The organism is Stenotrophomonas sp. C3(2023) (assembly GCF_032911385.1).
Taxonomy (GTDB): domain Bacteria; phylum Pseudomonadota; class Gammaproteobacteria; order Xanthomonadales; family Xanthomonadaceae; genus Stenotrophomonas.
In genome coordinates, this window is sequence record NZ_JAWJLO010000001.1 from 1879331 (window position 1) to 1936027 (window position 56697).

At 66.9% G+C, this 56697-nt stretch carries 51 protein-coding genes (1 of these 51 running past the window's edge); 23 read left to right on the plus strand and 28 right to left on the minus strand.

Annotation, left to right across the window (positions count from 1 at the left end):
- Window positions 1–585: 585 nt before the first annotated feature.
- A complete protein-coding gene (locus RZA67_RS08240; protein ID WP_317212217.1) occupies window positions 586–1323 on the minus strand; it encodes a DNA-formamidopyrimidine glycosylase family protein in 738 nt (245 codons plus the stop codon).
- Window positions 1316–2062: a DUF72 domain-containing protein gene (locus tag RZA67_RS08245; RefSeq protein ID WP_317212218.1), complete on the minus strand. Its 747-nt coding sequence runs from the start codon at window positions 2060–2062 to the stop codon at window positions 1316–1318. Before RZA67_RS08245 ends, RZA67_RS08240 begins: the two co-directional genes overlap by 8 nt.
- Window positions 2063–2289: 227 nt before the next feature.
- Between RZA67_RS08245 and RZA67_RS08250 the strand changes: the two genes are divergently transcribed.
- Window positions 2290–2598, plus strand: a complete 309-nt coding sequence (locus RZA67_RS08250; protein WP_317212219.1) for a KGG domain-containing protein — start codon at window positions 2290–2292, stop codon at window positions 2596–2598.
- A gap of 82 nt (window positions 2599–2680) precedes the next feature.
- Here RZA67_RS08250 and RZA67_RS08255 read toward each other — a convergent pair whose 3' ends face one another.
- Window positions 2681–4174: an FAD-dependent oxidoreductase gene (locus tag RZA67_RS08255; protein ID WP_317212220.1), complete on the minus strand. Its 1494-nt coding sequence runs from the start codon at window positions 4172–4174 to the stop codon at window positions 2681–2683.
- A 160-nt stretch (window positions 4175–4334) separates the two neighbouring features.
- Window positions 4335–4685, minus strand: a complete 351-nt coding sequence (locus RZA67_RS08260; protein WP_317212221.1) for a hypothetical protein — start codon at window positions 4683–4685, stop codon at window positions 4335–4337.
- Window positions 4686–4907: 222 nt separating this feature from the next.
- On the opposite strand from RZA67_RS08260, the gene RZA67_RS08265 reads away from it, so the two are divergent.
- A complete protein-coding gene (locus RZA67_RS08265; protein WP_317212222.1) occupies window positions 4908–5564 on the plus strand; it encodes a DUF4142 domain-containing protein in 657 nt (218 codons plus the stop codon).
- Here RZA67_RS08265 and RZA67_RS08270 read toward each other — a convergent pair.
- Genes RZA67_RS08270 through RZA67_RS08285 form a run of 4 tightly spaced genes read right to left on the minus strand, consistent with a single transcriptional unit; the run spans window position 5515 to window position 11956 of the window.
- Window positions 5515–6423 carry a prolipoprotein diacylglyceryl transferase family protein gene (locus tag RZA67_RS08270; protein WP_317212223.1) on the minus strand — a complete coding sequence of 303 codons (909 nt, stop codon included), beginning with the start codon at window positions 6421–6423 and terminating at the stop codon, window positions 5515–5517. The two genes, RZA67_RS08265 and RZA67_RS08270, sit on opposite strands and share 50 nt — an antisense overlap.
- A gap of 3 nt (window positions 6424–6426) precedes the next feature.
- A complete protein-coding gene (locus RZA67_RS08275; protein WP_317212224.1) occupies window positions 6427–9522 on the minus strand; it encodes a CusA/CzcA family heavy metal efflux RND transporter in 3096 nt (1031 codons plus the stop codon).
- Window positions 9519–10706, minus strand: coding sequence for an efflux RND transporter periplasmic adaptor subunit (locus RZA67_RS08280; RefSeq protein ID WP_317212225.1), 1188 nt, complete (start codon window positions 10704–10706; stop codon window positions 9519–9521). Before RZA67_RS08280 ends, RZA67_RS08275 begins: the two co-directional genes overlap by 4 nt.
- Window positions 10703–11956, minus strand: coding sequence for a TolC family protein (locus RZA67_RS08285; protein WP_317212226.1), 1254 nt, complete (start codon window positions 11954–11956; stop codon window positions 10703–10705). The genes RZA67_RS08280 and RZA67_RS08285 overlap by 4 nt, the downstream gene beginning before the upstream one ends.
- 61 nt (window positions 11957–12017) lie before the next feature.
- On the opposite strand from RZA67_RS08285, the gene RZA67_RS08290 reads away from it, so the two are divergent.
- Together RZA67_RS08290 and RZA67_RS08295 are read left to right on the plus strand one after the other, a co-directional pair.
- Entirely contained in the window at window positions 12018–12692 is a 675-nt protein-coding gene (locus tag RZA67_RS08290; protein ID WP_317212227.1) for a response regulator transcription factor, read from the plus strand.
- Window positions 12685–14067, plus strand: coding sequence for a sensor histidine kinase (locus RZA67_RS08295; protein WP_317212228.1), 1383 nt, complete (start codon window positions 12685–12687; stop codon window positions 14065–14067). The genes RZA67_RS08290 and RZA67_RS08295 overlap by 8 nt, the downstream gene beginning before the upstream one ends.
- Before the next feature lie 9 nt (window positions 14068–14076).
- Here RZA67_RS08295 and RZA67_RS08300 read toward each other — a convergent pair whose 3' ends face one another.
- Entirely contained in the window at window positions 14077–15441 is a 1365-nt protein-coding gene (locus RZA67_RS08300) for a S41 family peptidase (RefSeq protein ID WP_317212229.1), read from the minus strand.
- Between the two features lie 105 nt (window positions 15442–15546).
- Between RZA67_RS08300 and RZA67_RS08305 the strand changes: the two genes are divergently transcribed.
- The gene (locus tag RZA67_RS08305; RefSeq protein WP_317212230.1) at window positions 15547–16254 is read left to right on the plus strand and encodes an oxidoreductase; all 708 of its coding nucleotides are present in this window, start codon (window positions 15547–15549) and stop codon (window positions 16252–16254) included.
- A 5-nt stretch (window positions 16255–16259) separates the two neighbouring features.
- Here the strand turns inward: RZA67_RS08305 and RZA67_RS08310 are convergent, their stop codons facing one another.
- Window positions 16260–16727 carry a hypothetical protein gene (locus tag RZA67_RS08310; RefSeq protein WP_317212231.1) on the minus strand — a complete coding sequence of 156 codons (468 nt, stop codon included), beginning with the start codon at window positions 16725–16727 and terminating at the stop codon, window positions 16260–16262.
- Between the two features lie 282 nt (window positions 16728–17009).
- Here RZA67_RS08310 and RZA67_RS08315 point away from each other — a divergent pair, with 282 nt between their 5' ends.
- From RZA67_RS08315 to RZA67_RS08330, 4 genes are read left to right on the plus strand one after another with little or no spacing between them, the layout of a single operon-like run.
- Window positions 17010–17681 carry a DUF3348 family protein gene (locus RZA67_RS08315; protein ID WP_317212232.1) on the plus strand — a complete coding sequence of 224 codons (672 nt, stop codon included), beginning with the start codon at window positions 17010–17012 and terminating at the stop codon, window positions 17679–17681.
- Between the two features lie 9 nt (window positions 17682–17690).
- Complete coding sequence (locus RZA67_RS08320; RefSeq protein WP_317212233.1) at window positions 17691–19778, plus strand: DUF802 domain-containing protein; 2088 nt, start codon at window positions 17691–17693, stop codon at window positions 19776–19778.
- Window positions 19775–20428, plus strand: coding sequence for an OmpA family protein (locus tag RZA67_RS08325; RefSeq protein WP_317212234.1), 654 nt, complete (start codon window positions 19775–19777; stop codon window positions 20426–20428). The genes RZA67_RS08320 and RZA67_RS08325 overlap by 4 nt, the downstream gene beginning before the upstream one ends.
- Window positions 20418–20813, plus strand: a complete 396-nt coding sequence (locus tag RZA67_RS08330) for a DUF2894 domain-containing protein (protein ID WP_317212235.1) — start codon at window positions 20418–20420, stop codon at window positions 20811–20813. Before RZA67_RS08325 ends, RZA67_RS08330 begins: the two co-directional genes overlap by 11 nt.
- A gap of 1 nt (window position 20814) precedes the next feature.
- Here RZA67_RS08330 and RZA67_RS08335 read toward each other — a convergent pair whose 3' ends face one another.
- Window positions 20815–21561, minus strand: a complete 747-nt coding sequence (locus RZA67_RS08335) for a SapC family protein (protein ID WP_317212236.1) — start codon at window positions 21559–21561, stop codon at window positions 20815–20817.
- Between the two features lie 108 nt (window positions 21562–21669).
- Window positions 21670–21942: a hypothetical protein gene (locus RZA67_RS08340; RefSeq protein ID WP_317213961.1), complete on the minus strand. Its 273-nt coding sequence runs from the start codon at window positions 21940–21942 to the stop codon at window positions 21670–21672.
- A gap of 222 nt (window positions 21943–22164) precedes the next feature.
- On the opposite strand from RZA67_RS08340, the gene RZA67_RS08345 reads away from it, so the two are divergent.
- Window positions 22165–24369: a TonB-dependent siderophore receptor gene (locus RZA67_RS08345; RefSeq protein ID WP_317212237.1), complete on the plus strand. Its 2205-nt coding sequence runs from the start codon at window positions 22165–22167 to the stop codon at window positions 24367–24369.
- 107 nt (window positions 24370–24476) lie between these two features.
- On the opposite strand, the gene RZA67_RS08350 is transcribed toward RZA67_RS08345, so the two are convergent.
- The 9 genes from RZA67_RS08350 to RZA67_RS08390 all read right to left on the minus strand — a co-directional run bounded on the left by RZA67_RS08350 (window position 24477) and on the right by RZA67_RS08390 (window position 35006).
- The gene (locus RZA67_RS08350) at window positions 24477–25241 is read right to left on the minus strand and encodes a heme ABC transporter ATP-binding protein (protein ID WP_317212238.1); all 765 of its coding nucleotides are present in this window, start codon (window positions 25239–25241) and stop codon (window positions 24477–24479) included.
- On the minus strand, window positions 25238–26242 hold the full coding sequence (locus tag RZA67_RS08355) for an iron ABC transporter permease (RefSeq protein ID WP_317212240.1): 1005 nt from the start codon (window positions 26240–26242) through the stop codon (window positions 25238–25240). Before RZA67_RS08355 ends, RZA67_RS08350 begins: the two co-directional genes overlap by 4 nt.
- A gap of 50 nt (window positions 26243–26292) precedes the next feature.
- The gene (locus RZA67_RS08360; RefSeq protein ID WP_317212241.1) at window positions 26293–27345 is read right to left on the minus strand and encodes an ABC transporter substrate-binding protein; all 1053 of its coding nucleotides are present in this window, start codon (window positions 27343–27345) and stop codon (window positions 26293–26295) included.
- A 70-nt stretch (window positions 27346–27415) separates the two neighbouring features.
- Window positions 27416–28795 carry a YncE family protein gene (locus RZA67_RS08365; protein ID WP_317212243.1) on the minus strand — a complete coding sequence of 460 codons (1380 nt, stop codon included), beginning with the start codon at window positions 28793–28795 and terminating at the stop codon, window positions 27416–27418.
- Between the two features lie 104 nt (window positions 28796–28899).
- Entirely contained in the window at window positions 28900–29889 is a 990-nt protein-coding gene (locus RZA67_RS08370) for an alpha/beta hydrolase-fold protein (protein ID WP_317212244.1), read from the minus strand.
- Window positions 29890–30034: 145 nt separating this feature from the next.
- Window positions 30035–30427, minus strand: coding sequence for a fluoride efflux transporter CrcB (crcB, locus tag RZA67_RS08375; protein ID WP_317212245.1), 393 nt, complete (start codon window positions 30425–30427; stop codon window positions 30035–30037).
- A complete protein-coding gene (locus tag RZA67_RS08380; RefSeq protein WP_317213963.1) occupies window positions 30427–31728 on the minus strand; it encodes a replication-associated recombination protein A in 1302 nt (433 codons plus the stop codon). The genes crcB and RZA67_RS08380 overlap by 1 nt, the downstream gene beginning before the upstream one ends.
- A 137-nt stretch (window positions 31729–31865) precedes the next feature.
- Window positions 31866–32498, minus strand: a complete 633-nt coding sequence (lolA, locus tag RZA67_RS08385) for an outer membrane lipoprotein chaperone LolA (protein WP_317212246.1) — start codon at window positions 32496–32498, stop codon at window positions 31866–31868.
- 141 nt (window positions 32499–32639) lie between these two features.
- Window positions 32640–35006 carry a DNA translocase FtsK 4TM domain-containing protein gene (locus RZA67_RS08390; RefSeq protein ID WP_317212247.1) on the minus strand — a complete coding sequence of 789 codons (2367 nt, stop codon included), beginning with the start codon at window positions 35004–35006 and terminating at the stop codon, window positions 32640–32642.
- Between the two features lie 253 nt (window positions 35007–35259).
- Between RZA67_RS08390 and trxB the strand changes: the two genes are divergently transcribed.
- The 4 genes from trxB (at window position 35260) to infA (ending at window position 38678) form a co-directional block, all read left to right on the plus strand.
- On the plus strand, window positions 35260–36231 hold the full coding sequence (trxB, locus tag RZA67_RS08395) for a thioredoxin-disulfide reductase (protein ID WP_317212248.1): 972 nt from the start codon (window positions 35260–35262) through the stop codon (window positions 36229–36231).
- A gap of 275 nt (window positions 36232–36506) precedes the next feature.
- Window positions 36507–37637, plus strand: a complete 1131-nt coding sequence (locus RZA67_RS08400; protein WP_317212249.1) for a GNAT family N-acetyltransferase — start codon at window positions 36507–36509, stop codon at window positions 37635–37637.
- Complete coding sequence (gene aat / locus RZA67_RS08405) at window positions 37634–38374, plus strand: leucyl/phenylalanyl-tRNA--protein transferase (protein WP_317212250.1); 741 nt, start codon at window positions 37634–37636, stop codon at window positions 38372–38374. The genes RZA67_RS08400 and aat overlap by 4 nt, the downstream gene beginning before the upstream one ends.
- An 85-nt stretch (window positions 38375–38459) precedes the next feature.
- Window positions 38460–38678 carry a translation initiation factor IF-1 gene (gene infA, locus RZA67_RS08410; protein ID WP_005409596.1) on the plus strand — a complete coding sequence of 73 codons (219 nt, stop codon included), beginning with the start codon at window positions 38460–38462 and terminating at the stop codon, window positions 38676–38678.
- A gap of 210 nt (window positions 38679–38888) precedes the next feature.
- Here infA and clpA read toward each other — a convergent pair whose 3' ends face one another.
- On the minus strand, window positions 38889–41168 hold the full coding sequence (gene clpA / locus RZA67_RS08415) for an ATP-dependent Clp protease ATP-binding subunit ClpA (protein ID WP_317212263.1): 2280 nt from the start codon (window positions 41166–41168) through the stop codon (window positions 38889–38891).
- Between the two features lie 327 nt (window positions 41169–41495).
- Complete coding sequence (clpS, locus tag RZA67_RS08420; RefSeq protein WP_317212264.1) at window positions 41496–41822, minus strand: ATP-dependent Clp protease adapter ClpS; 327 nt, start codon at window positions 41820–41822, stop codon at window positions 41496–41498.
- A gap of 92 nt (window positions 41823–41914) precedes the next feature.
- Here clpS and RZA67_RS08425 point away from each other — a divergent pair, with 92 nt between their 5' ends.
- The 6 genes from RZA67_RS08425 (at window position 41915) to RZA67_RS08450 (ending at window position 46283) form a co-directional block, all read left to right on the plus strand.
- Window positions 41915–42412, plus strand: a complete 498-nt coding sequence (locus RZA67_RS08425) for a hypothetical protein (RefSeq protein WP_317212266.1) — start codon at window positions 41915–41917, stop codon at window positions 42410–42412.
- Between the two features lies 1 nt (window position 42413).
- Window positions 42414–42872, plus strand: a complete 459-nt coding sequence (locus RZA67_RS08430) for an NUDIX hydrolase (RefSeq protein WP_317212267.1) — start codon at window positions 42414–42416, stop codon at window positions 42870–42872.
- Window positions 42869–44008, plus strand: coding sequence for a tRNA 2-thiouridine(34) synthase MnmA (mnmA, locus tag RZA67_RS08435; RefSeq protein ID WP_317212268.1), 1140 nt, complete (start codon window positions 42869–42871; stop codon window positions 44006–44008). The genes RZA67_RS08430 and mnmA overlap by 4 nt, the downstream gene beginning before the upstream one ends.
- Window positions 44005–44619 carry a high frequency lysogenization protein HflD gene (gene hflD, locus RZA67_RS08440; RefSeq protein ID WP_317212269.1) on the plus strand — a complete coding sequence of 205 codons (615 nt, stop codon included), beginning with the start codon at window positions 44005–44007 and terminating at the stop codon, window positions 44617–44619. Before mnmA ends, hflD begins: the two co-directional genes overlap by 4 nt.
- Window positions 44620–44781: 162 nt before the next feature.
- A complete protein-coding gene (locus tag RZA67_RS08445; RefSeq protein ID WP_317212271.1) occupies window positions 44782–45972 on the plus strand; it encodes a methyl-accepting chemotaxis protein in 1191 nt (396 codons plus the stop codon).
- 98 nt (window positions 45973–46070) lie between these two features.
- The gene (locus RZA67_RS08450; RefSeq protein ID WP_317212274.1) at window positions 46071–46283 is read left to right on the plus strand and encodes a hypothetical protein; all 213 of its coding nucleotides are present in this window, start codon (window positions 46071–46073) and stop codon (window positions 46281–46283) included.
- A 235-nt stretch (window positions 46284–46518) separates the two neighbouring features.
- On the opposite strand, the gene RZA67_RS08455 is transcribed toward RZA67_RS08450, so the two are convergent.
- Window positions 46519–49284: an EAL domain-containing protein gene (locus RZA67_RS08455; protein ID WP_317212275.1), complete on the minus strand. Its 2766-nt coding sequence runs from the start codon at window positions 49282–49284 to the stop codon at window positions 46519–46521.
- Window positions 49285–49496: 212 nt separating this feature from the next.
- On the opposite strand from RZA67_RS08455, the gene RZA67_RS08460 reads away from it, so the two are divergent.
- Complete coding sequence (locus RZA67_RS08460; RefSeq protein WP_317212276.1) at window positions 49497–51584, plus strand: PAS domain S-box protein; 2088 nt, start codon at window positions 49497–49499, stop codon at window positions 51582–51584.
- Window positions 51585–51589: 5 nt separating this feature from the next.
- Window positions 51590–53350: an EAL domain-containing protein gene (locus RZA67_RS08465; RefSeq protein WP_317213965.1), complete on the plus strand. Its 1761-nt coding sequence runs from the start codon at window positions 51590–51592 to the stop codon at window positions 53348–53350.
- 35 nt (window positions 53351–53385) lie between these two features.
- On the opposite strand, the gene RZA67_RS08470 is transcribed toward RZA67_RS08465, so the two are convergent.
- The 4 genes from RZA67_RS08470 to flgA form a co-directional block, all read right to left on the minus strand.
- Entirely contained in the window at window positions 53386–54603 is a 1218-nt protein-coding gene (locus RZA67_RS08470; protein WP_317212278.1) for an ATP-binding protein, read from the minus strand.
- A 103-nt stretch (window positions 54604–54706) separates the two neighbouring features.
- Complete coding sequence (locus tag RZA67_RS08475) at window positions 54707–55045, minus strand: flagellar protein FlgN (protein WP_317212280.1); 339 nt, start codon at window positions 55043–55045, stop codon at window positions 54707–54709.
- Window positions 55042–55347, minus strand: a complete 306-nt coding sequence (gene flgM, locus RZA67_RS08480; protein ID WP_317212282.1) for a flagellar biosynthesis anti-sigma factor FlgM — start codon at window positions 55345–55347, stop codon at window positions 55042–55044. The genes RZA67_RS08475 and flgM overlap by 4 nt, the downstream gene beginning before the upstream one ends.
- A 67-nt stretch (window positions 55348–55414) precedes the next feature.
- Window positions 55415–56050 carry a flagellar basal body P-ring formation chaperone FlgA gene (flgA, locus tag RZA67_RS08485; RefSeq protein ID WP_317213966.1) on the minus strand — a complete coding sequence of 212 codons (636 nt, stop codon included), beginning with the start codon at window positions 56048–56050 and terminating at the stop codon, window positions 55415–55417.
- A gap of 156 nt (window positions 56051–56206) precedes the next feature.
- Between flgA and RZA67_RS08490 the strand changes: the two genes are divergently transcribed.
- Window positions 56207–56697 carry the 5' portion of a chemotaxis protein gene (locus tag RZA67_RS08490; protein ID WP_317212284.1) on the plus strand. It continues 457 nt past the right edge of the window, so the window shows 491 of its 948 coding nt (coding positions 1–491); it begins with the start codon at window positions 56207–56209; the stop codon falls past the right edge of the window.

Below are 56697 nucleotides of genomic sequence, written 5' to 3' on the forward strand. Positions count from 1 at the left end.
TCGGCATGGTTCCGCTGGCGACCTGGCCCCTGTAGAGTTTGAACGGCGCTATGCGCAAAGCGGCTCATGAGTGTCTACGGAAGTCGGGCCGGTCCAAACTCAGAACGCGGCTAGGCCGACGTAGCCACGCCTTTGCAAATGCATCCGCTTGCTGGATGCCCACTTCAGTCAAAGCGATGCTCTCAGGAGCCTGTGTCGGCTCGCCGGCATTGGCAGCGCTTTGTGCGTGTCGTACGAATGTGATCATCCACAAAGCTTACAGGGGAGTTCACCACAGGAATGGCGGCGCGGTCGGCTCAAGTTTTGTTGATTCGTGTCCATGAATAGGTGAGCGACTCGCATCAAAGCCCTTTAAAATCAACGAGGGGCGCGATCCTGCAAAAAGGGACACGAATTAAAAGAGCTGACACAAGACAGCGGCCGTCAATCGTTCCAAAGCCCACGCCTGGCATTGCGCATAATGTATATTATGTTCGCAATACGAAGCCGGACTTTTAGCCGGATAGCACCGCTGCGGCCTGAGCGCGCCACATCCCTGCCGGTTATCGTGACGCGTCACGCTCGCCAGCCACAAACTGGGTCAATTCAGCCGCCGCTGTAATCAACCTGGCAGTTCCTGCAGAAGAACGACCGCCTGGCGGTCAGGCCGAGATAGGCCTTCGTCAGGGGGCCGCCGCAGTTCGGACAGGTGCGCCTGGTGTGCACCTGCCAGTGCTTCTTCAGCTCAAACGCGCGCTTCCACTCGAGAAACTCGAAGCTGTAGAGGCGCGCCTGTTTGATCAGGTCACCCAACTTGCGCGGCGGGAGATCGCCAACGCGGCTCGACGGATGGACGCGGATGCGAAACAGCACCTCGTTCTTGATGATGTTGCCGACGCCTGCAAAGATCGTCTGGTCCAACAGCGCATCACAGACCAGCGCCTCAGGAATCGCCTTGAGCTTGCGCCGCGCGAGCGCTGGATCCCACGCATCGCTCATCACATCGGCGCGCCAGTCGTAGACCTCGTCCAACGGCACCTCGATGAGCTTTACCGAGCACGCATCGAAGTTCAGCTCGCCCGTGTCGAAGCCCAGCGATAGCCTTGGTGGTGAGGGTTTGCGTTCGTCGATGCGCCAGCTGCCGAACATCATCAGATGGACGCGCACACTGAGTCGGCTGAACTCAAGCAGGAAGTGCTTCCCCCAGCTGCGCACTGCCCTGACCCGCCTGCCTTCCAATACCGAAAGGTCCAACTTGCTGTTGCCCTGCACGGTGCGTACGGTCTTGCCTTTGAAGCGCGCGGCCGCCTCGCGTAGCAATACGATGGATGGGCCTTCAGGCATGCTTCGTCTCCTTCAGCAACGTCTGCAGGCGCAGCGCGTTGGGTACGGCAAAGCCGTGCGCGGTGTTGTCCAGGATGATCCAGCTCGCCTCCGGCCGTTCAACCTCCTTGCTGGACGCCGCCAGCGCGGCAAGATCCTCATCGCCGTAGGCGCTGTAGTACATGCGAGGTCGTCCATGCCACCGCCAGTAACTCCAGCGCCTGTCCCCACCAGGATGGGCCGCCTGGGGAATGCGGGGCGGGTCAGCAGCGACCCGGGCGATGCCGTGGCGTTGCAACAGCGCGTCGGCGCTGCGGGTAAACCAGCTGGGGTGACGCGGCTCACAGGCCACGTCCACGGCCGTCCGGCGGCGAAGCGCCTTGAAGAACGCCGCCGCCCTCCGCCCGTCGTACACCAGCGCCGGGGGCAGCTGCAGGAGCAACACACCAAGCCGGTTGCCCAGACACCCGGCGGCGTCGAGGAACTCGTCCAGCAGTCGGCCGGTTGCCTGCAGACCGGCGTCATGCGAGATCGAACGCGGCACTTTCACCGAGAAGCGGAAAGATGAAGGCACGCTCGACGCCCAGCGCGCATAGGTCTCCGAGCGATGAGGTCGGTAGAAGGATGAATTGATTTCAACCACCGAGAAACGCGTTGCATAGCGATGCAGCGCGCTTTCTCCCGCGCCGAACGCAGCGGCAGTTGCCGAGGGTATCGACCAGCCAGCGCAGCCGACCAGGGGAAGTGCTGATCTTTTCATGCCGCTACCCTCCCCCCGCGCGCGTGGGTGGGTGGTGAAAGCGCGTTGGACTATGGATGAAAAGCCACCCCTCGCCCGCCGGTCCTCAGCCGCTATGTGAGCGAAGGATGATTGAGCCGAGCCAGGACGCTGACACCGCCGTGGCGGGTGCCGCACCGCTCCGTACGCCTGGATGCGGAAGATGGGTCCCGTCGCCAATCGGGCGACATTTCCAGGAGTCGAGTGTCATGGCCAACCAGGATCAGAATCAGGACAGCAACCGCGGTTTCGCCTCGATGGATGAAGAAAAGCAGCGGGAAATCGCCTCAAAGGGCGGACGCGCAGCGCACGAATCGGGCAACGCGCACGAGTTCAGCTCGGAAGAGGCACGCGAAGCTGGCCGCAAGGGCGGCGAAGCAGAGAGCCAGGACCGCGAACACATGGCTGACATCGGCCGCGAAGGCGGCCGCGCCAGTGGCGGGAACCAGGGTGGCAACCAAGGTGGCAATCCGCGTGGCAACCAGGGCGGCGGGAACCAGGGCGGTCAGCAGCGCTGATCACGCGGTTACCGATCGCAGGGCCGCGCCGCGACGGCGGGCCCTGCGGTACCTGGTGCACCTGGGTGAGTGCGCGGCAACCTCAGCCGGCCTTGGCCGCAAGCCCTTCGCTGGCCGGCCCTTCGAGCAGTGCGCCGGTGGCCCTGAACCGACTGCCGTGGCACGGACAATCCCAGGTGCGCTCATGGGTATTCCATTGCACCACGCATTTCATATGCGGGCACAGCGGCGACATGGAATGCAGTTTACCCAGCTCGTCACGGTACGCGGCCGTGCGCTCACCATTTATCTCGATCAAGGCGCCCTGCCCGGCCTCAAGCTGGTTGGGGTCATCGCTCGGCGCACTGCCGAGCCGGTCGCCGATCATATGGCGCGCGACCGTCGCATTGGTGCGCGCCCAGCCGGCCGCTGAGCGGACGGGGGTAAAGCGCAGCGGGCTCAGCAGATGCGCCGCTTCGGTTTCGTGACCTTCGATGCCCTCACTGATGGCCTCAGCAGCCACACCCGCCCACGCCAGTCCGTCCGGCCCGTAGCCGGTGGCCATCCAAACGTTGTCGTGTGCACTGCGGCCGATATAGGGCAGCCGGTCTGCGGGTCGAAACTGCTGTGCCGACCAGCAGATCGGTTCGCCGCGAAGTTGGAAATTGCGTTCGGCATCCTGCTGCAGGTGCCGGGCAGGATCGACGAGCGGCGTTTCGCCGGTACGATGCATCTCACCGACCAGCAGCAGCCAGGACTGCCCATCGTCCTGTTCGATCCCGCGCATTGACCGGTGACGGTCGGCAATCCAGTGGATCCCCGCCTCGGGGGCCTGCTCGACAGGAACGGCCAACGCGTATTCTCTGTAGACCTCCATCTCGGCCTGTACCACGTTGAATCCCAACGGCGAGTGCGTTGCCAGTACGAAATGGCGTGCACGTATCGTGCCGCTGCGCGTGCGCGCCACGCCGCCGGCGGGGTCCAGGTCGAGAATCTGGGTCCAGTCATGGATACGCACCCGGCCGCTCAAGCCGATAGCCAGCTGTTCGCAGAACGCGGCCGGGTCAAATTGCGCCTGGTCAGGCACCTGGAATGCATGGGCCAGGGAGAATGGCAGCCCGGACTGCTGGTGTTGGCAGTCCAGGCCCACACGCTGGTAGGCATGCAGCTCGCGCTCGAACTGGGCCGTGGCTTCGCGGCTGCGCTCCTGAACGCCATACTGCATCGGCACGCGCTGGAAACTGCAGCTGATGTCGTGGCGCTGCACCAGCGTTTCAATGGTGCGCACCGCTTCGGAACGCCACTGGGTGATGCGTGCCGCCGTGTCGGTATCCCAGCGTGCGACCAGATCGGCCATGTTCGAGATGGGCGCGTAAAGATTGCCGGTAGACAGGCCGGTGTTACGGCCGCCGATCGGTCCAGCGTCCACCACCATCACCTGTAGTCCGCGATCGGCCAGCCGCGCTGCGGTCAGCAGCCCCGTCATGCCCGCGCCGATGACCAGTACATCAGTCTCTGCGGAGGCACCCAGCAGCACATGCGGGGACTGGCCTGGGCGGCGCTGCCACAGGCTGTGTCGCAGGGTCGGGTTGCTCATGGGGCGGAATCCTTCTTGCTTCGCGGCTCCACACCAGCGTGGACCCTATGCACACGTGATACCGCTGCGCCGGTGAAACGGCGGTGGCCGGGTTGTGCAGGTACTACACACAAGCTGCAACAGAAGATGACCGAAGCCTCCTGATCGCCGACGGGCGGTGTCAAGCGGGCTGCACCTGGGTCGCGGCCCAGCCTGCTGCCCGCGCCCGGGGCCCGCGACTTGCGGGCTGCGCACCCGCGCGTGCGGCGGCGGCGGCCAAGGAGCCGCTGATGCGTTGATTGAGCCCGCGCTGAGCAGGGTCGACGCCGATGATATAGACAAAGCGCCCGTCCACGCGCAGCTGAGCTGCCTCCAGGCCGTCAGTGTCGGCCAGCACGCGCTTAAGCGCTTTGCACCAGGGACGCGGAGCCGCCTCGGCCAGCTCAATCACAGCAACGCACTCGCCGCAATCCAGCGGCATGGTTTCCATGCGGATCACGCGCGGGCCCGCGCTCAAGATGGAGGTCGTCATGGGTGTTCTCCGGTTTCACGTTGCCCGGAATCTTCCACGGTGAGCGCCAAGCGCTCGTCAAAAGCATGTCGCGGCGCCCTGCACGGCAGGTGTGCGGCGCGTAATTGTTAGAGCGACGTCAGCGCGCTGTCCAGACAAACAGGGTGGCTCCCTGCACAGCCCTCGCATCAGCCTCAACTGCGCTGCGCGAGGCTGGTCATCCCCGACCATCGAGATGCCGTCATGCGCCCTGCCTACTCCTGCGCCCTCCTGCTTCCGTTGATCTTCATCGCCGCCCTCCCCGCTGCAGCGGCGCAACCGAGGCCTTCGCCTGCGGTCGAACGGTCAGGCCAGGGCGTCCAGGACGGTGCGCATGTGGACCAGCCCGCCGCACTCGGCGTGTTGCAGGCGATCAATTCCGGCGAGGTAGCGGCCGGCCGGCTCGCCGTGGCCCAAGCCCGCGACGGGCGCACCCGGGCCTACGCCCAGCAGATGATCGACGAGCACACGCAGAACAACCGCATGCTCGGCAAATGGAACGCGGACAGCCGTACCGCACCGGCACAGGCCAAGGCTGCCGACGCTGCGCGCTCGCTGGCCATGCTCGAGCGCGCGAAGGGCGCCGCCTTCGATGGGGCCTATCTGCAGGCCATGGTGACGGACCATCAGGCGGCGCTGCAGACGCTGGACAACACGCTGATACCCGCCGCGCACGACGCAGAGGTGAAGGCGTTTCTGCAGACCACCCGCGACCACGTCCGCACGCACCACCAACTGGCGCAGCGACTGCTGGAGCAGTTGGCAGCCAAGCGCACCGGCACGACGCCCCAGGCAGAACAGCGGCCGCCCATCATGGCGGCGTCAACGCGCGAAGCCGGGCACGAAGACTGGCCAAGGTGAGCTCGCCGACATGGATGTCAAGCAGGCGGCCCTGCTGGTCGAAGAACAGGGTCGTAGGCAGGACCTGCGCGTTGAACGCGTGCATGGTCGCGCTGTCAGGGTCCCGGTAAACGTTGGCAAGCTTCAGCCCTTGGTTGTGAAGGAAGGCGTTGACCTCCTCGGCCGATTCACCCTGGTTGAGCATCGCGAACGTGACGCCCGGGATCGTCTGCTGCGCCTGCGCAAATGCGGGCATTTCCCGTCGGCACGGTGCGCACCAGCTCGCCCAGAGGTTGACCACAACCGGTTGGCCGTGGGTCGAGCGCAGGTCCGCATGCGCCCCCGCCACGGTCAGCGCCGCCACGCTCTCCAGTCCGGGCCCTGAGCGGACATGCCGCTGCTGAAGCGCAGAAGCGCCGATCCATACCAGTGCGCCCAAGGCGAGCGCGACCAGCACCGGGCCGCGACACGGCCGTCGCCGACGCGTCATCAGCAGCGCAACCAACGCCGCGCAGATCAGCCCCGCCTGCCACATGAACCCGCCATCGCCCAGCGCCAGCATCGACCACAGCTGCCCGGCGTAGTCCCGCCAGTGCATCGCAACGAAGGCCAGCCGTGCGGCGACCAATCCTGCAAGCACAGCATCAAAAACAATCGATGCGGCCGCGCGCGGCTGGTAGCCCGCTTGCCTGACGGGCCAGAACCGCGCGACAAGCCAGGCAAGCAATGCGCAGCCGGCCAGGACGATCACGTGGATGGAAAACGGACCAACACTGCTCACAGATGGGGATTCCCGATGGCGGCACTGGGCAGGGTAATACAGCCTGCCGCCATCTGACCGGGTAGCGGCCGGCGACGGGTCGAACCCGTCACCGGCCATGCGTCACGCTGGCTCGGCCGCCTGCGGACGGTGCTGTTCTCGACGTCGGTGCACCCAGTAATAGAGCGTCGGCAACACCAACAGGGTGAGCAGCATTGCCGACATCAGGCCGCCGATCACCACCACCGCCAGAGGTTTCTGTGTCTCGGCGCCGATCGCGCTGGAAGTTGCCATCGGCAGCAGGCCAAACATCGCCAGCAGCGCGGTCATCAGTACCGTGCGCAGTCGCTGCAGTGAGCCGTCGATCACCGCCTGCAGCAGGGGTAATCCCTGCTCGCGCAGCTGTCCGAACCGACTGAGCATGATCACCCCGTTGAGTACCGCCTGCCCGAACAGGGCGATGAAGCCGATCGCGGCCGACACCGACAAAGGAATGCCCGTCAGCCAAAGTGCCAAAATGCCGCCAATGAGCGCCAGCGGTACGTTGGCGAGAATGAGCGCTGCGTTGGTGAAGTCCTTGAAGGCGTCAAACAGCAGCACGAAGATGATCAGCACCGACAGCGGCACCACCCAGCCCAGTCGCGCCATGGCCCGTTGCTGGTTCTCGAACTCGCCGGACCACTCCACACGATAGCCCTCGGGCAGCACCAGTCCACTTTCAACACGCTGGCGCATGTCGGCAACGACGCTGCCCATGTCCCGGCCAGCGATGAACACGCTGACTGCCTTGACCCGCTGCGCGTTCTCGCGCGAGATGTTGATCGCCCCGCTGGCCACGGTGAAACCGGCCACATCGCCCAGCGTCACCGTGTGTCCGCTGCCGGTGGCAACCGGTACGTCCGGCAGCCGCTGCACGCTGCGATCAGCGTCATCCAGCCGCAGCGTGATGGGGTAGCTGCGTTCGCCCTCCCACAACTGGCCGACTTCGCGGCCGCCCACAGCGGTTTCGATCACCTCGCTGATATCACTGACGTTCAGGCCGTGGCGCGCGGCACGGTCACGGTCCACCTCGACCTGCACCTGGGGCAGCATGCCGTCGCGGTCGATGAAGGCGCTTTCCACGCCGTCAACCCCCCGCACCATCTCCAGCACGGCGCGCGCCTGCTGGGTAAGTATGTCCAGGTCATCGCCGCTGACCTTGATGACCACCTGGCCCTTGATCTGCGAAATGCTCTCCAGGATGTTGTCGCGTACCGGCTGTGAAATGGAGAACTCAGGGCCGGGAATGCGCGACTCGAGCAGCTGCTGCATCTGCGCCACCAGCTCGCGCTTGTCGCGCTTCTGCGGCCATTCCTTTTCCGGCTTGAGCGCAACCAGCGCCTCGATCTGGTTGGCGCCCTTGGCGTCGGAGCCATCCTCAGGCCGGCCGAGCTGGGCCACCACCGTGGAGACCTCCGGGAACGTGCCGACCAGTGCGCGGATGCGGCCGGACTGCTGCTGGGCTTCGGCCAGGCTGGTGCTCGGGTCGAGTGTAGCGGTCAGCCAGATCGAGCCTTCGTCGAGCTCTGGCAGAAACTCCGAGCCGAGCCGGCTGCCCAGCAACAACGTGCCGGCCAGCAGCATCACCGCGGTCAGCAGCACTGCCTTTGGGCGCGCCAGCGAGCGCTCAAGCCACGGCCGGTACCAGCCGGTCAGCCGCCTCATCAACGGATTCTCGCCCTTCATCCGCTCCTGTCGCAGCCACCAGTAACACAGCAGCGGCACCACGGTCAGCGCCAGAATCAGCGCGCCGATCAATGCCGAGGTCACCGAATAGGCCATCGGCGCGAACATCCGTCCCTCCTGCCGCTGCAGGGTAAAGATCGGGATATGGGCAGCGATGATGATCAACATCGAGAAGAACGTGGGCCGCCCTACTTCCGAGGCCGCCGAAAGCACGGTATTGAAGCGCGTTCTGCGATCACTTCCGGCAGGCAGCGCCGACAGTCGCGACACCACGTGCTCGGTCACGATCACCGCTCCGTCGATGATGATGCCAAAGTCCATGGCGCCCAACGAGAGCAGATTGGCCGGCACGCCCCACAGGTGCAGCCCCAGGAATGTCGACAGCAGCGCCAGTGGCATCATCGCCGCCACGATGAGCGCCGCGCGGGCGTTGTACAGGAACAGCCACAGCACCAGGAAGACCAGCACCGCGCCTTCGAGCAAATTGCGGAACACGGTCTTGAGCGTGGTGGAGACCAGCCAGGAACGGTCGTAGAACGGTTCGATGCTGACCCCGGCCGGCAGCTGGCTGCTCTGCAGCTCGGCCACTCTGGCATGCAGGGCATCGAGTACGTCAGAAGGGTTCTCGCCCTTGCGCATCAACACCATGCCGAACACAGCGTCGTCGTTGTCGTCCTGCCCCACCAGACCCTGCCGTGGCAGGCCGGCGTCGGCGACACTGGCCAGGTCACGCACCAGGATCGGGGTGCCGCCATGTTCGGCGACCACAACGGTGCCGATGTCCGCCGGTGAACGCATCAGGCCGACGCCGCGCACAAGGAACTGCTGCTGCCCCCGTTCGACGTAGCCGCCGCCGGCATTGGCGCTGCCCTTTTCCAGCGCCTCGCTGAACTCGGCCAGGCTGATGCCGCGGTCACGCAGCTTGTCCAGGTCGGGCTTGACCTGGAAGGTGCGCACATAGCCGCCAAAACTGACGACATCAGCGACACCCGGCACGGTGCGCAGCCCGCGCTCCATCGTCCATTCCTGGATCGAGCGCAGCTCGGTGGAGCTCAGGTGCGGCCCTTTCAGTACGTAACGGTAGATCTCACCCACCGCCGAGCTCATCGCCTCCAGTTCCGGCTGCACGCCCTCGGGAAGGTCCACGCCCTGCAGGCGTTCGAGCACCTGGGTTCGGGCGAAGTAGTCGTCGGCGCCGTCATCGAAGGTCAGAATGATCATCGACAGGCCGAACTGGGTGTGCGAAAACACGCGCACGGAGTGCGGAATGCCCGCCAGGGCCACTTCCAGCGGCATCGTGACCTCGCGCTCCACCTCCTCGGCCGCACGGCCAGGATGCAGGGTGACCACGGTGACCTGCACATCGGAGACATCGGGGAAGGCTTCAACCGGCAGCACACGAAACGCAGCCACGCCGCCGCCGATGAACAGCAGCAGCGCCAGCATCACCATCAACGGCTGACGCAGGCAGTAGTGGATCAAGCGATCAATCATGACGCAGCCTTGGCGGTGTCGGTGTCGGTGTCGGTGTCAGTGGCCGCCGCTGCGGTGGTCGCAGGTGCGGTATCGAGCAGCTGCTGCAGCAGCAGGCCACCCCGGGTCACCACGCGGCTGTCCTCGGCCAGGTCCTTCTGTATCCACAGACGGCCATCACCCAGTTCGCGCGTCTGCACCTGCAGTTGCTGGTAACGCCCCTGCCCCTGGTCGATGAACACCACCTGCCGGCCTTCAATGACCAGCACCGCCGAGGCCGGCACGATGACGCCGCCCTGCGCAGGCACCGCTACCGCCGCGCGCACGTACTGGCCGGCCTTGAAACGGCGTGCGCTGTTGTCCAGGCGAGCGCGCGCCTGGACAACGCGGCGCTCGCTGTCCACATAGTCGTCCACATAGGTCAAGGTCGCCTGCGCCGCCTCGCCCAGTCCCGCCTCGACGGTCACCGCTTGGCCCGGCTGCAGCTGCCCAGCCACGCCCTCGGCGGCATCAAGCACCAGCCACAGCCGGTCTGGATCGCCGACCACGGCCAATGGCCGCTCGGCATCGGGACTGACATGCATCCCCGGGCTCATCCGCCGCTCGACCAGAACGCCGTCGATCGGCGAGCGCAGCGGCAGCCGCTGGTCAACGCGATCCCCGTTGCCGTGGCTGCGCGCGAACGCAACACTGCGCGCATGTTCAGCCTGGCTGGCGGCGAACGCCGACTCGGCCTCTTCCAGTTCGCGCGAAGAGGCGACACCGGCCTGCTGCAGCTCGCGCATGCGGGTCAGCTCGCTGCGCGCCTGGCGCAGCTCCGCTCGTCCGCGCGCGCCTTCGGCCTGCGCCTGTCCGAACTCGGCCGAGTCGATCCATGCAATCACCTGCCCTGCCTTGACCTTCTGCCCGGGTTCGACCTCGAGCGAGGCAATCTGACCCGGCAGTGGGGCGTGCAATGCGCTTGAGTGGGTGGGGTCCCATTCCACACGCCCGGGCAGCGTCAGCGTGGCGGCCGCCGCAGGTTCGACGCGCTCGCTGCCGAGCACCTCACGCTGGGGGCTGTCGGCGGCGAAGGCGATGGTGGTGCCCTGCACCTGCGGCCCATCAGCAGCGAAGTCCACCGGCGCGCGGGCGCACGCTGCCAGCAGCAGCGCGCACGCCAGGCCGCCCGGGGCCGCGATGCGGCCAGACAGGATACGGTTCACAGGGTCTCTCCTTGTTGTACGTGTGTAGCCGCGCGAAGGCGCGCCAGCGCGATGGCGTGCCCTGCACGCGCATCGATCAGTTCGGTTTCCAGCTCGCGCCAGCTGCGGCGTGCATCAAGCAGGTCGGTCAGGCTCGCCGCACCGCGTCGGTACGCCAGTTCCATGCCTTCCAGGCTGCTGCGGGCGCCAGCGGCGGCCATCGCCTCATAGGCCTGGCGCCGTTCAACGGCTGCCATTGCATCCAGCCGGAGCTGCTCGATCTCGCTGCGCATCTGGCGCTGGCGCTGCTGCAGTTCAAGTTCGGCCAGGTCACGCTCTGCGAGCGCGCGGGCCTGCTCGCCCTGCCAACGTGCACGTCCGCCCAGTGGCACGCTGAGCGTGACGCCCCAGGTGACGCCACTGATGTCCTCCGGCTCGCGCTCCATCTCCAGGCCCACCTGCACGTCGCGATGGCGACCGCTGCGTGCCAGTGCGACCCCGGCTTCGGCCGAGCGCAGGCGCTGCGCTGCGGCACCGACATCGCTGCGTTCGGCAAGCGCGGTTCCCGGCGCTCCGGAGCCGACGTCCTGTTCAACGTCGGGCCATGGGTCATCGGCGCGCAGGGCGTCACCTGTTTCAAGCCCAAGCAGCAAGGCAAGTTCCGCGCGGGCCGCGCGCAGGGCGTGCTGCGCCTGGCGCGCCTGGTCGGCCACGGCGAGGTCGTCTGCCGCCAGCCGGGTCAACTGCAGCGGCGCCATCGCGCCGGTGGCGACCTCGTGCCGTGCCGCGCGCAGCGCTTCGGCCGAGGCGTCCAGATTGTCCTGCGCGAGCTGTGCGACCTCTTCGGCTGCCTTCAACTCGAAGTAGTGCTCGTGCAGGTCCAGCTCCTGCAGGCGCTGCGTGTCCAGCAGATCGAGATGACTGGCCTGCAGGCTGGCATTGGCCTGTGCGGTGCGCAGGCGGCGCTTGCCGCCGCGCTCCCAGGTCCATTCCAGCCCTAGCGTGCTGTCGATGCGCTTGTGCTGCCAGCGTCCACTGCCGATGCCATGATGCGGGCTGATCTTGCTGCTGCCGATGGAGAGCTCGGGCTCGGGGCGCAGGCCTGCCAATGCGGCGTCGGCGCGCGCTCCACGCACCTCGGCAGCAGCACCAAGCAGTTCGGTATTGCGTTCGCGCATGAGCTGGCGCGCGTCGGAAAGACTCATCGCAGTTGCTGCCGGCGCGAACAGCAAGGCGCCCAGCAGGACCGCGCCGCGAGTGGGAAGATTCATCCGCACACGGTAAGGTGCGGCACTTGCGCCCCGCTTTCTCCAACCTTTCGCCAAGCTTTCGATGCGTATTCTGCTGATTGAAGACGATGCTGCCCTGGCCGATGGCCTGATGCGCGCCCTGGGCGGCGCCGGCCACGCCTGTGATCACCTTGAGCGCGGCCTTGATGCGCCAGCGGCGTTGCTGTCCGCGCCGTACGATGTGCTGGTACTCGACCTTTCGCTGCCGGATATCGATGGCCTGGACCTGCTGGCGCGCCTGCGCCAGGACGGGGTAACGCTGCCGGTGCTGATTCTCACCGCACGCGACAACGTAGAGGACCGTATCATCGGGCTGGATGCAGGCGGCGATGACTACCTGGCCAAGCCATTCGCACTCGGTGAGCTGGAGGCACGGCTGCGCGCACTCGCGCGGCGGCGCTCCGAAAGCCCCGCGCTGCGCCAGCTCGGCCGCCTGGCCTTCGACACAGGATGCCGCGAGATCACCGTCGAGGGTGCGCCGCTTGAACTCACCGCGCGCGAACTTGCGCTGTTCGAGGTACTGATGCAACAGCCCGGTCGCATTGTCACCAAGCAGCGCCTGTTCGATGCGGTCTACAACTGGGAGGCTGACACCCGGCTGGCCGCCATTGAAGTTCACATCAGCCGCGTGCGCCGGAAGCTGGAGCTGGCCGGTGCAGGCGTTGGCATCCGCATGATGCGCGGACTGGGCTATCGGCTCGAGGCGGTCGATGGGTAAGCACATCGACAGCCTGCAGGGGCTGCTGCTGCGCCGGGTCGGCCTGCCTCTGCTCGGCCTGCTCGTATGCAGCGGTATCGGATCATTCGCGCTGGCGCGGCACTACGCGGGCGAGGTGTACGACCGCTGGCTGCTCGACTCGGCGATGTCGCTGGCCGAGCTGGTTGAGGTCGACCAGGGGCGTCCACACATGCGGGTCAGTGCACGGGTCTCGCGCATGTTCACCTGGGATACCGTCGATGAAGTTCACGGTGAAGTACTGGCGGGCGACGGGCGGCGCATCTATGGCGATCTTGCCCAGCCCTTGCCCGGCCCCCCTGCTGCCGAAGGCGAGCGACCGCAGTACTACGATGCCCAGCTGCGCGGCCAGCCGGTGCGCATGGTCGAAGTGATGCGCAGCGTCGAAGGCGGCGGCTGGGTGCGTCTGCGCGTGGCCGAGACCCTGCGCAAGCGGGCCCGGCTGGAGCAGAAGCTGCTGCTGTCGAGCCTCCCGCTGCAGGGCGTGATCCTCGCCTTGGCGGCATGGCTGGCGTGGCGCAGCACGCGTGCGGCGGCCCGTTATACCAACGCGGTTGCGCACCAGCTGTCAGCACCGCGGCCGGATGCGCTGGCCCCGCTGGTGCCACAGCGCGAAGCGCCACGCGAACTATGGCCAGCCGTTGAAGCGTTCAACGCGCTGCTGCGACGTCTGGCAGCGATGCAGCAGGCCCAGCAGCGCTTTGTCAGCAACGCCGCTCACCAGCTGCGCACGCCACTGGCCACGATGCAGCTCGAGCTGGAAAGTGCGCTGCGGCTTGACGATTCAAACGCACGGCAGGCGGCGCTTTCGGGCGTCGTGGCGAGCCTCACCCGACTGCGCCATCTGGTCCATCAGCTCTTGCTTCTGAGCCGCTCCGAGCCAGGTGACGCTGCTGTAGTGACCTTGCGACCCACCGATGTGGCCCTGCTGGCCCGTGACCTGCTCGAGCGTTTCATGGACCGCGCGGTGGCGGCCGGGGTCGATCTTGGCTATGAAGGGCCCGATGAAGGCGCCATCGTTGATGCCGAGCCCGAACTGCTGCGTGAAGCGCTTGCCAACCTGCTCGACAACGCCCTTCGATATGGACGCCGGCGTGGTGTGATCACGCTGCGCGTAGCGCTGCGCGCTGAGGTGTGCGAAGTGCATGTCGACGACGACGGGAGCGGCATCCCCCCCGCCCAGCGCGCCCTGGTGACCGAGCGCTTCTACCGGGCCCACCCGGAAACCGACGGCTGTGGACTGGGGCTTGCCATCGTCTCGGAGATCGCGCGCCTGCACGGCAGCCGTGTGGGCATCGCCACGTCGCCGCTGGGCGGCGCACGCATCAGCCTGCAGCTGCCCGCCGCGAGCTGTTGATCGCCAGCGTTACTGGCGCTGCAGCCAGCGCAGCGCTTCATCCAGTGCCGCGCCCTGTGCTGCCGGTTGCGCTGGCATCAGCTCGTGGCCGTAGCGTATGCCCGCGCCATCGACGAAGGCCACCGTGGTCAGTTGCAGCACGCTGCCGTCGAGCAGGGTGAAGCCGCGATTGCCGGTGGACAGGCCCGCCGTGGGCTCGCCAAAACTGCGCGTACGCGGGCGGGCGCGGAATGCAACGGCCACCGCTTCGCCTGAACTGGCGGTGCGCGGGCTGGTGAGCACCGCCACCGGCAGCTGGCTCAGGTCCGCCACCTGGGCGGAGCCGGATGACACCCGGGTGCGCCAGGCAGTGCGCCGGCCCGCCCGGTCTTCGAACGCACCGGCGGGGTGCCCGCGCAGCAGCGGCTCCAGCCCCGCCAGCATCGGCCACATCGCGCCCCCGGTGTTCCCGCGCAGGTCCACCATCCAGCCACGCACGCCGTAACGGTGCCCTTCCTGCAGCGCGCTGAGCAGCGCCGTCGTGTACTGCCGTGTCACCTCGGCATCGCCGCCGAGCACACCCGGCACCTCCAGATAGCCCCAGCTGCCTTCAAGCAGTTCCCAGCGCGGCGGCTGGAAGCGGGCGCGCGACTGCTGCGGCAGCGCCTGCATCTGGACCGGATCGACCAGGAAGCTGTGGTTGTCTCCAAGCGCCCTGAGCAGATGGCGGACCGCACGGCGGGCCTCGCCCGGCGTCGCCTGGGGCATGGGCCGCCAGCGCGCCACCTCCCTGTCGCTCAGCCGCGGCGCCTGCAGTGCATGCTGCGCCATCAGGGCAGCAGCCTGGTCGTACAGCGCTACCGCATCCACATCAGGCTGCTGCAGCGCGTCGACCGGGGACAGCCGGATCGCATGGGCATCGACCTGGCCACCGCCAAGCACCACGACGGCCAGCTCGATCAGGCCCGCCTCGGCGGGAACCGCAAATTCCAGCCGCGTGTGCCGAAGGCCTGCGGGCGCAACGATACGACGCTGCACACGCTCAAGGCGGCGTTGTCCGGCGAACGCAGAGAGGGTCAGCATCACCTGCCCTGCACTTGCCCGACCCCCATCGATCGTGAGCGCATACGCGGCGCGCTCACCGGGTCGTCGTTGCAGCGCAAAGGCACGACCACAGTCGTGCATGTCCGTGCCCAGCCTGAGCGCAGCGCCGCTCGGGTCCAGCGGCGAGCCCGTCACTCTCGCCGTACAGGCATGGCCAAGCGCGCGCCAGCCGCTGCGCCATGGGTTGTCGGCCAGCACTGCCAACGCGATGCTCGCACAGGCGATGAGCACCGTGCCGAGCAGCAGCAGCCATTTTCCTGCCGGCACCAGCCAGCGTCGCAACGCGAGCATCCCTGCCCTCCTGCTTCGCGCCACCTTGGCGCGGGGGCTGACAGCATACGTCAGCGGCTGTCCTCAGCGCCGCTTACCCTGCCGACGTAGACGGCGCATGCTCGCATGAGCAGCTCACCAGGACGCCTGACCATGGATACATCCCAAACCCCGCTGGACATCCTGCTTGTTGGCGCCGCCGGGCTCGTCGGGCAGGGCGTGCTGCGGGCCTGCCTGGAATCACCTGCCGTCGGGCGCATCGTGTCGCTGCAGCGCCACCGCCACGACCCCGGCCACCCGCGCGTGGAGGTTCTTCTGCTCGAGGATTTCAGCCAGGCAGATACGCTTCAACCTGCTTTGGAAGACCTGGACGCCTGTTTCTACTGCGCAGGCGCAACTCCGGTCGGCACACCGGAGCACGAATACCGGCGGGTAACCGTAGACCTCACCATGGCCGTGGCCCGCACGTTTGCGGCTGCCAACCCGCAGGGCACTTTTTTGTATGTCTCCGGCGCGCATGCCGATCCGCGCAGCGGGGTCATGCCGCTGCGCGTCAAGGGTGAGGCCGAGCAGGCACTGGCCGCCCTCCCCGTTCGCACGGTTTCGCTGCGCCCGGCTGGCGTCCGTCCGGTTGCGGGCACGCACACCCGACATGATGCGCTCAAGCCGCTTTATGCTGTCGCCGGCCCGTTGATGCGTCTGGGCGCTGCGATCGCGCCGTCACTGGTGACCGACAACCTCTCGGTGGGCAAGGCCATGATTGCCCTGGCCGCCATGCCGGACCCACCTGCAAGCGTGACATGCAGGCAGATCCGGCGTCTGGCCGCGGGATAAGGTGCTCAGTCGACGATCTCAACCGTTGGCGTCGAGGTCAGCACGCCTGAAACGTTGCACTTGACGCCCAGCGGGCCTTTCAGCGCGCCGGCGAAGGTGACCTTGCCATTGCGCAGGGACCCGCTCAGGCTGCCCCTGCAGTGCATGCCGCCCGGGCCGCCGAAGTCGAGCTTCTGCAGTTCCATGCGATCACCGCCGAGCATTGCCACCGGCCAGTTGCCCAGAGCCTTGGCGACGCTGCACACCTTGGATTTCCCTTCGAGCGTGGTCAGGGCGCCCTCGATGACGGCCCGGCCCATGGCATCGATATGCGCATACATGGTGGCGTCGCAGTCGCCTTTGAACGGTCCAGCGGCGATCTTGATCCTGCCGAGAATCTCCACATCGCTGCTGAACGGGGCCAGGCTGGCCGCGCCTGCCTGGCCGGACAGCACTGCCGCCACCAGCAGTCCTGCATGGAAAACCTTCATCATGATCCTGCTCCTGCCCGAAACGCCGGGCCTGCGTGCGGGCAGTCGACCCGCCGGCGTGGTCTGCAACGCCGTGGAGCGTTTATCCCGCCAGTGAGGCACGTGGCACTGCGAACCACGACACAGGTCAAACCCTTGCCGCACTAGCCTTACGCCTGGCCGCGACATCACCGAAGCCGCGCGGTTGATGCCGTATGGGGCCTCCCGTTTCGGGCATCGGGGGCGTCGATAGGCGGCCGAATCGGCCAACGTGTAAAATCGCTTTCTTTGTGCCCACCGGACCCCATGGCTAAAGCGTCCTCACGGCCGCCCCTGCCGGGGCCGCCTCTGACCCGGATCCTGTCGCGGATCGGCGTGGCGAAAGCGCCGGCCGAACCGCCGATCCTGCCCGCTGTGCTGAGCACCTGGGTCGACTGGAACCGCGCGGTTGTCCTGGCCCGCGCCCTGGATGGCCCGGCAGCCAACGGCGAACCGGCGTCGCCGGCCAGCGACGCCGCAGGGCTGGAAGACGAATGCGTGCAGGCGCAGACGGATCTGCGCGCCAGTGTCGACGTCCTGCTTGCCGAGCTGCTCCACGCTCCGGCCACCACCGCACTGCTTCTCAAACGTGTCGCCGGTTTCCAGCGCAGCCTGCAGATCGCCTGTGGCCGGCTGCGTGGCCGCTTGCGCGATGCGCTGGCCTGCGCATCGGAGGATCAGCGGCGACTGGCCGAGCTGGATGCGGTGATGGAGCAGGTGCTGAGCCCGCGCGAGTTCCGTCTGCTCGAACAGATGCCCACCTGGGCGGCCCAGCACTGCGTGCCGGCCAGTGATGTACCGATCGACCCCGCACACCCCATCTGGCCCGAGGGCTTGCCACCGCACCTGTGCGCAGACCTGCGCGAGCTGCTGCTGGCCGAGCTCGAGCTGCGCTTCCATCCCATCCAGGGGCTGCGAGCCGCCCTGCACTCCCACTGACGATCCCCCATGCCCCGTACTCTGTTGCTGTCCGTTCTTTTCGTTGCTGGCCTTGCCGCGCCCCTGTGGATCGGCGCCGGCTACCTGGGCCACCACGCCGTCGGCGCAGCGGTTACCGCGCTCATTGCGGCCTGCTTCCTGATCGGGGGCGTTGAACTGCAGGGCTTCTCCCGCGCCACGCGCCAGCTGGCCGAAGCCCTGCGCACCCCCATCAATGCCGACAGCGATCTGGGCAGCTGGCTGCAGGGGCTGCCGAGCGAGCTGCGTGCGGCGGTGCGCCTGCGCGTGGAGGGCGAGCGGACCGCCCTGCCCGGCCCGGCGCTGACGCCCTATCTGGTCGGCCTGCTGGTCCTGCTGGGCATGCTCGGCACTCTGCTGGGCATGATGGCCACCCTGCGCGGCACCGGTCTGGCCCTGGAAAGCGCCACCGACCTGCAGGCGATCCGCGGTTCGTTGGCGTCACCGGTCGAGGGTCTGGCGGTCGCCTTCGGTACCTCCATCGCTGGCGTCGCCGCCTCGGCGATGCTCGGCCTGCTCTCGGCCGTCCTGCGTCGCGAACGCAGTCAGGTGGTGCAGACGCTGGATGCACGCATCGCAGGCGACCTGCACGGACATACCCGCCGCTGGCAGCGCGCCGAGTCGCTGCGGTTGCTGCAGGTGCAGTCAGACACCCTGCCGCCGCTGGTGGATCGACTGCAGGCTGTCCTGGACGGCATGCAGACGGCACAGCAGCGTCAGGGCGAGCAGATGCTGGCCCGGCAGGAAGCGTTCCAGACCCACAGTGAGCGTACACAGCAGCAGCTGATCGAGACGCTGCAGGTCTCATTGCAGCGCGGCGCGCAGGATAGTGCAGCCGCAGTTGCCGCAACCCTTCAGCCGCTCGTGCAGCGCACGCTGGAAGGACTGGCCAGCGAGGGCGCTCGTCAGCACGCTGGCATCCAGTCGGCGGTGCAGCAGCAGCTGGAGGCATTGACGCAGGGATTTGCCGACGCGAGTGCAGCCGTTTCACAAAGCTGGCGTGATGCGGTGAAGCAGCAGGCCGATGCCAACGCGGTGCTGATCGAGCACCTGCAGCAGGCACTGGCCCAGACCGCGAAGCAACAGAGCGAAGCCCAGCAGCAGGTGCTGCAGACCGTCGGCACCCAGCTGCAGGCGCAGGCCGAGCACAACGAGATGGCGTGGCAGCAGGCCGCCGAGCACCAGCGCGAGTGTGCCGAAGCTGCCGCCACGGCGAACGCACAGGCATGGGCCAGCGCACTGCAGGCGCAGCAGGCACAGGCCCAGGCGCTGTTGGCTCAGCTGCAGCAGCAGGCCCAGCAACAGCAGGGCGAGCGCGGCCGCGATGACGCCGCGCGGCTGCAGCAGTGGTCAGCGGCGTTCGCTGCGCTGGCAGAGCAGGCATCGGCGCAATGGCTGCGCAGCGGTGAACAGCAGGCCGAGCAGCATCAGCAGGTCTGCGACGCGCTGGCGAAAACAGGCGAGCAGCTGCATGCTCAGGCACGTACGCATGCCGACGCCACCATCGCGTCGATCGGTCGCCTGATCGACGCGGCGGCCGAGGCGCCGCGCGCCGCTGCCGAGGTCATCGGTGAACTGCGCGAGCGTCTTTCCGAAAGTCTGGTGCGCGACACCGCCCTGCTGGAAGAGCGCGCCCAGCTGCTGGGCACGCTGCAGTCGTTGACCGAAGCGGTGACGCACGCGTCAACCGAACAGCGCGGCGCCGTGGATGCCTTGATCGACAGCGCCGGCAGCGCGTTGGACCGGGCCAGCAGCCGCTTCGCCGAACAGGTCGAGCACGGAACCGGTCGCATGGACGGGCTTGCCGCGCAGCTGCTCGAAGGCGCACAGGCCCTGGGCAACGTTTCGGCCGGCATGCAGGAGGCTGTGCAGGCCTTTGCAAGCACCAGCGGGACGCTGGGAGAGAAGCTGCAGCAGGTGGGCGCCGCGCTGGATGCCAGCATGGTCCGCAGCGACGAGCAGCTGGCGTACTACGTGGCCCAGGCCCGCGAGGTGGTTGACCTGACCCTGCTTTCGCAGAAGCAGCTGCTTGCCGAACTGCAGCAGCTCGGTGGCGGCACGCCGGACACCCGCGCATGAGTCACGAGGTCGACACCGACGGTGAGAGCGCCACGCCGATCTGGGCTGCCTTCGGCGACCTGATGTCGGTGCTTCTCGGCGCCTTCGTGCTGATCCTGGTCGGCGTGATCGCCATGCAGCTCGAGCTCACCGGCCGGCTGGATGAAGAGGTGCGTCAACGGCAGGCGGCCGAGCAACGGCAGCAGAGTCTGGAGCAGGCCTTGGCCGGCCCGCTGGCGGCTGGACGGGTCACCCTTGTCGACGGACGCATCGGCATCCGCGGCAATGTGCTGTTCGCGCTCAACTCGGATCAGCTGCAGCCTGAGGGCCAGCAGCTTTTGGCCAGCCTGGCAGCCCCGCTGAAGAGCTACCTGAAAAACCGCAATGAGCTGCTGATGGTCAGCGGCTTTACCGATGACCAGCCGGTGCGCGAGGGCAACTGGAAGTTTGCCGACAACTGGGAGCTCTCCGCGCAGCGCTCGCTGACCGTCACCCGCGCCTTGATCGCAAGCGGATTGCCTGCCGATGCGGTGTTCTCCGCCGCCTTCGGCGCAGGGCAGCCGGTGGACTCCAACGCCAGTGAGGAGGGACGCGCACGCAATCGCCGGGTCGAGATCGCACCGATCCCGCGCCCTGGGTCAAAGGATGGCGAGGAACCCCATGTGCCGTGATGCGGCCGGACCGGCTGTCACGGGTCTTGCAGCCCTGACCGCAGCGCTCGATGCGGCGTCGCGGACGCGCGCCGACTACCCTCACCTTCCCGAGCTGCAGCTGCTGCGCGGGCAGTGGGAAACCCTGCACGCCAGCAGCCGCCTGCGGATCGCGCTGCAGCAGGCGCCCGCCGAAGGCGGACCTTTGAACTCGGCTGTGCTGGTACACCGGATGCTGGCGCAGATGCAGGCCTGTTCGCCAGGCTACCTGGCGCACTTCATCGCCTATGCCGATACGGTGGCCTGGCTGGACCACGCTTCGATGCCCGCAGCTGTCACCCAGCCGGGCGCAGGTCGGCCAAAAGCCCCCCGCAAGGCGCCGGCCGGCGGCCGACGCCCGCGTTGAATCAGGCAGCGCGCTCGGCTTCGCGACGCGACAGGTCACCAAAGCGGCCGAGCGACATCAGGTGCTGGTGCACCAGCGCCAGCCAGCCCTTGCGGTGCCAGTCCAGCACGACGTCGTCGGGCAGCGCGGTGAACTTCTCCACGTCAACCACACGGAAGCCCTGCAAAGCGAGCTCGCGCCCATCATTCAGGCGCACGTTGGCATTGCGGGTCACCAGCAGGTCCTGCGCCAGCAGGGCCTCGGCAAAGGCACGGGTGTGCTCGTGGTCGCGGGTGTACTGACCACAGAACTCCAGCACCTGCTGGACCAGGTCGGTGGCCTTGCCATCGACGAACAGCGGCTGACCTTCCTCGCCCCCCTTGACCACCCGCTCGCTGGCCTCGTCGACGCCCAGAATGAAATTCTCGGCGTTGTCGGTGTCGATGAAGATGAAGGGATGGCGGCGAACGTAGGCCGGCACATAGGCGCCCTCAACCCAGAAGCCGTCCTGGATGAACAGGTTGTACTCGCCGAAACCCAGCGCGGCCATCGGCACGGCGTTCTCGCCGCCGAACAGGATCGGGAAGTGGTGCAGCGCCGGGGCGAACTCGGTCACCACCAGCGGAATGGCATTGCTGCCCGCTGCGAAATCCAGGCGGCCGGGCAGGATGCGCATGTCGGCATGCACGTCGGACTGCAGCGGCACCGGACGGCTGTAGAACATGGGGGTGCCGCTCGGTGCGGGCGCGGTGTCATTGGTGGTAGTCATTGCACAAAACCGGTTGAGGTCCGCGCCTCCCATCCCGGGCGCGTATGCGGGTCGAACATGAACCCCGCATTATCAACAACGTCGGCAGCATTCACCACCCCATCACGCCTATTTCAGCTGCAGCGGATAGCGCTGCCACAACACGTGCACCAGAAAGCCGGTCAGCTCGGCATCCTTGCTGCGGATCGCCGAGCGGATCTTGTCCAGCAGGACCATGTCGCTGCAGGCGCGGACATCAGCGTGATTGGCCTGGCCGGCACGGCGGGCACGATACCGCGCCGCCCGCTGGGCGTCGCTCATCGCATAGCCGAACTTGGGCGGCCTGCCCCGCTTGCGCGGCAGGACCAGCTCCAGTGTTCCGGGGTCGTTGTCGTCGCGCATGGGAAGGGGTCGATGAATGCGGTCGCGCACTTTATCGTGAGGCATCACTTATATCCAGTGTTTTTGCGGGATAAATCACCTTTTCCGTGTCATTCCGCGACACAAAAAGCGTCGGCCGTATCGCCCAGTGCGAATGGTTTGCATTTACAACGCTGAGGCGAGCCACTACGCTGGAGACACTCTCCTTCATGAGCCGCCCTCCTGGCGGCAACCCCTGCCTTGATGATCCTCTCCCTGCCACCCCGTGCGCCATCGCGCCGCCCCCTCACGCTGGCCTGCCTGCTGGCACTGGCACCGGCCGTCCAGGCCAACAGCGCAACGCCTTCCTCCGCGACCGAACTGGACCGGGTGACGGTCAATGCCTACCGCGCCGCAAACAGCGTCAGCGGCGCCACCAAAACCAGCACTTCGGTGGCAGAAACGCCGCAGTCGGTTTCGGTCATCGAGCGCGAAGAACTCGACGCCCGCGGCGTGCAGTCGCTCAACGATGCCATGCGCTACGTGGCAGGCGTCAGTCTGGAAAGCTCGGGCATCGATAACCGTGTTGATGACTTCCGCATCCGCGGTTTCGATGCCGGTTCCTGGGCCAACAATGTCACCCTGGATGGTCTGCGCGCTCCGCAGGGCAGCCAGTGGAACCGCAGCATGTTCGACAGCTGGAACCTGGAGCGCGTCGAGGTCCTCAAGGGGCCGTCTGCGGTCATGTACGGACAGGTAGCGCCCGGCGGCATGGTCAACCAGGTCAGCAAGACCCCGCAGCCCGGGCAGCAGCAGCAACTGCGTCTCGGTCTGGATGCCAACGGCATGTACAGCGCGGCCTTCGACGTCGGTGGCGGCGGCACCGGCGACCGCCACCTGTTCCGCCTGGTCGGCCTGCACCGCGACGGCCAGACCCAGATCAAGCATACGAAGCAGCAGCACGGCTTCCTCGCGCCCAGCTATACATGGCAGATCGCCGAGGGCACGCGCCTGACCCTGCTGGGCATGTACCAGAAGGACGACGGCGGGGCGACCTATCAGTTCCTGCCGATGGATGGCACGCTGCGCGCCACCGCTTACGGCCATATGAAGAACGACACCTTCATCGGCCAGCCGGACTGGAACACGTTCGATCGCACGTTGTGGACGGCTGGCTGGATGTTCGAGCATGCCTTCAACGACCACCTGACGCTCAGCCAGAGCGCGCGTCGCACCCATGTCGACTCGCTATACCGTGGCGTGGTCACCTTTGGTGCACTGCAGGCGGACGGCCGCACCCAGAACCGTCGCGGCGTGCAGGGCACCGGCGATTCCGACGGCGATACCGTGGATACGCGCCTGCAGGCGCGCTTCAGTACCGGCGAGGTCGACCACGTCGTGCTGCTGGGCTGGGACTGGCAGCGTGCCGACTGGGCGGGCGTGCGTAGTGCGATGAGCAATCCCGCGCCGATCGACATATTCAATCCGGTCTACGGCGCGTACCGCCCCACCGTCACCTCGGAGGCGCCCACCGGCGGCGTCAACCGTCAGAGTGGCATCTACCTGCAGGATCAGCTTGCTTTCGGCAACTGGCGCCTCACCGTCGGCGGTCGTTACGACTGGGCCAAGGATGACACCCGCAGTTCTACCCGCAACCTGGTCACGGGCGTGGCCCAGCTGACCGGCCGCAGCGTCATCAAGAGCGAGGCCTTCACCGGTCGCGCCGGTGTGCTGTACGCCTTCGACAACGGCTTCAGCCCGTATCTGAGCTACGCCGAGTCGTTCCAGCCGTCGACCAGGACCCCGCTGGACAGTTACACCCGCTCCGGCTTCGACCCGGTGACCAGCCACCAGTGGGAGGCCGGCGTGAAGTATCAGCCACGCAGCGTCGATGGGCTGGTGACGCTGGCTGCCTATGAGATCAAGCAGCAGAACATGATCGTCGACGATGCGGTGCACGTCGCCAACGTCTGCGGTTCGCTTGGCACCACACGCTGCCAGGTCCAGGGCGACGAAGGCCGCGTGCGGGGTATCGAGCTTGAGGGCCGGATCACCCCGCTGCCCGGCTTCAGTCTGATTGGTGCTGCGGCCTGGATGGACTCGCAGATGACCCGCTCGGTGCAGTATGCGGGCAGGCAACTGGCGATGGTGCCCGATTACACGGCTACGTTCTGGGCCGATTACACGTTCGCCAGCGGTGTGCTGCATGGACTCAGCCTGGCTGCCGGCGCACGCCATAACGGGGTCAGCTACGGCGACAGTGCCAATGCCTTCCGCATTCCGTCCTACACCCTGTTCGATGCGGCGGTGCGCTACGACCTCGGTGCGGTTGGCGCTGGCAATCTGCAGCTGGCGTTGAACCTGAGCAATATCGGCGACCGCCGTTACGTATCAACCTGCACCACGGTGTCCTCCTGCTACTACGGCAGCGGCCGCACGGTGCAGGCCACCGCACGCTACGGCTGGTAACGCCTTCGCTGCCGCCCGGCCATGGCACGGTTCGGTGCGGCCGGGCGCGCGCAGCAGCGCCGGGCCGTGCCCGGCGAGCGCGCAGCGCGGCTTACAGTGGAGGCCTCCTAATCGGTGACCACCACCAGCGGTACCGGCCGCCGCGGATGCTGCAGCACCACCACGTCCTGCTGGTAGACCCGGCGCAGGGTGGGTTCGGTCAATACCGCCGCCGGCGTGCCATCGGCTGCCACCCTGCCCTGCTCCAGCAGCACGATGCGGTCGGCATGGCCCGCTGCCAGATTCAGGTCGTGCAGCACGACGATCACACACGCGCCTGCATCGGCCAGCGCCCGTACGCTGCGCAGCGTGCGCTCCTGGTGACGAAGGTCCAGCGCGGCAGTGGGCTCATCGAGCATCAGCAGCGGGGTCTGCTGGGCCAATACGCGGGCGAACGTGGTACGCGCCGCCTCCCCGCCGGAGAGCTGCTGCACATCGCGCAGGCGCAACGCCTGCAGTTCGGCGGCCTCCAGCGCCGACTCCACCAGCGCATGATCACGCAGCGGGTCCACGCGATGCGGCAGGCGCCCCATCGCAACCACCTCCTCCACGCTGAAGGCAAACCGGATACCGTGTTCCTGCGGCATCACCGCACGCTCCTGCGCCAGTGCCCGCGCGGCAAATCCAGCAAGCGGCCGGCCGTGCAGCAGCACCTGTCCTCCATCAGCCGGCAGATCGCCACAGGCCACGGCCAGCAGCGTCGACTTGCCTGCCCCATTGGGCCCCACCAGCGCGGTCACCGTACCGGCTTGGAAGGCCAGCGTGACGTCCTGCAGGATGTTTCGCGCACCCCGGCTCACGGCGACGTCCTGCAACTCCAGCGCGACTGTCACGGGTGCCCCTTGCGCCGCTGCTGCAGCACCAGCCAGAGAAAGAAGGGGGCGCCCAGCGACGCCGAGAACAGCCCCAGCGGGATTTCCGAGGGTGGATCGAGCGTGCGCGCAGCGGTGTCGGCCACCACCACCAGAACGGCGCCGAGCAGGCCGGAGAGCGGCAGCATCCAGCGGTGTCCCGGGCCGACCAGCATGCGTGCGACGTGCGGCACGACCAGCCCGACGAAACCGATCGAGCCGGCGAACGCCACCGCCGCGCCCACCAGCAGAGCGCTGAAGGCAACCAGCTGGCGCCGCGTGCGTGGCACATCCAGGCCGAGGTGCTGGGCTTGCCGTTCGCCGAGGGCGAGCATGTCCAGCGGCACCGCAAGGTGCATGCAGGCCACCGCACCGAGCAGGAACAACGGCGCCACCGCGAGGACATCGCGCCAATCGGCGCTGGCCAGCGAACCGAGCTGCCAGAACACCAGCGACTGCAGCTGCGACTCGGTGGCGATATAGGTAAGAAAGCCGATCAGCGCAGAACACAGCGCGGCCATGGCGATGCCGACCAGCAGCAGCGTGGCGTTGCCGGTTGCGCGACCGGGCCGGGCCAGCAGGTAGGTGAGGCTGATCGCCAGCGCGCCTCCGGCGAACGCAGCCAGCGGAATCATCCAGCCGCCGATGCTGGCCGCACCGAGTACGATGGCCGCGACCGCGCCGAGCGCTGCGCCCTGGCTGACCCCGACGATGCCGGGGTCGGCCAGCGGGTTGCCGAACAGCCCCTGCAGGCTTGCCCCGGCCATCGCCAGCGCGGCGCCGACCATCGCGCCCAGCAGGGCGCGGGGAATGCGCAGCTGCCAGACCACGGCAAGATCCCGGCTGCTCACAGCAGCCGGATCGACCAGCCCCAGTTTGACCCCGACCGCCTGCAGTACCTCCAGCGGAGGCAGCCGCAACGGACCCACCGCGAACGAGGCCAGCATTGCCAGCAACAGCAGCATGGCACTGAGAGCGAGCATCCACTGACCGCGTCGCCGCCGACGCAGAAATGAACGGGAAGCCCGTGGACTCATTCGGCCGAAAGCTCCGCCAGCGCCTTGGACAGGGCCAGCGCGCCGGCGCCGGAGCCGACGCTGAGGTACTTCAGCTGCAGGTCGGGCATCACCCAGACACGGTTGGCCTCACCGGCCGGGGTCTGCTTCAGCGTCGGGTACGCGCTCCAGATGCCATCGGCACCACCGAAGGTCTGCAGGTCCTGCTCGGTGACCAGAATCACCTGGGGTGCCGCGGCCAGCACGCCTTCATTGCTGAGTGCGGAGTAATTGGCCACGCCGGCTTCGGTGCCGATGTTCAGACCACCGGCCATGCCGATCAGCTGACCGGCCGCACTGTCGGCGCCGGCCACGGTCGGTGCGCCACCGGCACCGGTGGCCGAGATCATGATTACCCGCGGCTCGCCGGGTGCGTCGGCGGCAATCGCCGCAGCCTCCTGCAGCTGGGCCTGCACCTGCGCGGCCAGCACTTTGCCTGCCTCGGCCAGGCCTACCGCAGCTGCCACGCGGCGCACCTTTTCAGGTGCCGGCTGCAGGTCATCGACAATCACCGCATCCTGGCCGACGGCGCGCAGCTTGGCGGCCAGTGCCGTGTGGCGCCGCACACTGTTGCCCAGGAACAGGCTGCCACCCAGGCTCAGCACACCTTCCACGCCGGTGGTGCGGTTGAACAGAAAGCGATGCGGCGCCTGGCGCCCCGCGGCGCTGACCGCGTTGGTCGGTGCGGCAAACACCTTGTCGCCCTGGCCCAATGCTTCGAGCACGGCGATGACATCGTCACCACCGGCGATGATGCGCGATACATCCTTGACGCTGACATCGATCCCGTCGTCGGAGCGCACGGAAGCCGGCAGCACCGGTTCGCCAGCCTCTGCCTCCCCCACGCCGGGACCAGCCACACGCCGCCAGCCCTGCGGCAGCGCCTGCCTGACGCCCTCTGCGGCAGGGCCACTCGCCGATGCCGCAGCCGACGACGTGTCCGACTCTGTCGTGCGGCCACAGGCCGCCAGCACGACGGCGATGACCAGCGCCAGCGCAGCGTGGGCGGTACGGGAAAGTGTGTTGTTCATCATGGCTCCTGCTGACGCCGAGGCGCACGCGGCGCCCCGGTTGGATGTGGCCGGCTCATCGCCGGCCGGGTTACGGGCTGTGCGGGGTGATCCGCGCAAGGTGGTCGCCGTGAGGGTCGTCGGCGCCCTGCGACTTGTTGACCGCGAACACGCCGCCCTTGCCGTCGGCGCGGACGTGGTTGGGGAAGGTGCCCCCGGCAAGGTTGGCCACCACCCTGCCCTCGCCGTCGACCACGGCGACCGTACCTGCGCCGCGGTTGCTGACATAAGCCAGCCCGGTCAGCGGTTCAAATGCCACGTTCAGCGCACCGGCACCGACCGGCACATCGTGCAGCACCCTGCCGCTGGCGAGATCGACGATGAGAAGGTTGTCGCTGCTCTGCGACGCCACCAGCACGCGGTTGCGTGCCGCATCAAAGGCAACGCCCGAGGCGCCCTGCGCGCTGGGCAGCGCGATGATCTTCTCGACCTTGCCCGCAGCGCCGTCGATGACCGCCAGTTCGCCGGTGCTCATGCTGACGGTGTAGACCTTGCCGCTGCCGGCATCCAGCGCCAGGCTCATCGGGCTGAACTGCCCATCATCGACGCCCGACGCCAGCGTGATCGGCTCGAGCTGGGTCAGTGTGGCGGTGTCGAATACCGCGACGAAATCCTCGCCGGTGGCCGAGACGTAGGCGCGGCCGCGCTGGCTGTCGACCACCACGTCGCGTGCGTGCGGGACCGCATCCACGGCGAACTGGCGCACCAACGAAAGATCGGCCTGCCGGTACACCGCCACGCTGTTCTGCCGGGTGTTGGTGACCCATACGGTGCCGTGGGCGTCGTCGACACCGATGCCGTAAACCGCGTACACGCTGCCGCCTCGGCCGCCCGGCACCTGCGCCGGGGTGACCGCCTTGATCACCTGCAGGGTCTGCGGGTCCACCTTGACCAGCCGCGACTCGGTGACCGGCGGGCGACCGACCGCAGCGGTGACGAACAGCGCGTTGCTGGCGGCACTGTAATCGCTCTGGTACAGGCCGCGCACCAGCGGCTGGCTCACGACGTCGAACCTGGATTGCCCGGACAGCGGCAGCGCCGGCGAAACGCGCAGCGTGGCCACCGCTGCGGCAGCCGGATTGCTGGCGCGCACCACCAGCGGGTGCTGGCCCGGCACGGCGTCGGCGGGAATGGTCAGTTCGGTCTTGAACTGCCCATCGGCGTCGACGGTGATCGGTGCACTGGTCAGCACGGTCTGGCCACGCAGCAGGTCCACGCGCTGACCCGGTACGAACCGGCTACCGATGATCTCGGCGCTGGAGCCCGGCACCGGGTTGGCGCTGCGCGCTACCACCTTGCCCTTGAAACCATTGGCGGGCGTGTCGAACACCGGCTGGGCGTTGGCCGCCAGGCTCAACAGAATGCTGGCGGCGAGGCCGGCGATGCGAAGGGATGTTGCGTTGAAGGTCATGACTGCTCCATGCGAGGGGCGCCTGTCGGCGGGGTCGTTGCCTTGGCGCGCCGGCTTCCGTTGGCGCCTGGGTAGAGGGTGCAGCGGCTGCAACGCCGCAGGCATCAAAGGGGGTCGGGCGTGGCACTACGGTCGCTGATGCCATAGAGCGCCGACAGCGTGGCCTTGAAGGAGGCCGGCAGCATCGGGCCATGACCCAGCCCGGCAAATTCCCGATACTGCACCTGCAGGCCGGGCACCTTGGCCAGGCGCTCACTCAACGCGTGGGCCGCATCAGGTGCGGCGCCGCTTACCCGGCGCAGGTGGGCCACCACACGCGGGTTGCTCATATCGCGCACACCGCGGTTGCCGCTGCGTTCATTGCCGCCGAGCATCACCCAGACCCGCGCGGGATGGCCGTGATTGTTCTCGACGAACTGCGTTTCCATGTCGCCCAGCGGCGCGCCCTGGCTCCACCACAGCGAGGGGCTGGCGGCGACGTAATGCTGGAAGGCGGCGGCGCGGGTGTACAGGGTGCTGAGCACGAACAGTCCGCCCAGCGAGTGGCCCCACAGGGTCTGCTGCTGCGGGTCGACGTGGGCACGGCGCTGCACTTCGGGTCTGATCCGGCGCTCGATGAGATCGGCGAGGGCCAATGCCCCCCCGCCGACGATCTGCGTGCTGCCGTTTTCATCGTCGGCACGATCGATCCAGGCAGTGTAGTCGCGGGTGCGTTGTGCCGGATCGATGCGGCGTTCGTTGTCATAGCCGATCAGCACCAGCACCGGCGGCGCTGGCGTGGCGGCCAGCTCGGCCAGCATCGGCTGGTCAAGCACCATCGCCGCGGCATTGCCGTCCAGTGCATACAGGGCCGGTGCTGCGGCACGAGCGACCTTGACCGGGATGCCGAGATTCACCCGCCAACGGCGCTGGCCATCGGCACTGTCGATCACGAAACGCTCGAAACGGTACGTCGCCGCCGGTTCATCGAGCACCGTGTGACCCATCATCTGATCGGGATTGCGTTGCTGTGCGTTCGCCGGCGCCACCACGGCAAGCGCCAGCATCAGCAGGCACGCTGCGGTGCGGTGCGGTGAAAAACGGTCTGGGCTCATACGGTAGAACTCACATCGGACAACCGGCACCGGCCGGTGCCCGGCAAGGCGGCATCGCCTCGCGCTACAGCATATCAAACGCGAATGGTTCTCGCTTGCAATGCATGTGTCGCTTTGTATCGCCGCACCATCCGCAGCGCCCGTGTCATCGCGCCGACTCCGCCAGCCGCGCGCCGAGCCAGACCAGCAGAAGGCCGCCGACAATACTGGCGGCCAGATACAGCGGCACCATTCCCATGCGCTCGTTGCGCGCAAACACAAGCGTTTCGAGCATCAGCGAGGAGAACGTGGTCAGGCCGCCGAGCAGTCCCACCAGCAGAAACGCGCGCAGCAGCCGCACATCACCGCCGCGCTGCTGCAGCCAGACCAGCAGGTAGCCGGCGGCGAAGGCGCCGATGAAGTTGGCCGCCAGCGTGCCCCACGGAAACCCTTGACCCAGGTGCCGCAGCAGCGCTGCGCCGATGGCGAAGCGCAGCAGCGAGCCCAGTGCACCCCCCGCCATGACCAGCGCCGCCTGCTGCCACCACGGCGCGTCCATCAGCGTTGGGCCTTGGCCTGCCGCGCCTGCTCGCGCTGTTCGCGCAGCCGGTCGAGCTTATCCTTGAGCTTGATTTCCATGCCGCGCGGTACGGGCTGGTAATAGACCCGCTCGCCCATCGCATCGGGAAAGCCGGTCTGGTCCAGTGCGATACCGCCCTCGGCATCATGGTCGTACTGGTACTGCGCGCCATAGCCGAGCGACTTCATCAGCTTGGTGGGTGCATTGCGCAGGTGCAGCGGCACCTCCATCGTGCCGGTCTGGCGGACTTCGGCCTTGGCCAGATTGAACGCCGCGTAGCCGGCATTGGATTTGGCGGTGCTGGCCAGATAGAGCACCAGCTGGGCAAAGGCCAGCTCGCCTTCCGGGCTGCCCAGCCGCTCGTATATATCCCAGGCTTCCAGGGCCATGGTCTGCGCGCGCGGATCCGCCAGGCCGATGTCCTCGATGGCCATGCGGGTCAGCCGACGCGCCAGATAGGACGGATCACAGCCGCCATCGAGCATGCGCGTCAGCCAGTACAGCGCTGCATCCGGATTGGAGCTGCGGACCGACTTGTGCAGGGCCGAGATCTGGTCATAGAACTGTTCGCCACCCTTGTCGAAGCGCCGGGTGCGGTCGGCCAGCACCTGCGCGAGGGTCTGGGCGGTGATCACCCCGCCCTCGCCCAGCGCCAGTTCCGCGGCGATTTCCAGCAGCGTGAGAGCGCGGCGCACGTCGCCGTCTGCCGCGGTGGCGATCTGCAGCAGCAGGTCCGGCTCGACCTGGATCGGCTCACTGCCAAGGCCGCGCTCGACATCGCGCAGCGCCCGCTGCAGCGCGTCCATGATGTCCTCCGGGCTTACCCCTTCGAGCACGTGCACGCGGCAGCGCGACAGCAGTGCCGAGTTCAGCTCGAACGAGGGATTCTCCGTCGTCGCGCCGACGAACAGAATGGTGCCGCGCTCGATATGCGGCAGGAACGCATCCTGCTGGGCCTTGTTGAAGCGATGGACTTCGTCGACGAACAGCACCGTGCGCCGACCCTGTGCGAAACGCTGGGCGGCCTCGGCCAGCACCTGCCTGACCTCGGGCAGCCCCGACAACACGGCGGAAATGGCGCGGAATTCGGCGTCGGCATACTCGGCCAGCAGCAGCGCCAGCGTGGTTTTGCCGCACCCGGGCGGGCCCCACAGGATCATCGAATGCACACGACCGGACTCGACCGCGCGCCGCAGCGCGCTGTCCGGCGCCAGCAGGCGCTTCTGGCCCACCATTTCGTCCAGGGCGGCCGGGCGCATGCGCTCGGCCAGCGGACGCATGTGGTCGCGGTCTACGCTGAGCAGATCGGGCGTGGGGAAGGCAGTGGAGCGTTGTCTTGGCACGGTTCTAGTGTAGCGCCTGGGGCGCGCAGCCGCCTGCCGACCTCAAGGCCGGCAGGCGGCAGGCGGAAAAACGCTCACTCGCCGATGACGTCGGTACCGGCCGGCGGGGTGAAGCTGAAGGTCCCGGTGCTGAAGCCGGGGTTGCGCTTCCAGCCACTGAAGGTGATCACGGTTCGCTGCCCCAGTGCATCGGTCACTTCCATCCTGGCCAGACCCTGGCCGTTGAAGCCAAGCGCGGCGTACTGGAAGCTGGCCTCGGTTTCGCGCTTGGGCGACAGCGACAACCACTGCAGACCGTCGCGGGCAGCGGCCTCTTCACTGAGGTCGTACTGCTGCTCAAGCAGCGCCGGGTTGATCAGGGCAGTCAGCGGGCTGTTCTGCTCTTCCTTGCCCTGCGCGCGCACGGTGGCCTGCTGCAGATCCGGCTCGTACATCCAGACCTTGCTGCCATCAGCGACGATCAGCTGCTCATGCGGCCGGATGTATTCCCAGCGGAACAGGCGTGGCGCCGACAGGGCGACCCGGCCGCTGGTGGTCTCCTTGACCCGGCCGCGGTTGTCGAACACCTGTTGGTTGAACTGCCCGTCCAGGCCGCGCAGCCCGCTGGTGAACCGGTTGAGGTCATCGCGGGCGCCGGCCCAGGCGCTGCCGGCAGCAACCAGCGAGAACAGGCCAACAGCAAGGGCACGACGCAGGGTATGGGACATGGCGGTTTCCGCAGAATCAATGGTCGATGGTGGATGCTCGCCTTTTTGAGATGAATAGGCGGCAAAGAGCGTGAACGCGATTGTGTCGCCATTCACCCGCCGCGCGGCGCGGTACGCGTGCGGCGGGTGCTGGGCAGCGGGCTATCTGGGCGGCGGCGGCGCCAGCACAGTACGGTCCCCGTTGTGCTCGGGGGCGCTGACCACGCCGGCGGCCTCCATCGCCTCGATCAGGCGGGCGGCGCGGTTGTAGCCGATCTTCAACCGGCGCTGCACGCCGGAGATGGAGGCGCGCCGGGTTTCAGTGACCACCCGCAGGGCCTCGTCGTACAGCGGGTCGGACTCATCGCCGGCTGCGGCAGACTCGGGCAGCCCGGTGGCCCCCACCACCACGCCGTCGCCCATGGTCTGGGTCTCGTCCAGCACGCCTTCGATGTAGTCGGCCGGGCCCATCGCCTTGAGATGCTCCACCACGCGGTGCACCTCCTCGTCCGACACGAACGCGCCATGCACACGGTCGGGCATCGCCGTGCCGGGCGGCAGGTAGAGCATGTCGCCGTGACCGAGCAGCGTCTCGGCGCCGGACTGGTCCAGGATGGTGCGCGAGTCGATCTTGGAGCTGACCTGGAACGCGATGCGGGTGGGAATGTTGGCCTTGATCAGGCCGGTGATCACATCCACCGACGGACGCTGCGTCGCCAGGATGAGGTGGATGCCTGCCGCGCGCGCCTTCTGCGCCAAGCGGGCGATCAGTTCTTCGACCTTCTTGCCGACGATCATCATCATGTCGGCGAATTCGTCGATGAAGATGACGATGAACGGCAGCGTCTCCAGCGGACGCGGTGCTTCGCCCAGCTCCGGGTTCGGCTTGAACAGCGGGTCCATCAACGGCTGGCCGGCGTCCTGCGCGTCCTTCACCTTCTTGTTGAAGCCGGCGAGGTTGCGCACGCCGACCGCGCTCATCAACTTGTAACGGCGCTCCATTTCGGCCACGCACCAGCGCAGGCCGTTGGCCGCCTCTTTCATGTCGGTGACGACCGGGGCGAGCAGGTGCGGGATGCCTTGGTAGACGCTCAGTTCGAGCATCTTCGGGTCGATCATCAGCATCCGCAGGTCCTTCGGCGAGGCTTTAAACAGCAGGCTCAGCACCATGGCGTTGACCGCCACCGACTTGCCTGAGCCGGTGGTGCCGGCCACCAGCAGATGCGGCATGCGGGCCAGGTCGGCCACCGTCGGGCGGCCGGCGATATCCTTGCCCAACGCCAGCGTCAGCACGCTGGCTGACTTGTCGTATTCCTTCGAGCGCAGCAGCTCGGACAGGAAGATCATCTCACGGGTGACGTTGGGAATCTCCAGCCCGATGACCGACTTGCCCGGAATCACATCGACCACACGGACCGATTTCACCGACAGGCCACGTGCAATGTCCTTGTCCAGCGAACTGATCTGGCTGACCTTGATGCCCGGCGCCGGCTCGATTTCGAAGCGGGTGATCACCGGGCCCGGATAGGCCCCGACCACCACCGCGTCGATGCGGAAATCCTTGAGTTTGAACTCGATCTGCCGCGACAGCGTTTCCAGCGTCTGCTCGTCATACCCCTTCGGCTGCGGCTTCGGGTCGTCGAGCAGGGCCAACGGCGGCAGGTCCGACCCGTCGCCATTGACGCCCCGGAACATCGGGATCTGGGTGTCGCGTTTGGCACGGTCACTCTTCTCGATCACCGGCTCCGGGCGCGGCTCGATCTTCACCGGCTCGCGCCTGGCACGCACCTCGGCGTCGGCCTTGCGCACTTCCTGGCGCTCCTCACGCAGCTCGCGGGTCTGCTTCCACTCGGTAGCCTGTTCTTTCTTCCGCTCCAGCAGTGGCGCCAGCGCCATCACGCCGCGCCCGATCTTCTCCATCACCATGAACCAGCTCAGCCCGGTGGCCAAGGTGATCGAAGCCAGCAGCAGCACAAGCACGAACAGGTTCGCACCCAGCGCACCAAAGCCAACGGTAAGCGAATTACCGACCAGTTTGCCGAGGATCCCGCCCGCGGACGATACATCGCCGCTGAACAGACGCACGTGCAGCAGACCGGTGCCGGCAATCAGAAAGCCGACCAGCCCCACCAGCCGCAGGGCCGGGTCCAGATCGTTTTCGCCACGGCCTTCGCCCCGGTTCTCGCGCTTGAGCCCGAACATCGCAAACCACGCCAATGCGCCAAGCAGCACCGGCAGCAGGAACGCCATGTAGCCGAACAGCTGCAGCAGCACGTCGGCAATCCAGGCGCCAGCCCGGCCTCCCATGTTATGCACCGGTGCCACGACCGAGCCGGTATGCGACCAGCCCGGGTCGGTTGCCGAATAGGTGAACAGGCTGGCCACCAGGTAGAGCAGCGCCGGGGCGACGGCGATCAGACCCAGGTCGCGCCACAGGCGATGTTTTCGGGAGGTTTCGGCCGCCGCCGGCTCACGTCGACGAGCCTTGCTTTCGGCGGATTTGGAGCGCTCCGGGACCTGCTTCGCCACCTTAGACCATGCCTTTGAAATACGCTGTTAGTGGTTGATAATAAACGAACTGCGACGAATTCCGTCACCTGATGCTGACCGAGGCCTGTTCCGGCACGCGGAGTGACCGGTCGAGGGCGGCGTTGGCGCTGGCGCATGACGCCGTTCCACCTGTCGCCTTGAATCACCTCGCCGCAGCCATCACTCTATGGTCTGCCACCGACGCTGTGCAAATCGCGCAGCGCCTAGTCCCATCTACATTTCGCGAGTCTACATGAGCCTTTCCCTGCCCACCCGCCACCAGAAGCTGGTCATCCTCGGCTCCGGCCCCGCCGGCTGGACGGCCGCCGTCTACGCCGCCCGCGCCAATCTCAAGCCGGTGGTCATCACCGGACTGCAGCAGGGTGGACAGCTGATGACCACCACCGAGGTGGACAACTGGCCAGGCGACGCCCACGGGTTGATGGGGCCGGATCTGATGGCGCGCATGCAGGCCCATGCCGAACGCTTCGAAACCGAGGTCATCTTCGATCATATCCACACCGCCGACGTGTCCCAGCGGCCCTTCAAGCTGACCGGCGACAGCGCTGAGTACACCTGTGACGCCCTGATCATCGCCACCGGTGCCACGGCCAAGTATCTGGGCATTCCGAGTGAGGAAGTCTTCAAGGGGCGCGGCGTTTCCGCCTGCGCCACCTGCGACGGATTTTTCTACCGCGACCAGGACGTGGTGGTGGTCGGCGGCGGCAACACGGCGGTCGAAGAAGCGCTCTACCTGTCCAACATCGCCCGCAAGGTCTATCTGGTCCACCGCCGCGACACGCTGAAGGCGGAAAAAATCATGCAGGACAAGCTGTTCGCCAAGGTCCAGGCCGGCAGGATCGAGACTGTCTGGCACGCCCAGGTGGACGAAGTGCTGGGCAACGACGCAGGCGTGACGGGCGTGCGGGTCAAATCCACCCTCGATGGCAGCACGCGCGACATCGATGCCCATGGTTTCTTTGTCGCTATCGGCCATCATCCGAACACCACGCTGTTCGACGGCCAGCTTGCGATGAACAATGGCTACCTTGAAATCCGTTCAGGCCTCGGTGGCAATGCCACCCAGACCTCGGTGGAGGGCGTGTTCGCCGCAGGTGACGTGGCTGACCAGCACTACCGTCAGGCGATCACCTCTGCCGGTTTCGGCTGCATGGCGGCACTGGATGCGGAACGTTATCTGGACGCCAAGGGTCAGGCCAGCTGATCCCTGCGCGCTGTCTGAGGCCTCAGGTTACGTTGGAAAGGGGGGGGGGGCGTAACCGCCCCGCCCGCTCGGCCGCGTTGGCCGCGTAGCGCGGCGCTTCGAACACGCGCATTACGGCGGACGCGTGCCAGATCGGCCTCCACACCGGCCGATCGCGCCAGCAAATCCACGCTTCAATGTCGGGCAGGCCACGGCCCGGACGGGTGCGCGGCCCGGCGCCGCGGGTCGCCCATCCCAGCATCGCCTTTACCAGTGCGCGCCCCTATGCTGTCGGCATGCGCACCTCCCGATTCATCACCGACCTGCAGCAGCTGCCATCGTCGAGCTGGGATGCCCTGCACGATGGCGCCAATCCGTTCGTAAGCCACGCGTTTTTGGCAGGACTGGAAGCCCATGGCTGTCTGCGCAGCGAATGGGGCTGGCAGCCGCAGCACTTCACCCTGTGGGAGGACGAACTACTGGTCGCTGCCATCCCGGGGTACCTGAAGTCCAATTCCCACGGCGAGTTCGTGTTCGACCACGCCTGGGCCAACGCCTATGCCCGTCACGGACGCGACTATTACCCCAAATGGCTCGGCGCGGTGCCTTACTCGCCCGTGACCGGCCCGCGCCTGCTGACACGCGACGCGGCCGTCCGCGCCGAGGTGTTGCCCGCTCTGCTTGATGCGCTGCCCGCGCAGCAGGTCTCTTCGGCACACATCAACTTTCACGATGTGGACGACGACCGTGCTTTCGACGCTGGGTGGCTCCTGCGGCAGGACATCCAGTTCCAGTGGCATAACCCCGGCGCGTGGTCCTGCTTCGACGATTACCTGGCTGCGATGGATCACAAGCGCCGGAAAAACATCCGGCAGGAACGCGCCAAGGTGGCGCGAGAAGGCGTCAGCGTGCGCGTGGTGCATGGCGACGAGGCCAGCCGTGCCGATCTGCAGGCCATGTACCGGTTCTACCTGCAGACATTCCTCGAGTACAGCAACGCGCCCGCGCTGACCGAAGCGTTCCTGCGCCACCTTGCCAGCCGTCTGGGCCGGGGGCTGGTGCTGATGCTGGCCGAACACGCGGGCCAGCCTGTGGCCGGCGCGCTCTTCCTGCGCGGCGGCGGCACGCTGTATGGCCGCTACTGGGGTGGTGCTGCCCTGCCCGGCCTGCATTTCGAGGTCTGCTACTACCAGGGCATCGAGTACTGCCTGCGCGAGGGGTTGTCCCGTTTCGAGCCGGGCGCACAGGGTGAGCACAAGCTGGCGCGCGGGTTTCTGCCGCGGATCGTACGCAGCCGTCATTGGGTTGCCGACCCAGCCTTCGCGCACGCGCTGACCCCCTGGTGCGCACAGGAGCGTGCCGAGGTCGAGCAGTATCTCGCCGCTCTGCAGGCCCACAGCCCGTTCCGCGCTGGAGAATGCACGTGAGCCGCACCCTGCCATGGCGCCTGGCCGACGCGCCGGACGCGCCGTTTCCGCCGGCGTCGAGCGCGCTGCGCCACCCTGACGGCCTGCTTGCGGTGGGCGGCGACCTGTCGCCGGTGCGGCTGCTCAACGCTTATGCGGGCGGGATCTTTCCATGGTTCAGTGAAGGTGAGCCGATCCTGTGGTGGTCACCGGACCCACGCATGGTGTTCCGGACCGAGGGCGTCCGTCTTTCCAGCCGGTTCCGCCGCACCCTGCGCCGGTCGTCGTGGGACATCCGCGCCGACACCGCATTCGAGACCGTGATGCGCCGCTGCGCGCTGGCGCCGCGACCCGGGCAGGACGGGACCTGGATCAGCGAGTCGATGATCCGCGCATACGTTGCGCTTCATCGCCTCGGCTTTGCCCATTCGGTGGAGGTCTGGGAGGACCGGCAGCTGGTCGGGGGCGTCTACGGGGTCTGCATCGGCAGCATGTTCTTTGCCGAAAGCATGTTCAGCGACGCCAGTGGTGGCTCCAAGGCCGCACTGGCTGCCCTCGCGCGCCTGCTGCAGGGCTGGGGCGTGGCGGCCATCGACGCGCAGGTGGAAAACCCGCACCTGCGGCGCATGGGGGCCGAGCATTGGCCGCGCGCCCGGTTTCTAGATCATGTTCAAGACGCCGTACGTCGTGACGGCCCCGGGGGAAGCTGGGCAACCCGCGTCAGCCCGTGGCCGGCACGGCATCTTGCTGACGGTTAACGCAATCTTTGCAAGAAGCGAAAGACAGGCGTAAAATACTGCGGCTTAGGCCCCCGTGGCCGCACTCTGAACTGCACAGGACTACATGTCGAAAGACGATTCCATCGAGTTCGAAGGCACCGTCAGCGAGACGCTGCCGAACACGACTTTCCGCGTCCGCCTGGAAAATGGTCATGAAATCATTGCCCATATTTCCGGCCGCATGCGCAAGAACTACATCCGCATCCTCACCGGTGACCGGGTCAAGGTTGAAATGACCCCGTATGACCTGACCAAGGGTCGTATCACCTACCGCATGAAGTAAGCGGTACGGCGTTGCGCCGTGAAAAGGGCCAGCCTCGCGCTGGTCCTTTTGTGTGTCCGGCTCCCTGTACCTTTATCGTGTATGCAGTCGCGCCGCGACAGGGACGATGGTGCCGGAGAACAGCCGGCCACGGACCGGCCGCACGGGCGCTACAGCAAAGAAAAAGGCGGCCATCGGCCGCCTTTCGCTTGAACCTGCCCCGCCGTGGCTTCAGACCGTGGCCGGCAACAGCTTCTCCGGCTCGGCCTGGGTGTCGATCACCAGCTCGTTGTCGCGGACATCGATACTGACCTTGCCGCCGTCGATCAACTTGCCAAACAGCAGCTCGTCGGCAAGCGGGCGCTTGATCCGATCCTGGATCACCCGCGCCATCGGGCGCGCGCCCATCAACGGATCGAAGCCATGCTGGGCAAGCCAATCGCGCGCGGTCGGCGTGGCCGACAGGCTGACGTGCTTTTCCTGCAGCAGCATTTCCAGCTCGATCAGGAACTTGTCCACCACCCGCAGGATGTGTTCGAACCCCAGCGGCTGGAACTGCAGAACCGCGTCGAGACGGTTGCGGAACTCCGGTGTGAAGCTGCGCCGGATGGTCTCCATCGCATCGGTGGCGTGGTCCTGTTTGGTGAAGCCGATGGACCGGCGCGAGGCCTGCGTCGCGCCGGCATTTGTCGTCATCACCAGCACCACGTTTTTGAAGTTCGCCTCGCGGCCATTGGTGTCAGTGAGCACGCCACGGTCCATGACCTGCAGCAGGATGTTGAAGATATCCGGGTGCGCTTTCTCGATCTCGTCAAGCAGCAGCACGCAGTGCGGCGTCTTGACGATCTTCTCGGTCAGCAGGCCACCCTGGTCGAAGCCGACATAACCGGGAGGTGCGCCGATGAGGCGGCTGATCGAATGCGGCTCCATGTACTCGGACATGTCAAAACGCACCAGTTCAATGCCCAGTTGCAGCGCCAGCTGCTTGGTGACCTCGGTCTTGCCAACGCCGGTGGGCCCGGCGAACAGGAAGTTGCCAATCGGCTTGTCGGGGTTGCCAAGGCCGGAACGCGCCAGCTTGATGGCCGAGGCCAGGCTTTCAATCGCCGGATCCTGACCGAAGATGACCATTTTCAGATTGCGCTCCAGATGCTGGAGCACATCCTTGTCGGTCGCACTGACCTGCTTGGCCGGAATGCGTGCCATCCGAGCCACGATCGCCTCGATCTCCTCGACGTCGATCAGCTCCTTGCGCTGCCCTTCCGGCAGCAGCCGCTGCCGTGCACCGGCTTCATCGATCACATCGATCGCCTTGTCGGGCAGCAGACGGTCGCCGATGTGCTTGACCGCCAGGTCCACGGCCGCCTGCAGCGCATCGTCGGCGTAGGTCACACCATGATGAGCCTCGTACTTGCCCTTCAGGCCCTGCAGGATCTCGTAGGTTTCACCCACGGTCGGCTCGACGATGTCGATCTTCTGGAAGCGACGGGCCAGTGCCCTGTCCTTCTCGAAGATGCCGCGATATTCCTGGAAGGTGGTCGAGCCGATGCAGCGCAGCTCACCCGAGGACAGCGCGGGTTTGATGAGGTTGGAGGCGTCCATGGTGCCACCCGATGCCGAGCCCGCCCCGATGATGGTGTGGATCTCATCAATGAACAGCACGGCGTTGGGCACTTTCTTCAGGGCTGACAGCACACCTTTCAGCCGCTTTTCGAAATCACCCCGGTATTTGGTCCCCGCCACCAGTGCGCCGAGGTCCAGCGAGTAGATCACCGCATCGGCCAGCACCTCGGGGACCGAACCCTCCACGATACGACGGGCCAGGCCCTCGGCGATGGCGGTCTTGCCCACGCCGGCCTCGCCGACATACAGCGGGTTGTTCTTGCGCCGGCGGCACAGCACCTGGATGGTGCGCTCGATCTCATCAGCACGGCCGACCAGCGGGTCGATCCTGCCGCTGCGGGCCTGCTCGTTGAGGTTGCTGGCGAACTCGGTCAGCGCGTCGCCCTTGGCCTCGCCTTCGCCGCTTTCGCTGCGGGCTTCGGGATCACCGGCTGCCCCGTGTTCGCCTTCCTCACCCAGCTTGGCGATGCCATGGGAAAGGTAATTCACCACATCCAGCCGGCTCACGTCCTGCTGGTTGAGGTAATACACCGCATGCGAATCCTTCTCACCGAAGATGGCGACCAGCACATTCGCGCCGGTGACCTCTTTCTTGCCCGAGGACTGCACGTGGTAGACGGCACGCTGCAACACGCGCTGGAACCCAAGGGTGGGCTGGGTATCCCGCCCGTCGTCCTCGGCGAGCCGCGAGACCGAAGCCTCGATGGCCTGCTCCAGCTCACGGCGCAGGCGCTCGCCATCGGCGCCACAGGCCTTGAGGACCGCCTGGGCGGATGGGTTGTCGAGCAGTGCCAGCAGCAGGTGCTCTACGGTCATGAACTCATGCCGGGCCTCACGTGCGCGCTTGTAGCACTGGCCGATCGTGTGTTCGAGGTCTTTACTGAACATGCTCTACTCCGGCGGCAGTTGAGGACGATATGTGGCCTGACCCTGCAATTTCCATCACCCTAACGGAACCCTGCGTTCAGATGGCGTTAGCACGCCGGACCGTCGGACGCGACGACCCTGGCACTACCTTACACCGCGCGCACTTCGCCGGGTTGCCGGCAGGACCCAGTGCGCGCCGTGGCTTGCAGGGCAGCCAGTGAGCGACGCACCTGCCGCGCAGACATCCGACGAAGCTGCGCGGAGAGCGGCACGGCCGCCTGCCCGGCACGACGTTGCGGGAATGGAACGAAGCGGTGCACCGGCGGCGACCTCACGCCGGCACTCGACTCAGGCCTTTTCCATCGTGCACAGCAGCGGATGCTGGTTCATCCGTGAATATTCATTGACCTGTGCAACCTTGGTTTCGGCGACCTCGCGGGTGAACACGCCGCACACGCCGCGCCCGCGGGTATGCACGTGAAGCATCACCTGGGTGGCACGGTCGAGGTCCATGTTGAAGAACTGCTGCAGCACGTCGACCACAAAATCCATGGGGGAATAGTCGTCGTTGAGCAGCATGACCTGGTAGAACGGCGGCGGTGCGACTTCCGGCCGCGCCGCATCAAGCAGCACGCCATGGTCGGTGTGGGTTTCGTGGGAGGTCTCGCGAGGCATCTGGGCATTATAAGCGGGCGCTGCCGTCGAATGGACGTCAACCGGCCGTCCGGTCACAATTGGCGTTCTTTCCCGGCTTTCACGGAGACTTCATGAAAAGGACCCTCACCCTCGGCCTGCTGCTGGCGCTGGCCGGCGCCGCCACTGCAAGCGCCGCCACGTCCGCACCCGCTGCGGAAGCCCCGAAGGCCGATCCGGCTGTCGGTCGCCACCTGGACAAACTGGGTTTCAAGTACGAAGTGGACGAGGACGGCGACTACCGTATGGTGTTCGAACTGGCCGATGACCGCAGCCAGCTGGTCTACGTGCGCTCGGCCGTGGAGGATTTCGGGCAGCACCATGTACGCGAGATCTGGTCGCCCGGCTTCCAGGTGGAGGGCGATACGTTCACTGCCGCAGTGGCCAACCGCCTGCTGGAGGCCTCCAATACCGCCAAACTCGGCGGCTGGGTCAAGCAGAACAAGACCGCGATGTTCGTGGTCAAGATCGACGCCGACGCCACCGCCGAAGCGTTGAGCGACGCCATCGACGCTGCCAGCCGCAGCGCCGATGCCATCGAGCTGGAACTGACCGGCAAGGACGACTACTGAAGTGAGTGATCTGGCGCAGCGCTGGGCTCCGCATGTCACCGTGGCCACCGTCGTGGCCGACGGTGACCGGCTGTTGCTGGTACAGGAGACGATTGACGGCCGGCACGTGCTGAACCAGCCGGCCGGCCACCTGGAGCCCGGCGAGAGCCTGGCGGAGGCCGCGGTGCGCGAGACCCTGGAAGAAACCGGCTGGGACGTGGAACTGAACGCCTTCATCGGCTGCTACCAGTGGCGTGCGCCTGACGGCACCGGGTTCCTGCGCTTCTGCTACGCCGCCCGGCCGCTGCGCTATCACCCCGAACGGGTTCTTGATACGGGCATCGAGGCTGCACTGTGGCTGACCACCACCGAACTGCAGGCGCGCCATGAGCAGTTGCGCAGCCCGCTGGTCTGGCAGGCGGTGGTCGACCATCTCGCCGGTCAGCGCCACCCGCTGGGCATGGTCAAGGAGGTCGCATGAGTACGCCGCGGGTCATCGTCGGGGTCTCCGGTGGCGTGGATTCCTCGGTCGCCGCCTGGAAGCTGGTGCAGCAGGGCGAAGCTGTGGCCGGATTGTTCATGCAGAACTGGGCTGACGACGGCAGCGGCGACTGCCGCGCCGAAGACGATCGGCGCGATGCGGTAGCCGTGTGTGGGCTACTTGGCATCCCCTTCCACTTCCGTGACTTTTCCAGCGAGTACTGGCAGGGCGTGTTCGCGCATTTCCTCGCCGAATACGCGGCCGGCCGGACCCCGAACCCGGACGTGCTGTGTAATCGCGAGGTCAAGTTCAAACACTTCCTCGATGCGGCACGCGAACTGGGGGCCGAGCGCATCGCCACCGGTCACTACGCCCGCATCGCCCAGCGTGGTGGCCAGTGGCAGCTGCTGCGGGGCGCCGACCGCGGCAAGGACCAGAGCTACTTTCTGCATCAGCTGGGCCAGAACCAGCTGTCGGCCACCCTGTTTCCGATCGGCGAACTGGACAAGACCGACCTGCGCCGCATCGCCCGCGATGCGGGTCTGCCCACCCACGCGAAAAAAGATTCGACCGGCATCTGCTTCATCGGTGAGCGCGATTTCCGCGAGTTTCTCGGCCGCTACCTGCCAGCCCGACCTGGCCAGATCCACGATCCGCAGGGCGCAGTGATTGGCGAACACCCCGGGGTGTTCTACTTCACCCTCGGCCAACGCGAGGGCCTGAACATCGGCGGAGTCCGCGGCCGCCCTGCGGCGCCCTGGTATGTGGTTGGCAAAGACGTGGCCAGCAACATCCTGTACGTTGACCAGGACCGCGAAAGTCCTTGGATGCAGTCCACCCTGCTGCATACCGAGACGGCACACTGGATCGCCGGTTCGCCACCGGCACACCGGTTCGAATGCACCGCGCAGACCCGTTACCGCCAGCCTGACGAAGGCTGCAGTGTCACCGTGGCCGACGACGGCAGCGTGCAGGTGCGCTTCGCCCGGCCGCAACGGGCGGTGACCCCCGGCCAGTCGCTGGTGCTGTATGACGGCGAAGTCTGTCTGGGTGGCGCGGTGATCGCGGCCACCGACGCGCCGCTGGAGCAGCGGCTGCGCCCCTCCCCTTCTCCTTTCGAGGTATCTGCTGCATGAGCTTTACTGTCGACGACCGTGTCCTTGCCCTTGCCGGCATTGCCCAGGCCCTGCAGCAGGTGCGGCGTATCGCCGATACCGGGCACTCGGATGCCGCCGTAGTGCGTACGGCGATCGACAGCGTGTTCCGTCTGGATGCCGACAGCGCTGCCGGCGTGTACGGCGAGCGCGAGGCGCTCAAACCGGGCCTGCGTCTGCTGCACAACTACTTCCGCAACCAGGGCCAGGACCCCATGCTGCCCAAGCTGGCCATGGCCGTGCTGCAGCTGGAGCGGCGCTTCATCAGCGAACAGGCGGTCATCGACAAGGTGACCGACGGCATCGCGCGCGCGCAGCGCCAGGCTGCCGAGGTCGGCGACAGCGCTCACCCTGACGTGCTGGCCGCGCTGGGCGGGGTCTATGCCGACACCATCAGCCATCTCAAGCCCCGGGTGATGGTCCAGGGCAATCCGCATTACCTCGGTCAGGCCGGGGTAGTGGCTGAAATCCGTGCCCTGCTGCTGGCGGCGGTGCGCTCTGCGGTGCTGTGGCGGCAGATGGGCGGCAGCTACTGGGACTTTCTGTTCGCCCGCAAAGCCATGGTGGAGGCTGTGGACCGCGCGTTGTCCTGAGCGCGCGCGGCGGCCAGGCCGGGCACGCTGCCGTCCGCCCCGCCCCGCCCGGGCGACGAAGAGTGTGGCCGGGCTGACGGAAACGACAGCGTTCTGCGTTTCGGCATTAAAGAGACCCGGGGTACGGCCGATACAGCACTCGTGACTCTCCCGAGAACGTCCATGTACCCACGCATTTTCATTCGTCTGGCCGCCCCCCTGGCTCTGACCCTGTTGCTCCCCCTCGCCATTGGCCTCGAATGGCCGGCCGCCCTCCGCTGGGCGATCCTGACCACGATGACGCTCAGCTGGCTCGGCTTTGCGTGGTGGACTGCGCGTGCGCAGGTCCAACGCTCGCCGGAGACGGCGCGCGTCCTGCGCGAGCAGGACCAGTTGCTGACCGAGCTGCGCTCGTTCGTCGGTAACGAAATCGAAGGCTCGCGCGGCGAAGTCGAACGTGCCCGCGATCTGATCCGCCAGGCGGTATCCAGCCTTGGCGGCAGCTTCGACGCGATGAACCGCAAATCGCGCCAGCAGAGCCAGGCTCTGGCCCGCATCGTCGACCGTACCGGTGAGGAAGGCAGTGCCGGCCTCGACGTCGCCCGGTTTGCCCAGCACGCCAGCCATCGCATGGAACAGCTGGTCGAAGCACTCGAACAGGTCAGCGGGCAGAGCAGCACGACCGTGCAGCACATCGACCAGATGGCGCAGCACCTGGACGGCATCTTCGCGCTGCTGGAAGACGTCAAGTCGATCGCCGACCAGACCAACCTGCTGGCGCTGAACGCCGCCATCGAAGCGGCACGTGCGGGTGAAGCCGGCCGTGGCTTTGCGGTGGTCGCTGACGAGGTGCGAAACCTGTCCGAGCGTTCCACCACCTTCAACGAGCAGATCCGAAAGCTGGCGCACAGCTCCAAGGACGCCATCGCCAAGGTGCGTGAGACCGTCTCCAACATGGCCTCGCGTGACATGGACCGCTCCCGCGAAGCCCGTCAGGAGGCGGCGGCGATGCTGGACAACGTTGCGCAGATCAACGCGTCACTGGGCGACGGCATGCGTGAAGTCTCCGACTGCGCCCGCTCGATCGACGGCAGCGTGGCCGAAGCCGTGCGCGCACTGCAGTTTGAAGACATCGCCACCCAGGCACTGGGCGGCGTGCATACCCACCTTGACCGGCTGACCGCCATAAACCGCGAGGCCGTGGCGCTGCAGGAGCTGCTGCACCGTAACGGCGGGGTGTTCGACGAGGAGATCGTCAACGCGCTGCAGCGTACCGGCACCCGCCTGCGCGAAATGCGCACCGAGTGGGAGCGTCCGCCGCACAAGCCGGTTGCCCAGCAGAGCATGGGTGCCGGCACCGTTGAACTGTTCTGATCGCGGTTCGGGCGGGCAACAGCCGCCCTTCAGAAGGCCCCGGCGTTGCCGGGGCCTTTGCACATCCGCCTGACGTCACCGTATTCTCGCCAGCACTGATGACCCTGATCCGCGCCCTGCCCGAGTTGAGCCAGCACACCCCGCCTTCAACGGCGCGCGAGCAGCTGCAGCAGCTTGAGGCGCTGGCCCAGCAGGAGCTGGCTGCGCTGCAGCTTCGATGCGGACAGGGCGCCGCCGGTGCAGACCCGCCCTCGCCCGAACTGGCAAGCCTGGCCTGGGATCTGGGGCTGGCCGTCCCGGTCACGCCCTGAGCGGCACGTAACGCGTCCGTCGGCGACCCTTGCGGGTAGTGCCGGGCTCTGCCCGGCAACGTGGGTAGTTCAAGGGTGTTGCGGGCAGCCCAGCGGGGCAGAGCCGACCCCACGGTCGGCTGCTCTTCGGCCAGATCTCAGCGCCCCCACCGCGCTTGCGCGCGGTGAGCCGACCATGGGTCGGCTCTACCGGACCATCACGCGCTGCTGTCGTAGCAACTGGCGCCTTGGGAGGTCACAGCGTGACCGGGCAGTCGTCGCGGACGATGCCGGCGCCACTGCGCAACCACTGCGCCAGCTCGCGCGGCACCAGCGGCCGGGAATACAGGTATCCCTGCACTTCGTCGCAGCCCTGACGACGGAGCATTTCTTCCATCTGCGCGGTTTCAACGCCCTCGGCCACGACCTTCATGCCCAGCGCGTGTCCCAGGTGGACGATGGCCTGGGTGACCTCGGCGGTACCCGTGTCCTGGAGCATGCCCTGCACGAAGCTGCGATCGATCTTCAGACGGCCCACCGGGAACCGGTTGAGATAGTGCAGGTTGGAGAAGCCGGTACCGAAATCGTCCACCGCCAACGGCACCCGATGCCGCTCGAACACATCAAAGCAGTGTCGGAGCACGTCGGTGTCACGGATCAAGGCCGACTCGGTCAGTTCCAGCTCCAGACGGGTCGGGGCAAGCCCCTGTGCATGACAGATGTCGATGACCCGCTCGGCAAAGCCGCGCTCACGCAGCTGCACCGCCGAAACATTGACTGCAACGCGGTCGAAAACCAGGCCTGCACGGTCCCAGGCAGCTGCCTGACGGCAGGCCTCGTTGAGCACCCAATCGCCGATGCGCACGATCTCGCCACATTTCTCGGCAATCGGGATGAACTCGGCCGGACTGCAGTAGCCCAGTCCGGGGCGATGCCAACGCAGCAGTGCCTCGATCGCAGGCGGCTGGTCCCGGTCGGTGTGCAGCAGGGGCTGGTAGACCAGACTGAACTCCTCACGCTCGATGGCACCGTGCAGCGCGTGCTCCAGTTCCAGCCGGCGCTGGATGCGGCTCAGCGCATCCTGGCTGTAGTACTGGTAGGTATTGCGCCCGGCCTCCTTGGCGGCATGCATGGCTGCATCGGCGGCGCGCAGCAAGGCGTCGAAATCCTCACGCCCCGGCTCGTACATCGCGATGCCGACGCTGGCACCCACTTTCAGGCTGTCCTGGCCGCGATGCAGCGGCTCGCCAAGGGAGGCAATCAACTTGCGCGCCACGTGGCCGGCGTCCTCCGGCGCTGCCAGGTCGCGCAGCACGACGATGAACTCGTCACCATTGAACCGACCAAACAGATCGCTGTTGCGCAGATTCTGGTGCAGCCGCGCGGCGGCTGCCTTCAGCAGCATGTCGCCAGTCGCGTGCCCGAAGCTGTCGTTGATCGTCTTGAATCCGTCAAGGTCGACGAACAGCATGGCCAGCGAGCCACCGCGGTCGCGCGCTTCCTCGATTGCCTCGGCGGTCTGCTCACGCAGCAGCATCCTGTTGGGCAGCCCGGTCAACAGATCGTAATGGGCGAGCAGTTCGATGCGCTCGCTCGCCTCGCGTTCGCGGGTGATATCGCGGAACAGCACCACAAAACGTGCCGGCAGCCCATCGCGGCGGTCCAGCTCGATCAACACCTGCACCCAGACCCGGATGCCGGACTGCCGGTAGAAACACAGGTCCAGCTGTTCAGGCAGACCGCCGTCGGCGATGCGGGTCAGCGCGGCCTCGAACGCCTCACGCGACTCGTCGCTGTACATCGCCAGCGCCTGTTCGAGGCTGATGGGCTCCTTGCGCAACCCGTGAATGCGGTAGCACTCTTCGGTCCACTGCATCTGGCGGGTGGCCACCTCGATTTCGCAGCCACCGATGCGGCCCAGTGCGGAGACGCGGTTGAGCAGTTCGGTGCGCCAACGGATCAAGGCGTCGGTCTGATACTGCTCGGTGATGTCCTGCACCTGGCCCAGTACGCGCTGCACGCGACCGGCGCCATCAAGCAGCGGCTGCAGCCACAGGCGCAGCTGGCGCGGCGACGCGCCTGCGGCGGCCTGCAGTTCCACGTCCTGGCTGCAGGCCTGGGGGTCGCGCCACATCCGGCGCCAGGCCATCCGCAGTGCAGCACGTGACCGGGGATGCAGACGCCGCACCCAACGGCGTGGCGTGCGCGGGTCCCGCGCGTCCTGGCCGAGCATGGCGCAGAGTTCGGGCGACCACCAGAAACGCCGGCTGTCCGGGTTCCATGCCCAGCTGCCCATGCCGGCGATGCGCTGTGCTTCGCGCAGATGCACCTGCTGGTCCTGCAGCTGCGTTTCGAGCTGTTTCTGCTGGTCGATGTCGGTATGCGTGCCCACCATGCGCAGCGGCAGACCTTCGACGGTGCGCGCCACCACCCGCCCGCGATCAAGTACCCAACGCCAGCTGCCATCCTGGTTGCGGAAGCGGAACTGCGCGCTGTACTGGGAACTGCGCCCTTCCAGATGCTCGCCGATGGCACCGCGGACGCGGCTGCGGTCGTCGGGATGCACACGATCAAGCAGGGCGACGGCGCGTTCCTGCAGGTCGCGGTCGTCAGGCCGTTGTGCGGGCGTACGCAGCATGCGATCGGCAGGCACGTCCCAGTCCCACAGACCATGACCGGCGCTTTCCAGCGCCAGTTCCCAGATGCTGCCGGTGTAGGCACCGACCGGCTCGGGAATGCTCAGCGTGAAGGCCAGCAGGTTGCCATCGCGGTCATGGACCGCGCGCATCCAGCCATCGTAGCGTCCCCGCGGTCCGCCGGGCAGACTGCACGGAACGATGCCCCCGTCGGCCGCCAGCAGGCGGATGTCTTCCAGCATCGAATGGTAGGACTGGGTGATGATCGGAAGCTGGTGCTCGCGTGCTGCCGGGTTGGCCGCCAGCGGTCGCCCCTCCCTGTCGAGGATGACCAGTGCCGAGGCGAGCGGATGCTGCAACAGGCTGGCGATAATCCCTTGGTCCACGCGGCTTGCTCCAAAAACCCCCTCGACGCCGGGGGACGCAACCGTTAACGGCGGCGCAGCCGGAATATTGAGGGACCGGCGGCATGCAGCACCTGCCCGCAGTTGGCGACATCATGGAGTTATGGGTGATCCCGGGGCGCAGCAGTCGGCACGCACGACGGCGGGGCGGTTACTATGTCCTGGCCGCCCCTACCCCCTGCCGCCGCCCTGACATGTCCGGCTCCGCACCTGCCAGCTTTGCCACCTCCGCCCTGGCCCGGCAGCTCCGGCGGGGCCGCCGTCGGGTGGTGCTGGGCTACACCCTGCTGGCGCTGGCCTGGATCGCCTGCAGCGATGCGGCGGTGATCGCCCTGGCAGGTGACCTGCAGCAGGCCACTTACTGGCAGGGGCTGAAAGGGGCTTTTTTCATCTTCGCCAGTGCAGCGGTCATCTACCATCTGCTACGACCGCTGGGCACCCACCTGCTGCATGCGCATCAGCGGCTGGAGGACTCAGAGCAGCAGCATCGCCAGGTTTTTCTGGATAATCCCGGCCCGATTCTGGTCTATGACCTGCACTCGCTGCGCATCCTTGACGCCAATCCGGCCGCCTGCGCCTTGTTCCGCTGGAAGCGGCCGGCGCTGCTGGAGCAGACCATCGAGGCGCTCTGGCCACCCGGGGCGACCGCTGCGCTGGAGGCAAAACTGGCGCAGCTGCGCGCGGAACCGGACCAGGTCTGCACCTTCCGGACGCCAATGCTGCTGCGCGACGGCAGCGTGCGGCAGATGGAGCTGCGCAGCAATGCGGTGCAGTTCCAGCGCCGTCCAGCCCGGCTGCTGATCGCCATCGACCGCACGGCCGAAGATGAAGCGCTGCTGCGCCGTGACCAGGCGCTGGCCCGGTTGGAGGAGGCCCACACGCTTGCCTGCATCGGGGCATGGGAGCTCGATCCGCAGAGCGGTACCGGGCACTATGCCGACCAGGTCTATCGGCTGTTTGGGCGACGACCGCCGGAAACCCGGCGCTGGCACCGTTTCGAAGAGCTGCTGGTCGCCGCCGACCCCGCGACGGCCGCGCTCACCGGTCAACTGCTGGCTGACATGTGTTCGGGTCAACCTGTCCAGGTGGATGTGCTGCTGCCCTTGCTGGCCATGGACGGTCGCCAGATCACGGTGCACCTTCGCGCACGCAGTACAGGCGATGCCACTGGACATTCGCGGGTTGTGGGTACGGTGCAGGATGTGACCGAGCGGGAGCAGTCAAGGCGCCTGCTGCGCGAACGTGAGGAGCAGTTCCGTGAACTGGTCCGGGTCCTGCCTGATGGCGTGGTCATCCTTTCTGCCGGGCACGTGCTGTATGCAAACGCGTGGGCCGCACGGCTGTTCGGCTATGCCCAGCACACGCTGCTGGGCGAATCGCTGGCGTCGCTGGTCAGCGCGCCGGACCTGGCGCGCGTCGAGCTGTGGCTGCAGGCGTCGGCGGGAGAGATGCCCGAGCAGCTGCAGGTGGCCATGCAACGGCCTGACGGCACCCGCTTCCAGGCTGGGCTGGCGCAGGGCGAGGTCCGCTATGGCGGCCGCGACTGCCGGCTGCTGATCGTGCGCGACCTGAGCGACTCCGAACGAACCCAGGCCGCCCTGGCCATCAGCAACCGTGAACTGCAGGCCATGGCCGGACGTCTGTTCTCACTGCAGGAAGATGAGCGCAGAGCCATATCGCGTGACCTGCACGACGACATCGGCCAGGCCATCACCGCGATGAAGCTGTCCGCATGGGCTGCTCTTGATGAGGACGACCTGCAGCGGCGCAACCAGGATCTGCAGCAGATCGTGAGCCTGGCGGATACCACGGTGGCCAAGCTGCGCGATATTTCCACGCTGCTGCGCCCGCCGCAGCTGGACGCGCTGGGGCTCGAAGCTGCGCTGCGCTGGCAGGCGGGTGTGCTGTTCCGATCCACCAGCACCGAACTGCTCACCCGGATACAGTCGCTGCCGCAGCGACCGGACAGCGACATCGAACAGGCCTGTTTCCGGATTGCCCAGGAGAGCCTGACCAATGCCCTGCGGCATGCGCGTGCCAGCCAGGTCGAACTCAGCCTGCTGGCCCTGGACACGCAGCGTCTGCACCTTCAGATCCGCGACGATGGTGAAGGCTTCGACCCCGATGGCCCGCGCGGGCTCGGGCTGATCGTGATGCGCGAGCGCGCCCAGAGCGTCGGCGGTCAGCTGCGGATCGAATCCGCCCACGGTGCGGGCACGCTGGTCGATGTACATCTTCCCTACCAGGTCCCGCAAGGACCCAACGAACTACCGGACGCTTGATGGCAATGTGGAACCCCAATCTGCCCCCGGCAGGCATAGAGGATGCCCCCGACCGGCTGGGGGCAGGCAATCCCGAACTGCAGGCGATGGTCGCCGAGGCCACCTCGGGCGGCACGCCGTTGATGCTGATGCATGTGGATATCGACCACTTCGCATCGGTCAATGAGAACATGAGTGCCGAGGTCGGCGACCAGGCCCTGGTGCTGGTGGCTCAGCGGCTGCAGGCATTTCTGCGTGGGCGCGGCAAGCTCTGGCGCCACGGCAGTGACGAGTTTCTGATCGCGGTGCCACGCGCGGCTGACATGCCGCTGCCTGAAGATCTGGCCGAGGGACTGCGGCAGCAGCTGGAACTGCCGCTCTCGGTGCTGCCCTACACCTTGTTCATGACCGGCAAGCTGGGCGTGAGCCTGTGTCCGGAGCATGCGAGCAACGCCTCGCGCCTGCTCGACCATGCCGAGGACGCCCTGCACCAGGCCGCCCGTGAGGGCGGCAACGCCTTCCGCATCCACGCCGTGGACACACCACCGAGTGCGCACAGCGAGAGCATCATCGCCCGTCAGATCATCGACGCCATTCCCAATGGTGAGCTGAAACTGCGCTACCAGCCGCTGGTGAGCGCGCGCGACGGCCACGTGGTGGGCATGGAGGCGCTGCTGCGCTGGCAGTCGCCCACGCTGGGCATGCTGGTGCCGGAGCGCTTCATGCGTACCGCCGAGCGGTTGGGCATCATCGTGCAGATCGGCACCTGGGTGCTGGAAGGCGCGTTGAAGCAGGCCCGGCTGTGGCGCGACCAGGGGTTTGATGACTTCAGTATTGCCGTCAACGTCTCCACCCTGCAGCTGCTGCGACCGAACTTCTTCGCCGAGGTGATGGCCCTGCTGCAGGCCGCGGGCGTGCCGGCGCAGATGCTCACGCTGGAAATCAACGAAAGCGCGCTCACCAACAATGTCAACTTCGTTCACGAAACCCTGGCACAGCTGCGCAACGAGGGCATCAGTCTCAGCCTGGACAACTTCGGCACCGGTGATTCGAGCCTGAGCGCGCTGGTCCGCTATCCGGTGGACAAGCTCAAGATCGATCGGAGCTTCATCAAAAGCGCACCGGCCGGCAACCGCGAAGCGGCCATCGCCCGCGCGATCGTGGCGATGGGCCACCAGCTGGGCATGACGGTGATTGCCAACGGCGTGGAGTCGCAGGCCCAGCTGGGTTTCCTGCGCCGCAATGACTGCGATGTGTTCCAAGGCTACCTGTTCGGCGAGCCGATGTCCGCCGATGCAGCGGGCATGACCCTGCGTCGTCGCTATCTGCGACCGGAGGCATTCGCCGAGACCCGGCCGGACCGCACCCTGTTGCTGCTGGACGATGAAGAAAACGTGCTGCGCTCGCTGGTCCGGCTGTTCCGCCGCGATGGCTACCGCATCCTTGCCGCCGGCAACGTGCGCGATGCCTTCGACCTGCTGGCGATCAACGACGTGCAGGTCATCCTCTCCGACCAGCGCATGAGCGACATGAGCGGCACCGAGTTCCTGGGCCGGGTAAAGATGCTCTACCCCGATACGATCCGGCTGGTGTTGAGCGGGTACACCGATCTCAACACAGTGACCGACGCGATCAACCGCGGAGCGATCTACCGGTTCCTGACCAAACCATGGAACGACGACGAACTGCGCAAGCACATCCATCAGGCGTTCCGCACCTACGAGGAACAGCGGCGCAGCAATGCCAATCCGCTGGCCCAGGCTGAGCCGCTGGATGCCGGCGAATAGCGTAGCAGGGGGCGCAGCCCCCTGCCCTGCAGGCCTTACCGGGGTTGCTTGACCGGCAACACCAGGCGGAAGCGTGAACCGACCCCGGGTGTGCTGTCCAGATCGATACGGCCGTTGTGCTTGTTGATGATGCTGTAGGAAATGGACAGACCCAGACCCGTTCCGCTGCCCACCGGCTTGGTGGTGAAGAACGGGTCGAAGATCCGCTGGCGCAGCTCAGGCGAGATGCCGCCGCCGGTATCCTCGAACTCCACCCACACCGCCGCATCGCCGTCCACGCCCGTGCGGACGGTGATGGTGCCACGTTCGGCAATGGCATGGCCCGCGTTGAGCAGCAGATTCATATAGACCTGGTTGAGCTCGGACGGCAGGCATTCCACCAGCGGCAGCTGGCCGTACTCGCGGTGCAGGGTGACCTTGTACTTGAGCTCGTTCCAGATGATGTTGATCGTCGACTCCAGCCCCGCATGCAGGTCGACCAGCTTCCACGACTCATCCCGACCCGAATACGAGAAGTCCTTGAGGTCGCGCACGATGCGGGTGACCCGCTCGATACCCTCGCGCGACTCGGCCATCAGCTGCGGCAGATCGCGGCTGATGAAGTCGATGTCCAGGCGATCACGGATATCGTCGATCTCCGGTATCAGCGCTTTCGGATCCGGCGCACGCAGGGCACGCTCGTAGGCTTCGATCACCGTGAACAGACTCCGCAGATACTCCTGCAGGCTGCCAAGATTGGAATGCACGTAGCCGATGGGGTTGTTGATCTCGTGCGCGACGCCGGCGGCCAGCTGCCCGATCGAGGCCATTTTCTCTGACTGAAGCAGCTTTTCCTGCGTGCCGTTCAAACGCAGATACGCCTGGCGCAGTTCGGCATGACGCTGCTGCAGCTCGCGCTCATAGTCTTCCTGGCCTTCAATCTGGCGGAACAGGGCCAGGTAGTAACCCTCGTCACCGTCCCGGTGGTGATACACCTGGCCGATGACCACCGCCTCGCCCATTACCAGGCTGCCGTTCCAGCTGCCCTGCTGACGCGCGTGGGCCAGCGCGTCAGGCGGCAGCACAGCACGCAGCTGCAGTGCGCGTCCCCCGTTGCTTGGCTCGGCACGGTCCAGCAGCGCCTCAGCGGCACGGTTGGCCAGCAGCACGCGGTCGTCGCCGGTGAACAGCAGCAGCCCGTCGCTCAGCGGCGCCAGCAGCGCCTGCAGCACAGGCTGCGGGAGGGCAGTCACGGAAAGAGGAGCAGCAGACACGTATCGGCAGACCTGGCGGGTGTGGGCACCCACTATACCCGGCCACACTGCGCACGGCATTCAAGCCGGTCCATCCGTTGTCGACCGGCTGCGGATACGCAGCTCAGGCCACCGCCAGCGGTCGGCCCGCACGCGTCAGATGGGACTGGCCCTTGGCATCGTAGCCCGGCGCGTCCTCGCTGCGGCCCAACTGCCGCAGGGCCCAGTTCACTTCACGGCGTCGGCGGGCCAGCAGCGCGCCGTTGGCACGGTTCTGCTCGGCCAGCGCCTGCAGGCGCTCGCCCTCCCCAACGGGCAGCGCGCCCTCCAGCGTACGCAACGCCTCCAGCTTCGCCCCGGTGGCGCGGATCAGCGCATGCACGTCATGGGCGATCAACGCCTGCCGCTCGGCATCCAGCGCATCGCTGAGCCGCTGCATGGGCTCGCTCATCAGCGCGCTCATCCCTGCAGCTGCTGGTCCAGCTCAAGCATGCGCGAGGCAATGGCATCCGGGTTGATCCGGTAGCTGCCGTTCTGCAGCGACTCACGCACCTGCGCCACGCGCTGGGCGTCGATTGCCGGCGCAGTGCTGAGCTCACGCTCCAGTGCCTGCAGGCTGGTCGCCTCGCCGGTGAGCTTCAGGCTGTCGGCCGCTTCGACCGGGCGTGCCGGCGCATCGCTGCTGACGCCGGGACGCGCGGAGGGCCCCACTGCGCGCAGCGCAGCCTGCGCTGCCGGGAAATTGCCGTCGATTTTCTGGCTCATGAAGGTTCCTGAGGTTGCCGTACAAAGAGGTTAACGGCCATCGGGCCGCGACCTTTAGGGTTTTTTCCTACAGGGCCTGGCGGGTCACCAGCACGTCGCCGTTGGCCGCCACCGTCCCCTGCAGAATACGCCGGGAAGAAGGATTCTCCACGGAAACACGCTCGTTTTCGCCGGCGTCGCCAAGTGCGCGGCCGGCGACACGGACTTCCAGACCCCCACTGCGCGCGACGATCGCCACGGCGTCTCCCCTACGGATGAGACGCTCACTGACAAGGTCATTGGCGGCCAGCAGCGTGCCGGCCGGCAGCGGTCGGCGCGCAATGCGCCCCACCGCCGAGGCCGGGTCGGCCAACACCGCCCCGGCAATCCGGGCGCCGTCGCGACGGGCAGTCCCGATATCGGCGGCGCCAAGCATTTCTCCAGCGCCGATTCCGCGGTTGAGGATCAGGACGGTCTGCATGTGGCGCACCTTGACCGGCACGAACACGCGCCAGCCGCCTGCGTCGGGGCAGATGACCTCCACCGTCGTGCTGGCCGTCGGGGCCGCCTGCAGCGGCTGGCCGCAGGCAGGAAGACGCATGGCGTCGGCCACGATGGCCTCGCCCTCGGCACCTCCGCCCAACGTGGACAGGGCCGCGTGACGGATGCTCTCCACAGGCTGCCACGCGTTTGCGCGGACCTGGCCGGTGGCGGCAGCGGCCATGCAGGAAACAACAAGACCAATGAAGAGGCGCAGATGCATGGGCAAGCCCTCGCTGGGAACATGGCCAGGATGGATGCAAGCGGTGTGCCACTGATCGCACTGTCAGCACGGGATGGCACCCTCAAGTTGCACCGCCCTCGGGCCGATACATCAGCCATGTCACATGACCTGCTCAACCGCATCGATCAGCGCACCCGGCTGGCCGGCCACAACCGCCTGGCCCTGCTGCTGTTCCGCCTCGGGGGACGTCAGCTTTTTGGCGTCAACGTGTTCAAGGTCCAGGAAGTCCTGCGACGACCTGCTCTGTTCCAGGTGCCCGGCCTGCCCAGCCAGTTCTCCGGTGTGGCTGACGTACGTGGCCGCTCGGTCCCCGTGCTCGACCTGGGCGAGGCCATCGGCCATCCCGAGCGTGATCCCGCCAGCGGTGGTCCCGGTTACCTGGTGGTGACCGAGTTCAACCGTTCCATCCAGGGTTTCCTGGTCAGCGGGGTTGAGCGCATCGTCAACATCGCGGTGGAGGACATCCATCCGCCGCCGGAACTGGGTGCTGAATCAAGCTACCTCACTGCTGTGACCCGTTTCCAGGGCGAGCTGATCCAGGTCATCGACGTGGAAAGCGTGCTGGCCGACATCGCCCAGGTGCGCGG

What these genes read in the sequence shown, in the direction of transcription:
- RZA67_RS08305 (WP_317212230.1), top strand. Translation starts at nt 15,547, where the DNA reads ATGAGCAGCTCACCAGGACGCCTGACCATGGATACATCCCAAACCCCG.
- RZA67_RS08335 (WP_317212236.1), bottom strand. Translation starts at nt 21,561, where the DNA reads ATGACTACCACCAATGACACCGCGCCCGCACCGAGCGGCACCCCCATG.
- mnmA (WP_317212268.1), top strand. Translation starts at nt 42,869, where the DNA reads ATGAGTACGCCGCGGGTCATCGTCGGGGTCTCCGGTGGCGTGGATTCC.
- RZA67_RS08450 (WP_317212274.1), top strand. Translation starts at nt 46,071, where the DNA reads ATGACCCTGATCCGCGCCCTGCCCGAGTTGAGCCAGCACACCCCGCCT.
- lolA (WP_317212246.1), bottom strand. Translation starts at nt 32,498, where the DNA reads ATGTCCCATACCCTGCGTCGTGCCCTTGCTGTTGGCCTGTTCTCGCTG.
- trxB (WP_317212248.1), top strand. Translation starts at nt 35,260, where the DNA reads ATGAGCCTTTCCCTGCCCACCCGCCACCAGAAGCTGGTCATCCTCGGC.
- RZA67_RS08345 (WP_317212237.1), top strand. Translation starts at nt 22,165, where the DNA reads ATGATCCTCTCCCTGCCACCCCGTGCGCCATCGCGCCGCCCCCTCACG.
- RZA67_RS08240 (WP_317212217.1), bottom strand. Translation starts at nt 1,323, where the DNA reads ATGCCTGAAGGCCCATCCATCGTATTGCTACGCGAGGCGGCCGCGCGC.
- RZA67_RS08270 (WP_317212223.1), bottom strand. Translation starts at nt 6,423, where the DNA reads ATGGCCGGTGACGGGTTCGACCCGTCGCCGGCCGCTACCCGGTCAGAT.
- RZA67_RS08295 (WP_317212228.1), top strand. Translation starts at nt 12,685, where the DNA reads ATGGGTAAGCACATCGACAGCCTGCAGGGGCTGCTGCTGCGCCGGGTC.
- RZA67_RS08315 (WP_317212232.1), top strand. Translation starts at nt 17,010, where the DNA reads ATGGCTAAAGCGTCCTCACGGCCGCCCCTGCCGGGGCCGCCTCTGACC.
- RZA67_RS08290 (WP_317212227.1), top strand. Translation starts at nt 12,018, where the DNA reads ATGCGTATTCTGCTGATTGAAGACGATGCTGCCCTGGCCGATGGCCTG.
- RZA67_RS08465 (WP_317213965.1), top strand. Translation starts at nt 51,590, where the DNA reads ATGTGGAACCCCAATCTGCCCCCGGCAGGCATAGAGGATGCCCCCGAC.
- RZA67_RS08260 (WP_317212221.1), bottom strand. Translation starts at nt 4,685, where the DNA reads ATGACGACCTCCATCTTGAGCGCGGGCCCGCGCGTGATCCGCATGGAA.
- RZA67_RS08250 (WP_317212219.1), top strand. Translation starts at nt 2,290, where the DNA reads ATGGCCAACCAGGATCAGAATCAGGACAGCAACCGCGGTTTCGCCTCG.
- RZA67_RS08285 (WP_317212226.1), bottom strand. Translation starts at nt 11,956, where the DNA reads ATGAATCTTCCCACTCGCGGCGCGGTCCTGCTGGGCGCCTTGCTGTTC.
- RZA67_RS08310 (WP_317212231.1), bottom strand. Translation starts at nt 16,727, where the DNA reads ATGATGAAGGTTTTCCATGCAGGACTGCTGGTGGCGGCAGTGCTGTCC.
- flgM (WP_317212282.1), bottom strand. Translation starts at nt 55,347, where the DNA reads ATGAGCCAGAAAATCGACGGCAATTTCCCGGCAGCGCAGGCTGCGCTG.
- RZA67_RS08365 (WP_317212243.1), bottom strand. Translation starts at nt 28,795, where the DNA reads ATGACCTTCAACGCAACATCCCTTCGCATCGCCGGCCTCGCCGCCAGC.
- infA (WP_005409596.1), top strand. Translation starts at nt 38,460, where the DNA reads ATGTCGAAAGACGATTCCATCGAGTTCGAAGGCACCGTCAGCGAGACG.
- RZA67_RS08330 (WP_317212235.1), top strand. Translation starts at nt 20,418, where the DNA reads ATGTGCCGTGATGCGGCCGGACCGGCTGTCACGGGTCTTGCAGCCCTG.
- RZA67_RS08275 (WP_317212224.1), bottom strand. Translation starts at nt 9,522, where the DNA reads ATGATTGATCGCTTGATCCACTACTGCCTGCGTCAGCCGTTGATGGTG.
- crcB (WP_317212245.1), bottom strand. Translation starts at nt 30,427, where the DNA reads ATGGACGCGCCGTGGTGGCAGCAGGCGGCGCTGGTCATGGCGGGGGGT.
- RZA67_RS08475 (WP_317212280.1), bottom strand. Translation starts at nt 55,045, where the DNA reads ATGAGCGCGCTGATGAGCGAGCCCATGCAGCGGCTCAGCGATGCGCTG.
- RZA67_RS08340 (WP_317213961.1), bottom strand. Translation starts at nt 21,942, where the DNA reads ATGCGCGACGACAACGACCCCGGAACACTGGAGCTGGTCCTGCCGCGC.
- RZA67_RS08425 (WP_317212266.1), top strand. Translation starts at nt 41,915, where the DNA reads ATGAAAAGGACCCTCACCCTCGGCCTGCTGCTGGCGCTGGCCGGCGCC.
- flgA (WP_317213966.1), bottom strand. Translation starts at nt 56,050, where the DNA reads ATGGCCGCTGCCGCCACCGGCCAGGTCCGCGCAAACGCGTGGCAGCCT.
- RZA67_RS08370 (WP_317212244.1), bottom strand. Translation starts at nt 29,889, where the DNA reads ATGAGCCCAGACCGTTTTTCACCGCACCGCACCGCAGCGTGCCTGCTG.
- RZA67_RS08320 (WP_317212233.1), top strand. Translation starts at nt 17,691, where the DNA reads ATGCCCCGTACTCTGTTGCTGTCCGTTCTTTTCGTTGCTGGCCTTGCC.
- hflD (WP_317212269.1), top strand. Translation starts at nt 44,005, where the DNA reads ATGAGCTTTACTGTCGACGACCGTGTCCTTGCCCTTGCCGGCATTGCC.
- RZA67_RS08325 (WP_317212234.1), top strand. Translation starts at nt 19,775, where the DNA reads ATGAGTCACGAGGTCGACACCGACGGTGAGAGCGCCACGCCGATCTGG.
- RZA67_RS08380 (WP_317213963.1), bottom strand. Translation starts at nt 31,728, where the DNA reads ATGCGTCCGCTGGCCGAGCGCATGCGCCCGGCCGCCCTGGACGAAATG.
- RZA67_RS08300 (WP_317212229.1), bottom strand. Translation starts at nt 15,441, where the DNA reads ATGCTCGCGTTGCGACGCTGGCTGGTGCCGGCAGGAAAATGGCTGCTG.
- clpS (WP_317212264.1), bottom strand. Translation starts at nt 41,822, where the DNA reads ATGCCTCGCGAGACCTCCCACGAAACCCACACCGACCATGGCGTGCTG.
- RZA67_RS08460 (WP_317212276.1), top strand. Translation starts at nt 49,497, where the DNA reads ATGTCCGGCTCCGCACCTGCCAGCTTTGCCACCTCCGCCCTGGCCCGG.
- RZA67_RS08400 (WP_317212249.1), top strand. Translation starts at nt 36,507, where the DNA reads ATGCGCACCTCCCGATTCATCACCGACCTGCAGCAGCTGCCATCGTCG.
- RZA67_RS08445 (WP_317212271.1), top strand. Translation starts at nt 44,782, where the DNA reads ATGTACCCACGCATTTTCATTCGTCTGGCCGCCCCCCTGGCTCTGACC.
- RZA67_RS08255 (WP_317212220.1), bottom strand. Translation starts at nt 4,174, where the DNA reads ATGAGCAACCCGACCCTGCGACACAGCCTGTGGCAGCGCCGCCCAGGC.
- RZA67_RS08355 (WP_317212240.1), bottom strand. Translation starts at nt 26,242, where the DNA reads ATGCTCGCTCTCAGTGCCATGCTGCTGTTGCTGGCAATGCTGGCCTCG.
- RZA67_RS08245 (WP_317212218.1), bottom strand. Translation starts at nt 2,062, where the DNA reads ATGAAAAGATCAGCACTTCCCCTGGTCGGCTGCGCTGGCTGGTCGATA.
- RZA67_RS08265 (WP_317212222.1), top strand. Translation starts at nt 4,908, where the DNA reads ATGCGCCCTGCCTACTCCTGCGCCCTCCTGCTTCCGTTGATCTTCATC.
- RZA67_RS08360 (WP_317212241.1), bottom strand. Translation starts at nt 27,345, where the DNA reads ATGAACAACACACTTTCCCGTACCGCCCACGCTGCGCTGGCGCTGGTC.
- clpA (WP_317212263.1), bottom strand. Translation starts at nt 41,168, where the DNA reads ATGTTCAGTAAAGACCTCGAACACACGATCGGCCAGTGCTACAAGCGC.